Source organism: Nostoc sp. UHCC 0252, from assembly GCF_034931145.1.
GTDB lineage: Bacteria > Cyanobacteriota > Cyanobacteriia > Cyanobacteriales > Nostocaceae > Nostoc.
Genome location: NZ_JAYGHE010000017.1, coordinates 1 through 57,671, shown reverse-complemented (window position 1 = coordinate 57,671; position 57,671 = coordinate 1). Strand labels below are relative to the sequence as shown.

The 57,671-nt window shown below is 41.1% G+C and carries 43 protein-coding genes and 2 pseudogenes (1 of these 45 running past the window's edge); 8 read left to right on the top strand and 37 right to left on the bottom strand.

Annotation, left to right across the window (positions count from 1 at the left end):
• The 13 genes from trpA to scyA form a co-directional block, all read right to left on the bottom strand.
• Positions 1–503, bottom strand: the 5' portion of a protein-coding gene (gene trpA / locus VB732_RS13020; RefSeq protein ID WP_323231255.1) for a tryptophan synthase subunit alpha. 331 nt of this gene lie to the left of the window's left edge; the window shows 503 of its 834 coding nt (coding positions 1–503); it begins with the start codon at positions 501–503; its stop codon lies off the left edge, out of view.
• Positions 504–953: 450 nt separating this feature from the next.
• Positions 954–1,781 (bottom strand): indole-3-glycerol phosphate synthase TrpC, encoded by an 828-nt coding sequence (gene trpC, locus VB732_RS13015; RefSeq protein WP_323231254.1) that lies wholly within the window; start codon positions 1,779–1,781, stop codon positions 954–956.
• A 110-nt stretch (positions 1,782–1,891) separates the two neighbouring features.
• Positions 1,892–4,102 carry an anthranilate synthase gene (locus VB732_RS13010; RefSeq protein ID WP_323231253.1) on the bottom strand — a complete coding sequence of 737 codons (2,211 nt, stop codon included), beginning with the start codon at positions 4,100–4,102 and terminating at the stop codon, positions 1,892–1,894.
• 465 nt (positions 4,103–4,567) lie between these two features.
• Positions 4,568–5,749 (bottom strand): 3-dehydroquinate synthase, encoded by a 1,182-nt coding sequence (locus VB732_RS13005; RefSeq protein WP_323231252.1) that lies wholly within the window; start codon positions 5,747–5,749, stop codon positions 4,568–4,570.
• Positions 5,746–6,390 (bottom strand): DsbA family oxidoreductase, encoded by a 645-nt coding sequence (locus VB732_RS13000; RefSeq protein ID WP_323231251.1) that lies wholly within the window; start codon positions 6,388–6,390, stop codon positions 5,746–5,748. Before VB732_RS13000 ends, VB732_RS13005 begins: the two co-directional genes overlap by 4 nt.
• Positions 6,391–6,525: 135 nt before the next feature.
• Positions 6,526–7,605 (bottom strand): bifunctional chorismate mutase/prephenate dehydrogenase, encoded by a 1,080-nt coding sequence (gene tyrA, locus VB732_RS12995; RefSeq protein ID WP_323231250.1) that lies wholly within the window; start codon positions 7,603–7,605, stop codon positions 6,526–6,528.
• Between the two features lie 18 nt (positions 7,606–7,623).
• Positions 7,624–8,913 (bottom strand): glycosyltransferase family 4 protein, encoded by a 1,290-nt coding sequence (locus VB732_RS12990; protein WP_323231249.1) that lies wholly within the window; start codon positions 8,911–8,913, stop codon positions 7,624–7,626.
• A 185-nt stretch (positions 8,914–9,098) separates the two neighbouring features.
• Complete coding sequence (gene scyF, locus VB732_RS12985; protein ID WP_323231248.1) at positions 9,099–10,280, bottom strand: scytonemin biosynthesis PEP-CTERM protein ScyF; 1,182 nt, start codon at positions 10,278–10,280, stop codon at positions 9,099–9,101.
• Positions 10,281–10,453: 173 nt separating this feature from the next.
• Positions 10,454–11,836 carry a ScyD/ScyE family protein gene (locus VB732_RS12980; protein WP_323231247.1) on the bottom strand — a complete coding sequence of 461 codons (1,383 nt, stop codon included), beginning with the start codon at positions 11,834–11,836 and terminating at the stop codon, positions 10,454–10,456.
• A gap of 97 nt (positions 11,837–11,933) precedes the next feature.
• Positions 11,934–13,217: a ScyD/ScyE family protein gene (locus tag VB732_RS12975; protein ID WP_323231301.1), complete on the bottom strand. Its 1,284-nt coding sequence runs from the start codon at positions 13,215–13,217 to the stop codon at positions 11,934–11,936.
• Positions 13,218–13,273: 56 nt separating this feature from the next.
• Complete coding sequence (gene scyC / locus VB732_RS12970) at positions 13,274–14,245, bottom strand: scytonemin biosynthesis cyclase/decarboxylase ScyC (RefSeq protein WP_323231246.1); 972 nt, start codon at positions 14,243–14,245, stop codon at positions 13,274–13,276.
• A gap of 25 nt (positions 14,246–14,270) precedes the next feature.
• The gene (gene scyB / locus VB732_RS12965; RefSeq protein WP_323231245.1) at positions 14,271–15,332 is read right to left on the bottom strand and encodes a tryptophan dehydrogenase ScyB; all 1,062 of its coding nucleotides are present in this window, start codon (positions 15,330–15,332) and stop codon (positions 14,271–14,273) included.
• 304 nt (positions 15,333–15,636) lie between these two features.
• Entirely contained in the window at positions 15,637–17,496 is a 1,860-nt protein-coding gene (scyA, locus tag VB732_RS12960; protein WP_323231244.1) for a scytonemin biosynthesis protein ScyA, read from the bottom strand.
• Between the two features lie 2,171 nt (positions 17,497–19,667).
• On the opposite strand from scyA, the gene VB732_RS12955 reads away from it, so the two are divergent.
• Together VB732_RS12955 and VB732_RS12950 are read left to right on the top strand one after the other, a co-directional pair.
• The gene (locus VB732_RS12955; RefSeq protein WP_323231243.1) at positions 19,668–21,644 is read left to right on the top strand and encodes a scytonemin biosynthesis sensor histidine kinase; all 1,977 of its coding nucleotides are present in this window, start codon (positions 19,668–19,670) and stop codon (positions 21,642–21,644) included.
• Positions 21,645–21,831: 187 nt separating this feature from the next.
• The gene (locus VB732_RS12950; protein ID WP_323231242.1) at positions 21,832–22,698 is read left to right on the top strand and encodes a response regulator; all 867 of its coding nucleotides are present in this window, start codon (positions 21,832–21,834) and stop codon (positions 22,696–22,698) included.
• Positions 22,699–22,822: 124 nt separating this feature from the next.
• Here VB732_RS12950 and VB732_RS12945 read toward each other — a convergent pair whose 3' ends face one another.
• The 6 genes and pseudogenes from VB732_RS12945 to VB732_RS35975 form a co-directional block, all read right to left on the bottom strand.
• Positions 22,823–24,025, bottom strand: a complete 1,203-nt coding sequence (locus tag VB732_RS12945) for an AAA family ATPase (protein ID WP_323231241.1) — start codon at positions 24,023–24,025, stop codon at positions 22,823–22,825.
• A 714-nt stretch (positions 24,026–24,739) separates the two neighbouring features.
• Positions 24,740–25,903 (bottom strand): bifunctional glutamate N-acetyltransferase/amino-acid acetyltransferase ArgJ, encoded by a 1,164-nt coding sequence (gene argJ, locus VB732_RS12940; RefSeq protein WP_323231240.1) that lies wholly within the window; start codon positions 25,901–25,903, stop codon positions 24,740–24,742.
• 150 nt (positions 25,904–26,053) lie between these two features.
• Complete coding sequence (locus tag VB732_RS12935) at positions 26,054–27,571, bottom strand: response regulator (RefSeq protein ID WP_323231239.1); 1,518 nt, start codon at positions 27,569–27,571, stop codon at positions 26,054–26,056.
• Positions 27,572–27,577: 6 nt separating this feature from the next.
• Entirely contained in the window at positions 27,578–28,204 is a 627-nt protein-coding gene (locus VB732_RS35985) for a sensor histidine kinase (protein ID WP_416235745.1), read from the bottom strand.
• A 42-nt stretch (positions 28,205–28,246) separates the two neighbouring features.
• Positions 28,247–28,591 (bottom strand): annotated as a pseudogene (locus VB732_RS35980) (PAS domain S-box protein); the annotation flags it as partial.
• A gap of 129 nt (positions 28,592–28,720) precedes the next feature.
• Positions 28,721–29,146 (bottom strand): annotated as a pseudogene (locus VB732_RS35975) (PAS domain-containing protein); the annotation flags it as partial.
• A 1,773-nt stretch (positions 29,147–30,919) separates the two neighbouring features.
• Here VB732_RS35975 and VB732_RS35970 point away from each other — a divergent pair.
• Positions 30,920–31,858: a WGxxGxxG family protein gene (locus VB732_RS35970; RefSeq protein ID WP_416235744.1), complete on the top strand. Its 939-nt coding sequence runs from the start codon at positions 30,920–30,922 to the stop codon at positions 31,856–31,858.
• Between the two features lie 486 nt (positions 31,859–32,344).
• Here the strand turns inward: VB732_RS35970 and VB732_RS12920 are convergent, their stop codons facing one another.
• A complete protein-coding gene (locus tag VB732_RS12920; protein ID WP_323231237.1) occupies positions 32,345–33,118 on the bottom strand; it encodes a glucosamine-6-phosphate deaminase in 774 nt (257 codons plus the stop codon).
• A 195-nt stretch (positions 33,119–33,313) separates the two neighbouring features.
• Here VB732_RS12920 and VB732_RS12915 point away from each other — a divergent pair, with 195 nt between their 5' ends.
• On the top strand, positions 33,314–34,000 hold the full coding sequence (locus VB732_RS12915; protein WP_323231236.1) for an HAD-IA family hydrolase: 687 nt from the start codon (positions 33,314–33,316) through the stop codon (positions 33,998–34,000).
• Positions 34,001–34,051: 51 nt separating this feature from the next.
• Here the strand turns inward: VB732_RS12915 and VB732_RS12910 are convergent, their stop codons facing one another.
• Both VB732_RS12910 and VB732_RS12905 read right to left on the bottom strand, forming a co-directional pair.
• Complete coding sequence (locus VB732_RS12910; protein ID WP_323231235.1) at positions 34,052–34,675, bottom strand: PadR family transcriptional regulator; 624 nt, start codon at positions 34,673–34,675, stop codon at positions 34,052–34,054.
• Positions 34,676–34,884: 209 nt separating this feature from the next.
• Complete coding sequence (locus VB732_RS12905) at positions 34,885–35,820, bottom strand: AraC family transcriptional regulator (RefSeq protein WP_323231300.1); 936 nt, start codon at positions 35,818–35,820, stop codon at positions 34,885–34,887.
• Positions 35,821–35,978: 158 nt separating this feature from the next.
• Between VB732_RS12905 and VB732_RS12900 the strand changes: the two genes are divergently transcribed.
• The gene (locus VB732_RS12900; RefSeq protein ID WP_323231234.1) at positions 35,979–36,713 is read left to right on the top strand and encodes an SDR family oxidoreductase; all 735 of its coding nucleotides are present in this window, start codon (positions 35,979–35,981) and stop codon (positions 36,711–36,713) included.
• A 104-nt stretch (positions 36,714–36,817) separates the two neighbouring features.
• On the opposite strand, the gene VB732_RS12895 is transcribed toward VB732_RS12900, so the two are convergent.
• The 6 genes from VB732_RS12895 to VB732_RS12870 form a co-directional block, all read right to left on the bottom strand.
• Positions 36,818–37,594 carry a COP23 domain-containing protein gene (locus VB732_RS12895; protein WP_323231233.1) on the bottom strand — a complete coding sequence of 259 codons (777 nt, stop codon included), beginning with the start codon at positions 37,592–37,594 and terminating at the stop codon, positions 36,818–36,820.
• 282 nt (positions 37,595–37,876) lie between these two features.
• Positions 37,877–38,623, bottom strand: coding sequence for a Uma2 family endonuclease (locus VB732_RS12890; protein WP_323231232.1), 747 nt, complete (start codon positions 38,621–38,623; stop codon positions 37,877–37,879).
• Between the two features lie 169 nt (positions 38,624–38,792).
• Positions 38,793–38,963, bottom strand: coding sequence for a photosystem II assembly protein Psb34 (gene psb34 / locus VB732_RS12885; protein ID WP_323231231.1), 171 nt, complete (start codon positions 38,961–38,963; stop codon positions 38,793–38,795).
• Between the two features lie 129 nt (positions 38,964–39,092).
• Positions 39,093–39,287, bottom strand: a complete 195-nt coding sequence (locus VB732_RS12880; protein ID WP_323231230.1) for a hypothetical protein — start codon at positions 39,285–39,287, stop codon at positions 39,093–39,095.
• 301 nt (positions 39,288–39,588) lie between these two features.
• Positions 39,589–40,635, bottom strand: coding sequence for a DUF1611 domain-containing protein (locus VB732_RS12875; protein ID WP_323231229.1), 1,047 nt, complete (start codon positions 40,633–40,635; stop codon positions 39,589–39,591).
• Positions 40,619–41,671 (bottom strand): dipeptide epimerase, encoded by a 1,053-nt coding sequence (locus VB732_RS12870; RefSeq protein WP_323231228.1) that lies wholly within the window; start codon positions 41,669–41,671, stop codon positions 40,619–40,621. Before VB732_RS12870 ends, VB732_RS12875 begins: the two co-directional genes overlap by 17 nt.
• Positions 41,672–41,809: 138 nt before the next feature.
• Between VB732_RS12870 and VB732_RS12865 the strand changes: the two genes are divergently transcribed.
• Together VB732_RS12865 and VB732_RS12860 are read left to right on the top strand one after the other, a co-directional pair.
• Positions 41,810–42,361, top strand: coding sequence for an NUDIX hydrolase (locus tag VB732_RS12865; protein ID WP_323231227.1), 552 nt, complete (start codon positions 41,810–41,812; stop codon positions 42,359–42,361).
• A 19-nt stretch (positions 42,362–42,380) separates the two neighbouring features.
• Complete coding sequence (locus tag VB732_RS12860) at positions 42,381–43,820, top strand: toll/interleukin-1 receptor domain-containing protein (protein WP_323231226.1); 1,440 nt, start codon at positions 42,381–42,383, stop codon at positions 43,818–43,820.
• 364 nt (positions 43,821–44,184) lie between these two features.
• On the opposite strand, the gene VB732_RS12855 is transcribed toward VB732_RS12860, so the two are convergent.
• The 7 genes from VB732_RS12855 to nrdJ all read right to left on the bottom strand — a co-directional run bounded on the left by VB732_RS12855 (position 44,185) and on the right by nrdJ (position 53,624).
• Positions 44,185–44,856, bottom strand: a complete 672-nt coding sequence (locus VB732_RS12855) for a peptidoglycan-binding protein (RefSeq protein WP_323231225.1) — start codon at positions 44,854–44,856, stop codon at positions 44,185–44,187.
• 576 nt (positions 44,857–45,432) lie between these two features.
• Positions 45,433–45,843, bottom strand: a complete 411-nt coding sequence (locus tag VB732_RS12850; RefSeq protein WP_323231224.1) for a response regulator — start codon at positions 45,841–45,843, stop codon at positions 45,433–45,435.
• 159 nt (positions 45,844–46,002) lie between these two features.
• The gene (locus VB732_RS12845; protein WP_323231223.1) at positions 46,003–46,734 is read right to left on the bottom strand and encodes a Crp/Fnr family transcriptional regulator; all 732 of its coding nucleotides are present in this window, start codon (positions 46,732–46,734) and stop codon (positions 46,003–46,005) included.
• Positions 46,735–46,814: 80 nt separating this feature from the next.
• The gene (locus tag VB732_RS12840) at positions 46,815–47,561 is read right to left on the bottom strand and encodes a Crp/Fnr family transcriptional regulator (protein ID WP_323231221.1); all 747 of its coding nucleotides are present in this window, start codon (positions 47,559–47,561) and stop codon (positions 46,815–46,817) included.
• A 189-nt stretch (positions 47,562–47,750) separates the two neighbouring features.
• Positions 47,751–48,488 (bottom strand): Crp/Fnr family transcriptional regulator, encoded by a 738-nt coding sequence (locus VB732_RS12835; RefSeq protein WP_323231220.1) that lies wholly within the window; start codon positions 48,486–48,488, stop codon positions 47,751–47,753.
• 664 nt (positions 48,489–49,152) lie between these two features.
• Entirely contained in the window at positions 49,153–50,166 is a 1,014-nt protein-coding gene (locus VB732_RS12830) for an NAD(P)-dependent alcohol dehydrogenase (protein ID WP_323231219.1), read from the bottom strand.
• A gap of 188 nt (positions 50,167–50,354) precedes the next feature.
• Positions 50,355–53,624, bottom strand: coding sequence for a ribonucleoside-triphosphate reductase, adenosylcobalamin-dependent (gene nrdJ, locus VB732_RS12825; protein ID WP_323231218.1), 3,270 nt, complete (start codon positions 53,622–53,624; stop codon positions 50,355–50,357).
• A gap of 246 nt (positions 53,625–53,870) precedes the next feature.
• Between nrdJ and VB732_RS12820 the strand changes: the two genes are divergently transcribed.
• A complete protein-coding gene (locus VB732_RS12820) occupies positions 53,871–54,380 on the top strand; it encodes an N-acetyltransferase (RefSeq protein ID WP_323231217.1) in 510 nt (169 codons plus the stop codon).
• Between the two features lie 152 nt (positions 54,381–54,532).
• Here the strand turns inward: VB732_RS12820 and VB732_RS12815 are convergent, their stop codons facing one another.
• The gene (locus VB732_RS12815) at positions 54,533–55,549 is read right to left on the bottom strand and encodes a sulfate/molybdate ABC transporter ATP-binding protein (protein ID WP_323231216.1); all 1,017 of its coding nucleotides are present in this window, start codon (positions 55,547–55,549) and stop codon (positions 54,533–54,535) included.
• A gap of 263 nt (positions 55,550–55,812) precedes the next feature.
• Positions 55,813–57,671 (bottom strand): HEAT repeat domain-containing protein (locus VB732_RS12810; RefSeq protein ID WP_323231215.1); only part of this gene is annotated, 1,859 nt, incomplete at its 5' end.

Sequence of the window (57,671 nt, the reverse complement as noted above, 5' to 3'; positions counted from 1 at the left end):
TGACGAGCGATCGCTAAAATCCTATCTTTAGAACTGGTAGGAGCTACAAGTAAAATTACCTCAATCCCAAAAGAGGCAGCAGTTTTGATTAATTCTTCTGCTTCTTCTAAGGGTAAATCTGGCACTACCAAGCCTTGCACGCCAGCAGCAGCAATTTGCGCCAAAAATGTCTTAATACCCCGGTGCAAAATGGGATTGTAATAAGTAAATAGAATGATTGGCGCTTTCAGGGTTGGAGTTAAATCTTCCAACATTTCTAGTACTTGCTCTAATTTCGTGCCTTTTTGTAAAGCGCGAGTTGCTGCTGCTTGAATTACAGGCCCATCTGCGAGAGGATCAGAGTAGGGAATGCCCAACTCGATGAAGTCAGCACCGTTGCGATCTAAGATACGTAAAGCTTGAGCAGTGATATCTAAGTTAGGATCGCCTGCTGTGATAAAGGGGATTAAAGCACACTGTTGGCGATCGCGTAAAGTTTGAAAGGAATCAGAGATAGAAGTCATTTTGAGAAATAGTTAATGATTAGTTAATAATTCTGGAAAAATCAACATTTAGGAATTAGCGATACCCACGCTATATTTTTTGTTGTTGAGTCTTTTATCTCCATTAACGAGTCTTTTATACTCGTGAATGAGCCTTTTATCCCCATTAACGAGTCTTTTATACTCGTTAATGAGCCTTTTATCTCCATTAACGAGTCTTTTATACTCGTTAATGAGTCTTTTATCTCCGTTAACGAGTCTTTTATACTCGTTAATGAGTCTTTTATCTCCGTTAACGAGTCTTTTATACTCGTGAATGAGTCTTTTATCTCCGTTAATGAGTATTAAAGTCGTTGTCTTTTAGATGCAATAGACTTTGACCTCTCTCCAAACCTCTCTCCTAAAAGGAGAGAGGCTTTGATCTTACTCCCCTTCCCTTGCAGGGAAGGGGCTGGGGGTTAGGTCTGTATTCTAAAAAAGGCTTAAAAGACTCAGCACAGCTTGTTCTACATCGCTTTGTTTAACTAAAGACTCTCCAACCAAAACCGCACGCACACCAGCTTCAGCAACAAGAGATAAATCAGCAGGTGTATACAGTCCAGATTCACTGACGACAGTGATATCTAAGCTTTCCAAATATTGCAGGCGCTGTGCTAAAAGTTGCTGGGTTATTCCTAAATCAACCGTAAAATCTTCTAGATTGCGATTGTTGATTCCTACTAAATGTAAGTCGTCAAGCTTAAGCACTCTATCCAGTTCAGCCAAAGTATGGACTTCTACCAGTGCATTCATGCCCAAATCGTGAATCACGTGCAGAAAGTTTTGCAGTTCTTGGTCTGATAAGATAGCAGCAATCAACAAAACTGCATCTGCGCCTGCTGTCCGTGCTAGATAGATTTGATAGGGGTCGATGATGAATTCTTTGCACAGTAGAGGTAATGCAACATGCGATCGCACACGCCGCAGATTGTCAAAACTGCCCTGAAAAAACTTATGATCGGTGAGGACTGATAGACAAGCTGCACCACCTCGTTCATAAGCTTGAGCGATCGCAACTGGATCAAAATCCGCCCGAATAATCCCACGGCTGGGTGATGCCTTTTTTACCTCAGCAATTAAGCTAGGTTGGCTAGGATTTTGTTGTAAAGCAGTTAAGAAATTTCGGACAGGTGGAGCCTTAATTAACTGCTGCTGCAAAGAAGCTAGAGGAAATTCCTGCTGCATCTGTGCAACTTCTTGCCTTTTATGCAATACAATCTCTTCAAGAATATGGCGGGAAGCGGTAACTTGGTTAGTCATAATCTGTTAGCAGGGAGCAGGGGGCAGGGGGCAGGGGGCAGGGGGCAGGGAGCAGGGGGCAGGGGGCAGGGAGCAGGGGGGAAAAATACCAATTCCCAATTCCCAATTCCCTATTCTCTATTCCCAATTCTCAATGGCTCTTTAGTTTGTGTATATGCCCGCACCACATTTTTAATGATTTCCAGACCGACTTCTCCCGCTAGAGTCATGATTGATTCTGGATGAAACTGAACGGCGGCGATGGGAAGTGTCTGATGTTCAATACCCATAATTACGCCGTCATCAGAAATCGCTGTCACCTTCAGTTCTTGGGGTAAATGCTCCGGTAGAGCAAATAATGAGTGATATCTACCCACGGTAAAGGATTCTGGTAAATTCTTGAAGGTCACGGAATCTGAATCAGTAACGAAAATCCGTGAAGATTTCCCATGTTGAGGATAGTTGAGAACTCCCAATTGTCCATCAAAAGCTTCAACGATGCCTTGCAGCCCTAGACAAACTCCGAAAATGGGAATTTTGCGATTAAGAATAGCACCGACAGTCTGGGGAACCCGAAAATCACTTGGTCTACCAGGGCCGGGAGATAAAACAACTAAGTCAGGGCGTTCTGTATCGAATAACGATTCCGAGAAACCATGACGTAATGTGGTGACGCTTGCACCAGTTTGGCGAATGTAATTGGCTAGGGTATGAACAAAAGAATCTTCATAATCTATTAGTAAGATGCGTTTGCCAGCTTCCGCACTTGAGAGAATTTTAGTTGATTTTTTAGAACTGGATTTATCAATTTTCTGACTGCTTTGCTTAACACGGCGAATCGTTTCAAATAAAGCAGCAGCTTTGGTGATTGTTTCTTGTTCTTCGGCTTGGGGTATGGAGTCATAAAGGACAGTAGCCCCAACTCGCACTTCGGCGATGCAGTCTTTTAATCGGATTGTCCGCAGAATTAAGCCAGTATTTAAATTCCCATTGAAATTTAAATAACCGACTGCGCCACCATACCAACGTCGGGCGCTACGTTCGTGCTGTTCAATAAAATCTATTGCGGCTTTTTTAGGTGCGCCGGTGACTGTAACCGCCCAAGTGTGCGAAAGAAAGGCATCTAAAGCATCAAATTGCGATCGCAGTATCCCTTCAACATGATCGACTGTATGAATCAGGTGGCTGTATAATTCAATTTGGCGACGACCAATGACTTGTACTGAACCAGGTTCGCAGATTCGGGATTTGTCATTGCGATCGACATCAGTACACATGGTCAACTCAGCTTCATCTTTGTGCGAGTTGAGTAAATGACGAATTTGCACCGCATCGTCGAGAGCATCTAATCCCCGGCTAATAGTGCCACTAATGGGACAAGTTTCTATCCGCTTCCCTTCAACTCGCACAAACATTTCTGGAGATGCGCCAATCAGATATTCTCCACCTAAATTAAAAATAAACCCATAAGGACTAGGATTTATATCCTTTAAAGTCTCAAACAGTTTACTGGGTTCATCTTCATAGCCTTCAAAGAAGTTTTGGCTAGGAACAACTTCAAATAAATCGCCTCGGCGGAAATAATCAAGTGCAGACTCAACTTTTTTCCCATACTCGCCTACTTTATGGTCAGCCGTTTGATTAGGGGTAAGATGTTTTCCGCGATAATCAACAGACTCACCTGTTCGAGGCAGATTTTTCGTACTGCCCTGCGGTGTTTCAAAATCATATTGTAAACGGAATGCGCTTTGCTGATAGTAATCAACAACTATCAATTCATCAGGAAGATAAAGCACCAAATCGCGCTGATCTGTAGGACGTTCCAGACGTTGGGTAATTGGTTCAAACTGAAAAACTAAGTCATAACCAAAAGCCCCATACAATCCTAAATGCTCATCTTCTTGGCTAGAAAAGGTATGGAGAATTTCGCGGACAACTGTAAATGCTGAAGGTTGCTTACTGCGTTCTTCTTCAGTGAATAACCTCTTGGAAGGTTTCACAAAACCGACAATATTGTTATTGTCTAGGGTAACTTTCTCAAGTTGATTTGAATTAGATAAACACTCTAATAGTAATGGTAGAAGTACTTGGCCGCGTTCATTCAACGCTATCAAATTGAAAGCATTTTCTTGTGTACTTAATTCCAATGGTGGATTGACAAATCCGATCGCCCATCTTTTATATCTGCCTGGATATTCGTAGCTGCTTCTGAGCAAGCCGCCACGCTGAGAATTTAAGTGAAACAGAATATCTTCGAGAGCGGTGTCCATCTTCACTTCGGTGATGGAGCGAGAAACAAGTATGCCACCAAGGGTTTTGTAGGAACGGGAATTAAAAATCATGGGTAATTTTTTTGTAAGATTTATGAGTCATTATTGGTCGAAAGCTATTAATAAGTAGTAGTTGTTTATAAACAAATAACAACTTAGATATTTGATATCAATCTAAACCAGCCTATTTAAATGTGCGGATTATTTGTGAAAAAGGTAATTGAAAACTTTTCGCTTCTTATTTAAGATTACTAGATATCAAGCAGATAGTACATTGAATAATTTTTCGATTAAATGTCAATTTATTCGCTTTTTATACTAATTTTTTATTACTTTTACTGATAGTGATATTTGAATTATTCGCCTCTCTCAAAAGTAGGAGATTATTTTATTTTAAAGTCTAATCTAACCCTTCAATATACCTTGTAAAATCTCTTGTTATTTCTCAGCGTTCTCTGTGCCTCTGCGGTTTAAAAGTTTATTGAACCACGGAGGCGCAGAGGGCACAGAGTAAAGAGGAATATTAGTCCTACAATTCTAAAATTCCCGCAACAGTGATATTGCTTGCCTATATAACAACAAATTCACCTCATGAACTTCAATTGCTTTGCCAATACTTTTTAGTAATGTTAAAGTCAATTCTCCACCCAAGTGTTCGCGGAACTCAGTTAAACCATGAAACAAACAATCAGGATGTTCTAGTTGTGATAACTTATGAGCTAGTTCTGGCACATACAACGTGAAACCCAACGCTGATAAAGTATTTAATATCCGTTGCCATTCTGAGCAATCAAGCAATCCTGCTAAATAAGAATAGGTGCTATCCAAAGCAATACCGATCGCAACGGCTTCGCCATGACGCAAGCGATAATTTGTCAAATGCTCCAGTTTATGAGCCGCCCAATGTCCAAAATCCAAGGGACGAGACGAACCCATTTCAAAAGGATCGCCGCTATTGGCAATATGCTCTAAATGCAACTGGGCGCAACGATAGATAACTTCTTGCATGGCATCCATGTCTCGCCGCCCCAGGGCTTTGCTGTGAGAGTGGATAAAATCGAAAAAGTTAGCATCCTTAATCAGTGCCACTTTCACGGCTTCTGCAATCCCGGAACGCCAATCGCGATCGTCTAGGGTTGTCAAGAACGCAGAGTCATTTATAACTGCATAAGGTGGCGCAAATGTGCCGAGAAAATTCTTTTTACCAAAGGCGTTGATGCCGTTTTTGACTCCAACCCCAGAATCATTTTGCGCTAACACCGTTGTCGGAACCCGAATCAGGCGAATTCCCCGGTGAGCAGTTGCAGCAGCATATCCTACCAAATCTAATATCGCCCCGCCCCCGATCGCTAACACATAAGAATGGCGACATAATCCGGCTGTTTCAATCAGTTGCTGGATTTGCTCTACTAGAGTGGGATCGTTTTTGGCAGCTTCTCCTCCTGAAATTATCATCGGTTCGGCTGCGATCGCTAGTACTTCTCCATAAAACTTGGTATACGCAACTAATTGCTTTACCAATTCCGGTTGATACTTTAATATTCCTGCATCTACCACCGCAACTATTTTCTTCGGTGTCTCCTCATCTGCCGTAACCACTTGCGCTAGTGTGGGGTTTTTCAGCTCAAATAAATTTTGGGTGAAATAAACCTCGTAGTTAAAAGTAACCGAAACACGTTGATGAATTAATTTGCTTTTTTGCTTGATGTCAACAATCATATTTTTGCAGGTATATCTAAAAGTACAGCACTATTCAAAGCTTCTAGGAAAACCTCTACCGAGTGAGAACCATTTACCTTGACTTGATTATTCATGATGTAAAACGGCACGCTGTTAATGCCATTTAACCGAGCGAATGCTGATTCAGCAATAACTAAATCAACTACATTGCAATCATTTAATTGTAACTTTAATTCGGTACTATTCATCTGATGTGCTGTACCGATTGCAACAATAACGTTAATATCCCCGATGTTCAAACCTTCTTGAAAGTAAGCTCTATAAATAGCTTCAACGACATCATTTTTTATGTTTGCTGGTGCTACTGCAATCAGTTGGTGAGCAAGCTTAGTATTCACAGCCAAAGGAATTTTGTTAAAATCTAGCTTAACTCCAGCCGCCTCACCTGCACGTTGTGTATAATCAAACAGATGTTGCAGTTCTGACGCTTTAATGCCCTTTCTATCTTGCATAAAGCTGCGAAATTCGTACCCTTCAGCAGGAATAGTATTATCCAGAAGAAAGGGATGCCATCGAATATGTACTTCTTGTTCTTGCCATTGTGCCAGTGCATCAAACAGATGTTTTTTCCCAATTCTGCACCAAGGGCAAACCGGATCATGAAAGATATCTATCAGCATAGTTTTCTTTATTCATCCATTTGTTGATGAGGCTGCACTAAACTTTATTGCCTCTCTTTCTTCCTTCTCTACGAGACGCTGCGTGAACGCGTTCTTTGCGCCCTTTGCGGTTCGTTCCTCATAAAAAATTGTTATTCAAATGCTAATATTCTGTGGCTTAAAATCTCCTTGGAGAGCCGTTGTGTGTAAAGGCTGTAAAAAAGTGCTTATTTTTTCTTCAAAAAAACTTTGAGTATTTTCAAACTCCTTAATTAATGCCTCTCTATCCTTTCTAGCCACCAGCCTCGCCAAACGGCTGTAAGTATTAGCTAAAAAACTAATAGCATTACATCTTTCTTCAGTAGCTAGCATAATATCAACACATAAATTAGGATTTTGAGAAAACAAACGCTTCACAATATCAATTTCTTGACGATAATTAGGAGTTGACATTGTTAAACTCTGCTCTATTTCCACCCTTGTTTGTGCTAAGAAAACCCCCAGACTAAATCTACAAAAATGCTGCGTGGCTTGAATAATCACCATCATTTGATCGTGTTCTTCAGGTGTGCAAACAATTAACTCACCACCTTTACTTTCGAGAAAATCTAACAACCATTGAAATGAATCATCGTTTCGGCCGGGACATACTACCACTTTTTGCCCCAAAAACGATTTGATATTTGGCCCAAACATTGGATGTAAACCCATAACGGGGCCACAATGGTGTTCTAGCATTGCTTGAGTAGGCTGTGTTTTAATACTTGTTATGTCACACAAAGCTGTAGTCGGGGCAAGATATTGTGCTGCCCGCTTGATAACATCAACCGTATATTCAATAGGAACGCTTACTAATACTAATTCTGCCTGACTTAATAGTTTATCTGCGTATTCCCAATCATCATTTTCGAGAACACTAACATTGTGGCCTACTACTGAAAGCTGCTCTTTAAATAATCTTCCCATCCTGCCATGTCCACCGATGATGGTAACTTGTCGGGGAATAACATGATTTGTGGCAGATTTAGGGATACTGGCATGGCAACTCTTTACTACATCCGCCCAAACAGACTCAGGAATACCAGCTTGAGCCAGTAGGGGAGCGACATCAGCCAATTGTTCATCTAAAGAAGGCTGTTCTGATGCTGCTAATAATGATATGCGATCGCTAAGTAAGGCGATCAAGCTCTGGTCAGTTTTTTTAAGCTGATCTGAATAAGAGGATTTCAGAGGCATTTTTCTCGTCCCCAATTTTCAAATATCAACAAGTGATTCTTTAGAACTCATTTCTGGTAAGATATCCAAGTTTGTTGCTTTTTTAGCGATCGCATCAGAAAATAACTCTTCATATCGATCTAGCGCTTGCTCAAAGGAATAGTTCTCTACCGCAAACTTTCTTCCCTTACGTCCTAATTGCGCTGCTAATTCTGGTTGATGATATAAATTCTGCACCGCCGCAGCCAAAGCATCTGCCGATTCTGGCTCAACGATAACACCGCCGCCACTTTTTCTGATGGCTTTGGCAGCAGTCCCAACAGCCGGCACTGAACCCACAATTGGGCGACCACTAGCTAACAACAGTGGTATTTTAGAAGGCATATTGAAGGAAATTACATTCCGTTTTTGTACAATCAACCCCACATCTGCGGCTGCTAACATTTGTGGTAGTTTTTCTCGCACTTCCAACGGTAAAAGTAAAACGTTATCTGCACCACAAGCAAGACAATGTTTTTGCAATCTTTCGAGGGCTTGAGATTCACCGGCTATGACAAAGACAATTTCTTTTAGATGACACAACCGGGCTGCTGCTTCTATTACTGTTTCCAAACCCTGTGTGAGAGCAATATTACCTGAATAAAGCACTACAAATTTATCATCAAGTTTATGGGTAGCTCTCCAAGAGTTATTTTCCCTCGGCAAAGGGCGGATAAAATTTAGATTTACCCAATTGGGAATGCAGGCAATTTTATTAGCAGGTACACCTTTATTTATAAGATTATCTACAAAGCCATCGGCTATTACGCTAATGGTATGTGCAGTTCGGTAAGCAAATTTTTCTAAAGCTTCCAAACCTTTAATCATCAACTTATTCTTAATTAGCCCAACACGCACACCAGCTTCTGGAAGGATATCTTGCACATTCAACACTACCGGGCAGTTATATAGCCAACCTATGAAAGTTGCAGGTAAACAAACAAGTAACGGCGGTACTGTTAAGAGAATTACATCAGGTCGCTTACCCTTAAGTGCTTGTGGCAAACTTGTAAAAACAAAGCTCAACTCTAGCAGTAATCGGTCTATGAGGTTAGGTTTAGACTTAATTCGCAGGTAACTACGCTGAATTTTGACACCGTTTTTCTGTTCGGTAACATATAACTTACCTCGATACCCGTCGTAAATCTGACGCTGAGGATAGTTAGGCATACCCGTAATTACCCGCACTTGATGTCCTCGCTTCACCAGCCCTTCTGCTAGTTCAGTCATCAAAGGTGCAATACCAATTGGTTCTGGATGATAGTTGTATGAATAAATCAGAATGTGCATGAGCTGTTAATGTCCTGGAAGCACCTTGATTTTGTAATTCGTAATTCGTAATTCGTAATTACAATTAGCGAGTAGGGTGTGTTACCGCAAAGCGTAATGCATGGAAATTATGGAGATGGTGCGTTAGCCAAGGGCATAACGCACCTTACGAAACTACGAATTAGTAATTAGCAATGTTTTTGGAGTTACTTCTCTAAGCTGAAAACTGGCTTTTGTTGCCTACGTTTCCGCAATGTGATGGTAGCAGCCCCAAGTCCGAGCAATGCTAGACCCAATGTTGAACCAGGCTCTGGTACTTGCTGTCTGTCTTCTATGTTTAACACTTGGACACGACCTTGGAAGAAATCGCCCACATAAAGCTTGCCATCTTTGAGGGTTGTGCCACCCGTCCAGTTAAATCTGCCGGGAGTGAGGTCGAGGGGATCGCCAAAAGGAGGGCCAGTTAATGCTGGAGGTGGTACAGGATTACCTGATGCATCTAGGGCTGGTTGACCGAAGGAAGTCAAGAAGTTACCGTTTTTATCAAATACCTGGACGCGGCTGTTAATAGAATCAGCTACATAAATATTCTCAAATTCGTCTACTTCGATGCCAATTGGCTGAAGAAACTGTCCAGGTTCGCTACCTGCTGAACCAAATGCCAACAGAGGATTACCAGTTGGATCAAGTACTTGAACGCGGTTGTTATACTGGTCAGCTACAAAGATATTTCCACTAACTGGGGAAATTCTCACACCTGCTACACCTTGGAATTCCCCAGGTGCAGTGCCCAGAGTGCCACCAATGACACCAATTGGCTGTCCGTCTGGTGTAAATTTAAGGATTCTTTCGCCGTTAAAATCACCTACGTAAACGTTGCCAGTTTCGTCAAATGTCAAACCAGATGGCCCAAAGAAAATCCGATCATTTACGCGAGGGGTAAAATCTCCGTTTGCAAAGGATCTAATAAAGTTACCCTGAGAATCGAATTGATTGATGCGGTTGTTGTAAACATCACCTGAATACAGATCCCCTGTTACGGGATTAAAGTCTACAGTTGTTGGCTCGTCAAACTGCCCGGGCCCTGTGCCGCCGGAGCCAATTGCTCCGATATACTGACCGCTAGGATTAAATATTTCAATTTTGTTGCCAAGGTCGAAGTTAGGACTACCATCCGCCGGGTTAATACCGCGTCCGTTAGCTATGAGGGTATTTCCTTGGCTATCCACTGCTATCCCTTGGGGAACAAACAGTTCTCCAGGGCCGAAGCCAGGACTACCGATACTTCTGTCGTAAGTTAATGTTAAAGCCTTGGCTTGGGCTGCTGTTGCCAGCACCATCAATCCAGTACCGAGAATGCCGATTGAGAAATTTTTGACTAATCCCATGAGTTTGAAGTCCTGGTTGTATGAGTGTATACTCTTTCCTAGACTAATATTCGTTCCCAGTCCTAGTTCGGGAACCCTAATATTTGGGCTGCTGCCTCCTGTTTGAAATGCAACTTTCTGTGTGAGGCAGCAGCCTATTCTCTAAGCATTACCTGACATCAGGTAATGAGGAATTAGACTATCTCTGCTTTGGGTAGCAATTCACCCAACTTGTGTTGGCGTTTACGCTTGGCGATCGCACCAGTTGCGCCTACACTAGCAAGTGCTAATAAGCTAAGTACCGAAGTAGGTTCGGGGACTTTTTCTGTAACGATACCATCTACCCGAACAACCGATCCTAGTTCTGGGCCAACACCGCGCTTGGTGATGTATATTTGCCCGTCAGGGCCAATATCGATTCCAGCAGACGATTCCAGCCCTTCACCCGCAGCAACCAAGGTTGTACGAGTTAAATCTGGAGCAACTTTGATTAGAGAACCGGGAAGGAACCGCAAGTCACCCTGCAACTGAGACTCGTCGCCGAACTGTAACACCAGCAAGTTGCCTTGATCATCAAAGGTTAAATCTGTGATTTGTGTAAACCCATCCAGAAAAACCTCTGGGTTCCCATCCTCGCCGATGCGGAAGATCCGCGATTCATTTTCTGGATATGGAAAACCTGAATATTCAGCAACGTACAAGGCTCCATCGGGGCCAATTGTGCCACCTGTAGGTACTGATTGAATTGCGATGTTTCCTCCTGGAAGTATTTCTATTAACCCTGGAGGCAGTTCTTGTCCTGGTGGTAAAGGTGGCAATGTTGAAGCACTAAGGACTTTCTTGGGAATTGCGATCGCCTCAGACTCACTTCCATCAAGTTTGATTTTGTAAGCGGCGTTTCCGCCACCATCAATGACATAAGCAGTATCGCCACTAACGGTCAAATCAAAGGGGTTGGTAACTACATCCCCACCGTCTGGGTTATTAGTAATTTCATACTTGCCGAAGTCGAAAATACTTTCCAGTTCTCCAGTGTTCAAGTCAGCTTTGAAAAGTTGTGCTAAATGCGGGGTATTCAGTACTTTATCCGGTGTGGATGGCGGGAAAGTAGCAAGTTGTTGGTCTGGGATCGGGAAGGTAGCACCAAGGTTAAGTGATTCTAGATCACGATTTCCTGGATAACCAGCAAACCCAGTCAGAAGATAAGCATTCCCCTGAGAGTCGAATTGTATATCTTGAATACCAGCGCCTTGGTTGCCACTGGGTTGCTCTGCTATAGATTCAAAGTTATTGAAGAGACGCTGTGTGGTGCCATCTGATGCAACTTTGACTAGTGATCCACTATTACCAGCACAGATAGGTTGAAACAGGGTACTCGGAGATGGTTGGCAATTTCCGTCCCCTCCGATACCTGGCTCGGCTACGTAAAGAGTACCGTCGGGGCCAAAGCTAACAGCCCGTGCATTACTGACTCCATCAACAATTGTCGTTAGTGTTGCAGCTTGTACAGATGGTGTTCCACAAATAGCAGCAAAACAAAATGTTATAGATGTCAGAGCAAATGATTTGAGTTTCATACCTTTGGAGATTGAGAATTAAATAAGTGGAAACTTTTATGGTTTTAAAGACAACGAATCCCAGTTTTTGAAGAACGCAGGATTGGTTTGAAACTCTTTACTTGAGCGCCACGGCTCCATTAATGGGAGGTTTAGTAGCTCTCTTTTTGTGCAACCAACCAACGCCCAAGGCCGCGATCGCTAATACGCCGAAAGTAGAATCAGGTTCAGGAATAGATTTGGTATCCTCAATTCTGATCACTTGTCCAAATCCGGGGCGATCGCCTCGGTTGGTGACGTATACTGCACCATCGGCACCAATAGTCAGGGCGCTAGGTGACTCTAATCCATTGCCACTCAGCAGAGTTGTGCGTGTCCCATCAGCAGCCATTTTGATCACAGAACCATCAAAATCACCCTTCCAGGCTGACTGATTGGCGTACTGCAAAGCATATAAATTACCCTCAGTATCAAATTCCAAATCTGTAAGTTGGGTAAAACCATCGGCGAAAACTGTTGATGTTCCATCAGTACCGACTCGATAGATTTTTGCCCCACCTTCAGGGAAGGGAAAACCAGTAAATTGGCTGACATAATAAGCGCCGTCAGGGCCTTTAGCCACACTTGAGGGTACTGCTTGGGTTGCAAACTGCGGCGATCGCACTTCTTCACCTTGAGATGGTACTTGTGCTGGTTCATTGGATGGTGTACCGGAGGGTGGGAAGACGGGATTAGTCAAGATGTCTTGGGGAAACGCAACTATGGACTGCAAATTACTACCATCAGTGTTAACACTGAGTAAGTTATTTGCGCCTGCATCAACTGCAACTAACTTATCGCCGTCTATTGCAAAACCCAAGGGATTACTACCGACATCACCACCATCGGGATTGTTGGCGAGTTCATAGTTAGCTAAATCGCCAACACTCGTCCAGGAGTTGGTATTAAAGTCGGCAGCGATGATTTTACCGAGGTCAGTGTCACCTAAATTGCGATCGCGAAAGGTAGGATCGGCTCCATACCCAATCAGAACATAAGGTTTACCTTTAGTATCAAATTTGATATCACGAGGGCCTGCGGCTCCAGTGCCATCTGGTAATGCTAAGGAAGGAAGTCCTGTAAGTATGCGTTCGGTTTTACCGTTCTCAATTTTGGTAACTGCCCCACTAGTGCCATAGCATAAGGAATCGCCTTGACCACTTGCTGGTGGAACACAAGCCCCACTTCCCCCTATTCCCGCCTCTGTAACATAGAGACTACCATCAGGGCTAAAACTCAGTCCGCCGGCATTATATAGACCGTCGGCGATTACTGAAAATGATGCAGCTGAGGCAGCTTTCATTCCAGAAAAAGCGGCAACGCAAAAAGTGAGGATAGTAATAGTAAGTGGCTTCAGTTTCATATTTTGTTCGTGGTCATTTGTCATTCGTCATTTGTTATTTGAACAATGACCAATGACTAATGACTAGTGACTAGATCCTCTTTAATTTTTGGCAGATAGCTCATTCCGCGATCGAATGATTTGAGGTTGCCAGCTTTAGCTTCGAGTAAACGTTTGATGTTCATGCTCTCAGCGCCAAAATCTTCAATTTGAAGTTTGCCGTGGCTAACAGTTCCATCTGTTCTCCAAAATGTGATCCGATGCAGGATGAAACCAGAAGCTTCGGGGTCAGCGAAAGAGTATGCGGTTGGAATGAGTAACGCTACAGAACGCTGATAATATTCGTAGTCTGGATAAAAGTGTTCTTGTTCAAGTAAGTAGTATTTACTCAGGCTATGAACTCGTACAGAAACTTTTACCTTTTGGTCATATTCATCTTTAAATTCACCTGATTCAGAAGTAATATCACCATCTGGACGAAGCAAATGCGCCCACTCATCTACATTTTTTAAGTCTTTTAAGTATTCAATACCGATTTCGATTGGGGCATCAACATAGATGGTGTCAGTATCGATAAAGTGGCGACCTTTAGCTGCTGAAGTCAGACCAGCTTTGCGTTCCAAATTACCTTTGAGAGAACGGCATTCAGAAGTATGAACTGTATGAATTCCCTGCATAATCATCTGAGTCTGCCGTTTGGGGTCGACAAAACTCAGCCAATGAAAGTAGACACCTTTTTCATCTGTTCCCGGCTCGATGTAATCGGTAGGAAATAACAAAACAGGGTAAACTTGAAAATATTTTTGATACTCTAATCCGCAGTGCCATTCAATGCCGTAGAAAAGCGGATTTTCTAGTTTTTTAACGTGATAATAGAGATTTTTGTGATAACCGGATGCAGTTCCAAGCCAAGTATCTTCGTCAACTTGCTCTTTCATCCGGCTATAAAGTGTCCATTCATCCAAGTTCTTTAAACTACACAGGTAGTTAAAGGCGTTCTCTGGTGAAGTTGCAATGTAAGCTGATGTTGCAAAAGTATTTTTTTCCACTTATCACTCCTGAAGATAATAAAAATTAAGCTGCGATCGCTTTAGACTTGCTGCGTTTACTATTGTTGATGCGGTCTTCTGCTAACCGTTTAGCAGCATCGTTGGTGGTAACTCCCTGCTCTTTCGCAATCTCAAAAATTGCTAACAGGGTGTCATAAATGTTATGCACTTGCTTGAAGGCTTTTTCTTCGTCATAACCAATCATTTCGTTGTAAACGTTGATTAGTCCTCCAGCATTAATTACGTAGTCAGGGCTGTAGAGAATCCCTTTTTTGGTAAGCATTTGACCATGTAATTGCTCATTCTCTAATTGATTATTAGCTGCACCGGCAATAATCTTAGCTTGCAGAAAAGGAATTGTATGGCTGTTAAGAATTCCTCCTAAAGCGCAAGGAGAAAAGATATCTACATCAAGACTGTAAATTTCGCTTGGTTCTACAATCGTTGCACCAAAAAGCCGTTTTACTTCTTCCGTTTTGGCTGGGTCTACATCGCTCACAAAAAGCTTGACATCATGCTCGTGTAAGTGACGACAAAGATTTTTACCAACATTTCCCAAGCCTTGAACTGCAACTTTCATCCCATCAAGTCTTTTACTCTGCCAACGAGACTCTACAGCAGCTTTGATCCCCAGAAAAACTCCTAACGATGTTATGGGAGCAGGGCCACCAGATTTTTCTGATACTCCAACAACGTGTTTAGTTTCTTGAGCGATTGTTCGGACATTATCAGGGGTAATATTGACATCTTGTCCGGTAATAAAACGTCCATTGAGGCTGTTAACAAAACGTCCGTAAGCTCTCAACAGTTCATCTGTTTTATTTTCAGGATTAGCAATAATAACTGCTTTTCCCCCACCAGCCGGAATGTTTGCACAGGCAGCTTTGTATGTCATCCCCCGACTAAGACGAAGTGCATCTTTTAAAGCAGCTTCTTCGTTGACATAAGGCATGAGTCTTGTAGCTCCCATCGCTGGGCCCAAGGTTGTGTCATGGATGGCAATAATTGCCTTAATTTCAGGGTTTTTACCATGACAAAACAGGACTTGTTCGTGCCCCATTTCTCTAACAGTTTCAAATAGCAGCATCTTGACCTCAAAGTAATAAGAATTACGAAATGTAAAGATATAGACAAAAAGGCAATCTCGAATATTAAGATAGGATGAAGCAAGAATAAAGTAAGGTTCAAAAACCAAAAGTTTAAAGTTCCAGTTATGTAATATTGTTGTTAGCTGGAAAAAAGTTTTTCTTGCTTTTAAACTCGTACTTTATCCTTATCCTTTGGTGAGTAGACTAAGACTGCGAATGTACCAATCAGACATATCTTAAAAAGTCTGTTTGATTGGGGTTTTAGTGTCTATAGCAATTGAATGAAATTGCCAGCTTTTAAAATCAAACCATTGGGAAGGAAACTTGCTTGGTTCCATTTTTCGCCGGGCTTGATTTAACTCCTTGTGCGGCTAAACTCTTGTTACGTCCACCAGATGGTGCTGGGCGATCGGCATCAATCACGACATCAATCAGAAAAGGAACAGATGATGCGATCGCTTGTTCTAATGCCGCTTCAATATCCGACTCTCTAACAACCACGAGGGCTTCTGCTCCCATCCCCCGCGCAATCATGGCGAAGTTTGTCGGTGGAAGTGTGGCATCTGCGCCTTTTAATCCCAAGATTTTCATCCCTTGATGGCACATGTTGTAACGTGCATCGTTGAGGACAATCCAAATCGCTGGAATTTTGTATTTCACGGCTGTGCTGATTTCGTTATTCATCAGCATTGCCCCATCGCCAACAATGCCTACAGCCTTGCTATTGCTTGCCAGCGCTGCACCCAGTATTCCAGTAACAGCGTGACCCATTGCGCCGACTCCGGTGCTGACTCGATAACGATTGGTTTCGGTAAATTGGAGTAGATGCGTTGACCAAGTAAATGAGTTACCACACTCCGCCATTACTATTGCATCGCTACCTTCAACAATTATCTTTTGAATTGCTGCCATCAATACTTCTGGCCGCACTGGATAATCTACTTCTGATGCAGGTTCAATTGCTTTACGTTCTGGACGAGGTAATGACAAAGTTGTGGAATGAGGAGCATCTGGTAATTGCTCCAATAACTCTTCCACAAAAGCTTTGATATCAGAGCGAACCCCTAAAGTTTCAACATGGGGATAGGCTACACCTGGCACTTCTGGGTCAATATCTACATGGATAAAACCTCCTTTTGGAACTAGCGCCGAACTCCAAAAGGAAGTCGGTTCACCAAGGCGGGTTCCTAATACAAGTGTGTGTAGTGGAGGTTGTTCTTCCATATAAGTTAAGACGGAAGCATGACCACCTAAACCTGTAACACCCACAAATTGAGGATGATCTTCAGGGAAGATACCTTTGCCACGGGGGGAACACATAACGGCTGCTCCCGTTTTTTCAGCGAGTTCGAGGATTTCTTCTGCTGCATCACGCGCACCGAAACCAACCCAGATGGCAAAGGGGCCAGATGATAATAACTCTAGAGATTTAGCGATCGCTTCTTTGGGAGGAGTCATCGGAAATTGAGTAACATCTAGTTGGGGTAAGGCTACATCCTCAACTAAACTTGTCTGCACTGCGGTGGGAATGCTCAAATGAGCGACAAATCCGCCTGGTTGTGCCATAGCCATCGCCAGTTTGCGGAAAATCTGCGGTAGTTGAGCCGCAGATTCAATGGTGATTGCATAGTTGAATAAGGCTCCTGGGGTAAAAATTCCCCCACTGGGCAATGTATAAGTGCTGGTTTCTTGAATTGCCCAGCGTCCACGCTGCGGTGCTGAGGTGCAAGCCGATAGCAAAATTACCTTTGCACCTTCACCACGAGCCGCAAATAAGCCGGTCAGCGCGTTGGTGATCCCCGGCCCGGCTGTGGTGAAAACTACAGTGGGGCGATTATTGGCAAAGTAGGCTTCGGTGGCTGCAAAGGCCGCTCCTGCTTCATGGCGGAAGTTCAACACTTCTATGCTGCTATTGGATAGCGAACCCCAGAGGCTGGCCATTGCACCACCAGCAACACCAAAAGCGTAGTTTACTCCCAAATTTTCCAACATCTGAGCGATCGCATCGGCAACTGAAAGCTTCGGAGGCGTTTGGTCATTTAAAAAAGGCTGAATTCCCCCGTTCTCCGATTCATCAACCTGATGAGAAGGCTCTACATATAGTTCTTTGTATGGCTCTGTGGTGATGAGAGGAGAGTTTGAACCAGTATAGTTTTGACTCATTGGTTTCACGCAATTACATAAAGTTACACAAAGGCTTTTTAGTTTACAATCACAGCGCTAGCAATATTTAATACGAACAACTCTGTTGTTTGTGACAGGTATAACCGAGTTTGCTCGATAGTAGAAACGGTTGATTGCTACTGATTGATGGTTGTGAACGCACTACCAAAAAATATTTTGCAAAGCATACAGCAAGTAAGGCTGTGCTTCTAGAAACCAGAATAGAGGGGATGATAACTTTTGTGCAATCGACAATCCTTTGATGGAGGTGTCAAATTTTTCGCTCTAGCTGTGATAATTACAGTGCTGAAGTAGGTTGGTAAGGAAAAACTAAATCATTTAAAAGTATGCAAAAGAGCAACTAATCCTTAACTCAACTGCTTCTCATAAATTTTACAAAACTTCATTTAGTTAAGTTTAATAACGCCGACCTACTTATTTAACTGCCTGAAGAGGTTCAGAAACAGTGATGTTTACTATGAAAAAAGCATATCTGCAATGAAAAATCTTTTGATGAAAGTGTCAATTCTTTCGTTTTGATGGTGATTTTGACATTTTCAACTTAGTCAGTTTGAAAAATTGAAATTCTGCGATCGCACTTTAGACAGATGACCCAATTTACAATAGAAAATCTTTTGATAAAAATGTCAATTCTTTTGCTTTTCCTAAGCGGTTCCTTAATGAGTGACTGGCTGACATCTGTACCAACTCTTGAACTCGCTTTGTAGCATGAGTCAAACTACAAAAAATTAGTGGCCTTTATACTGCCACTAAAAACTTATTGAGTCAATTATTTGTAACGATAAAGACATAATTTCTTAAGTTTTTATATATCCTTTGGTAGATGACTAAGCGCTGAGAACGTAATTTTTGAGAAAAACCATTATGGATTAAGGATCGATACTATTTTACACAAACCCTTATAGAGATAGGTTTCTCGTAGAAGCACAGCAATCCTGTATCCTTGCCAACATATTTGTAGCATTATGTCTCGCCAAAAATCTTTGGCTGAGAATGACTAATGTAAGACTCCATCTCAAAATTTGCGATCGCAGCCCAATAATAAGCATTTCCAGGCAGAGGCTATAAACGAGGTTTTAAAAGGGTTTGGGCTGAAATTGGCAGCTATGCTCGATGTTCCTTAGCGACTCATCTGCTTGATAAACAGTATAGAAACTAAGAAAATTTTGGTACAAGCCCCGCTCATGGTGGGCGAATTTCTTCGTTAATACCCTTGATAAAATCCATTTTTTATGACACATGGTTTATCAACACTTACGTAGCTTTTCAGGAAAAATGTCACTTAATGAAAAAATAAAAACAATAATATACTCGAAAGAATACGTATTTTTTTAGCAAAATTGCACTTTTGACGACGGAAAAAGTGCCTTTTCAGAAAAACTAGTATAAAAACATACTTTTTGTCCCTGCATTTTTGTGATGCAGATGTATTTCCTACGGCGGATGACTAAGCATATTCTTCTATAGTTAAATCCCTGAAAGAGTAAGTTAAGATAAATTAAGAAAATGAATACACGAAGACAAATTTGCACATCTAAACCAAGCCAAGCCCAGTAAATTCATTTATGTTGATAATCAGACGGCTCTACACGAGTAGTTCGCCAAGGACTTTGGCGAGGGGAAAGATAAAGGATAAAAATTTTTCTCCTTTAACCTTTTGCCAGTTGAAACAAACCCAACAATTTTGGGCTGGTGAGCAATTCTTTTGCTCCGGTGCAGGGATACTATTTTAATGAAAACAAGGGACGAAGACAGAATTCGGTTGTTGAAGGTAGCTAAATTTCCACCAAGGTCTACTATTTAAATTTAAATATCTTTTTTACTTATAGATTGAGAGTTTTGAACTCTTGTCTAGTAAGGTATATCGACTAATCTTAATTTGATTTGTCTACTTTTTGCAATCAGAGAAAACTGTTTGAGTCAATAATAAATTTCTCATTAAATATTTAGATTTTTTAGGAAATTTTAGTTAAATTATTCGCTTTTTGTTGGTATGATAAGTTTTGTTAACGTCGGCGGTGAAATTTTTTAATCTACTTATTAATTTTATTTTTTAACTGCCTAACAACGCACAAAAAATTTTGGCCAGTTATGATTATCAACTTATTAATGGCTATGGTGCTGATTAATTACCAGGAGCAAGTAGGGATATGAATTCTGGCGATTATAGATTAGCTAGATCAAACGCTCGCCTACCACAGGCAGAAGTAGAGATGAAGTTTGCTCACTTCTTAATAAATCAAGCTACAGATGCTGCTTTTTGTTTAGGAGAAAATGCCCAGTTTCTCTACGTCAACGATGCCACTTGCCGCATGACTGAGTATTCCCGTAAGGAATTACTTACTATGAGGTTGCATGATATAGATGTAGATTTTTCTCTACACGATTGGTCAAATATTAGCTCCCAGGGTTCTGTTACCTTTAAATCTCGCTACCGGGCAAAAGGAGGCCGGATCTTTCTGGTAGAAATATCTATTAACTATGTAAAACAACAAGATATAGAATTTGGCTGTGCTTTTGCGCGGGAAAGAAGTGATGAAATAGTAGAATTGAGCGTGCAAAAGTGGACTGATGAATTAAAGGAAGCAAAAGACAATTTACAACAAGAATTTTCTCAACTAAAATCAAAAGAAGTAGAACTAAAAGCATCTCTTTCTTTACTTCGCTCTACTCTTGAATCTACTGCCATTGGGATTGTAGCAGTTAATTTTGAGGGAGATATTCTGAGCTTGAATCAGAAATTTGTGGATATGTGGCAGATCCCAGAGTCCCTAATATTATCTAAGAAATGTCCTCGATGCAAAGCCTTTTTTGAGAAGCAACTTAAAGATCCACAAGCCTTTAATCGGTTGATTTGGGAAGTGTCTAGCCAATCGGATTTCGAGAGTTACGATATTCTGGAATTGAATGATGGGAGAGTTTTTGCACACTACTCTAAGCCTCAGTGGTTGGAGGGTAAAATTATTGGAAGAGTGTGGAGTATTTGGGACATTACTGAATCGAAACAGACTGAAGAAGCATTGCGGCTAAATGCAGTTAGATTTCGGACTTTAGCAGAAAGGACAGACACTAGCACTTTTTTGATTCAAGGCACGCGGCTTTGCTATATAAACCCAGCAGTAGAACAACTAACTGGCTACACAAAAGAGGAACTGTTGACAGGTTTTGATATTCGCCGACTAATTAAGAGCAAAAAACGTAGACAGGTACGTAAGCAGGGAGAACCAGCTAAGTTTGAATATCAGGAAATGAATATTCTGACAAAAAGCGGTACAGAACGCTGGCTAGCTTGTGCGGTTGTAATGCTGGATGGAGTGCTAGATTTCGGTGGAAAACCAGTAGAAATGATTGCAGGCATTGATATTACAGATTACAAATATTCAGAATTAGGTCTTAACCAAGCTTTAGAGCAAGCAAAACAACTTAGCGAACTGAGAGCGCGTTTTCTTTCGATGGTTTGCCATCAATTCCGAACTCCACTGAATATTGTTTCATTTTCTAATAGTTTACTAAAGGAAGAAGTAGACAAACAGACACAGAAGAAAATCCAACCACTATTAGATCACATTCAAAAAGCTACCGAACAACTTAGTCAAATGTTGGATGACATTTTGTTCTTCTCTAAGGCAGAATCAGCAAAAATAAATTACGAACCAAAGCCACTTGAATTAGTTGATTTCTGTAATGATTTAGTTGCACAGATGCAGATGAGTATTCAGCAAATTCCCATTAACTTTGTGAGTAAAGAAAATTCTGTAACAGCCTGCATAGATAAAAAACTGTTAGAGCCGATCTTGAATAATTTGCTTGATAATGCAATAAAGTATTCTCACTCCGGCATGACAGTCGACTTAGAACTTTATTGCGAAAATGAACAAGTAATTTTCCAAATCAAAGATAGGGGTATCGGTATTTCAGCACAAGATCAACAGCGAATATTTGAGCCATTTTACCGTGGTAGCAATATCGATCATATACCTGGTACTGGATTAGGACTGTCAATTCTTAAAACCCTTGTAGACTTACATCACGGTCAAGTTTCTGTAGAAAGTCAAGTTGACATTGGCAGTACATTTACTGTGATGTTGCCATTAATCAAATCAGAATTTGCTAGTTCCGAGTTATGAATAGTTATGAATTAACGACTTAACAATCACAACTCTTGGAGCGAAGTAATTAAGCTCATGCCTATCTACATACTCACAAAAAGTTTGCTACAACACGACATAATCCGGCTAAATCAGATTAAAGATAGGTAGACTTCCGCCACAACGTAATAGTAACAGCTTCTGCAAAAAGTTATGGGGATGAAAAATGGTGTACGAATCGTCAAATAAAATTCTCGTCATTGAAGATGATAATATTACCCGCGATCTTTATTTAAAAGGTCTTAAGGCTAAAGGTTTTGATACAATCGGTGCTGAAAACGGTCAGGCTGGTATCCAACAAGCACAAGAGTATATTCCCGACTTAGTGATTTGCGATATTACGATGCCCGATATGGATGGTTATAGTGTTTTAAATACGCTACGCCAAGATCCTGTGACAGCAATTATTCCCTTTATTTTTCTGACTGGGAGTAGTAGCAAAGCAGATGTTCGCAAAGCTATGGAATCGGGAGCAGATGACTATCTTACCAAGCCCTCTACACTAGACGAATTGCTCAGAGCGATCGCTACTCGCTTGCAAAAGCAAGCGACTATGCAAAACTGGTGTACGATGAAATCTGAGAAAGCGCCAAAATCAGTATTTGCAGATAATACTACAGTTGCGATCGCACCTGAAGAAATCTCTGATGAAGCCACAGTCTCTTCTAAGTCGATTTTTCCCTGCGTTCCCCAATTAAAAGAAGTTTTCGACTTTATCGAAGCCCATTATCATCAAGGAATTACTTTATGTGATGTGGCTGTTGCTGTTGGTTACTCACCTGCTTACTTAACTAATCGAGTCGCAAGGCAGACGGGAGAAACTGTAAACTGCTGGATTGTCAAACGCCGGATGGCAGGCGCTCGTTTTTTACTCCAAAATGATAATCAGACAGTTGAGAAAATAGCGAAAGCATTAGGCTATCAGGATGTGTCTCATTTCTCCCGCCAATTTCGCCAGCATCACGGTTTACCTCCCCAGGCTTGGCGCAAACAGCATCAACTTGTATCTCAAAAACAGGTGAAATTGTGGTGAAAGTGCAAATTGGGAATTGGGAATGGAGAATTGGGAATTGGGAATTGGGAATGGGGAATTGGGAATTGGGGAGAATAACATTACCTCTTTCCCCCTGCTCCCTGCCCCCTCACCCTTGCCTGCTTCAAATAAATAGTTGTGTAAACTCGTACATTAAATCCACTCTGCCTTTACGTAACATGGCTGGATCTAATCTTTCGGTAGTGTTACAAGTCATTAAGACAACTAAGTGTTGCTGCATCTGAATACCAGACTCATCAATGACACTCTGATACAAAGTGCCATCCAGCAAACTGAGAATGTGTTCGGTTTTATTATTGTATTGCGCCACCTCAGAAGCGCGATTTTGCGCGAGATTATCAGCTTCGTTAATAACGATACAAATCCGCTCTATGTAAGTTGGTGGGACAAAATTAGCGATCGCATCATGATCTAAAATAAAAATTACATACCCCAAAGGTACAAGAATTTCTTTTGCTACTGCCTGTGTCCAGACTGTTTTACCAGTACCTGGTTTTCCATGTACAACAACCGCTAACTGGTTTTGATTCAAAATCGCTTGTTGCACAGAATCAGTAAAGTTTTGGATATCTGCCGGAAATGTGCGAATGGGAAATTGGCTGTGAACTTTACCCACACGACTTTGATATCCACTCAACATCACTGCTAAGTCGTAAGTTGCCTTGTTAATTAATGGCGCAAGATTTATCGCCATTAAACTATATTGTCGTCGCCCGCGATCGTAGGGATCAATTTGCAACCAAACGTCATGCTTCGCCCAGTAAGCATAAACAGTATTGATAACGTCTAGGCGTTCCCAGCTAATAAATTTATCTGTTGGAAAATAAAAATCTCTTTCTGAATGATACTGAGTAATAATATCAGGATTACCCAACACACCTAAAACTCGCAGTACAGTAATTTCTTGCAGTCGGTTAAGAACATAATCAATAGGAATACTACTACGGCTGACAAATTGGACAATAGGCGTTTCCGTACTCAAAACATCTTTATAGCGATGATCTGGTGATTGAGGATCTGGTGTAATGTAATTCCAAAATTTTTCCACTTCGTAGCGGGTATTATCAGATACAATATTTAATAAATTAGCCCACCAAGCATAATTATTTCGTCCCAAAATATCAGCAACATTACTCGCTAAATTCAAACTTTTTTGACTTAATTCGCGCGAGTCACTATGCAAAAGTTGCCACAAAAACCCCCAATCTAATTCTCGGTTAAAAGGTCTCCAACCGCTAGCAAGCAAACTTTGGCGGGTATTATTTGTAGGAGTGCCATCATTGCTTCTAAAATAGTCAAAATCCATATTTGTTTAGTTATACAGCGTTAATAAAGTTATTTGGTGTTAAGTAAATATAATATTTTAAAATTTTTGCTCGCAATTTCAGCTACTTAGATAAAATTGGTAATTTTATTTTCACCGTGCTGTACTGGCTAGGAAGTTTTTTTAATCTAACTCATTACTTATGTAACATACTATATTACAAAAAACTACTTTAGTCAACTTTTCTGACAAAACAATTAGCTATTGATGTCTCTTTCCCACTTATCCATCTCTAGATAAAGACTATGAGACTTCTAGTTAAAAAACATTTCATTGTAGGTAGCACAGCTATGTTGCCTACAAAAATGTATGCCATACCCTGATAGCAGGGTGAAGTTCCGAGTATTACCAGTGAAGAAAGCAGCTAAGTAGGTAAACATAATTAATTACACAATGTCATTGCGAATGCAGCGAAGCGAAATGAAGCAATCGCAAGGGCTGGGATTGCTATCTCTACGAGACGCTCCGCGAACGCTTCGCTCGCAATGACTGTAATTAATTTTGTGTAGTTACTTATGCAGTATTGCTGAAGGCTTTAACCTTACTGATTGTAGGTTTGTGTAGCATCAACTTAGGTATAGCAATCCTAAATCATTCGTGAAAAGTTAGATACCCGACTTCTTAAAGAAGTCGGGTATCTGGACACTGAGAATTTTCACAAATTAGATAGGATTGCTATAGAGATGCAGAATTTAATCAAGTTGAATATTTGCCATTAATTTCTATATAACCCTCCGAAAGATCGCAACCCCATACAGTTGCAGAAGCTTTGCCAATATTGAGGCTAACATGAATATCTACTTTATCTTTAGACATAATTTGCCGCAACTGTTCTAAATTTTCATCCTTTAAAGTATTAGGATAAACTTTCACATTATCGAAACTAATAACAACTGTTTCTTGATTTATCTGCTGTTCATTTTCACATTTTCCTATTGCCATAGCAACTCGTCCCCAATTCGGATCTGCCCCATAGACGGCGGTTTTTACTAATGGTGAATTGATAATTGCTTTGGCTACTTTTTTAGCTTGTGCATAGTTAATCGCTGAATCTACAGTTACTTCAATAATTTTGGTAGCACCTTCAGCATCTCTAGCAATTTTCAGCACCAATTCTTGGGCAACTTCTTGCAATGCACTGGCAAAATCTGCTTCTGAAACTTCACCGGCTATTCCATTAGCTAAAATCACGGCGGAGTCACTAGTAGAAGTGTCAGTGTCTACACTTAAGCAGTTAAAAGTTTTATCTATTGTAGAACGAAAAATTGAACGAAGGCTATTTGCAGAAATGGCAGCATCAGTAAAAAAGAAAGTTAGGAGAGTAGCCATATTAGGCTCAATCATACCAACACCTTTGGCAATTCCTACCAGCTTGGCATTACCTATTTGTCGTGTAGCTAGTTTCGGTACCGTATCGGTGGTCATAATACCACGGGCTGCGGCATCAAAATCAGCAGCAGTCAATTTTTTCCCCAATCCTAATAAACCTGCTCGAATTTTTTCAATCGGGTAACGTCTGCCAATTACGCCTGTAGAAGCTATCACAATATTATGTGCAGCAATTCCAGTTTCATTTGCAACTAATTGTAGAACCTCTTGGGCATCAGCAATGCCAATAGCACCATTAGCGACATTTGCATTCTTAGATATAACGGCAATTCCTTGTACTTGTGAATCTTTTAAGTTTTCGCGGCTAATAGTAACACTTGGCCCGGCGAAAAGACTTTGAGTGAAGACTCCATCAGCAACACAGGGAACTTCTGATTTAATAAATACAAAATCATCGCTTGTATCGCGTATTCCTAAGTTAGTAATAAATGCACTAAAACCTTGAGGTATGGAAGATATAGTTAATGGCATTTTTCTAGTTTTAATAATTTGCTCTAATTATCTCATACCATTAACAAAGTTTTTTATAACATCAATTATTAGAAGTATATAAATGTACGCTTCTAATAATTGATGTATAAGATAAACTTGATAAATTAAATTTTCATGAATGCTTAAAACCTATAATAAATCAGTTAATGTAAGGGTGAATGTTGTCCATCCATTACCGCTTTCTACTTGAATGTTTCCTTGTAGTTTTTCGGCTAATTTTTGTACTATAGGTAAACCTAGTCCAGAACCACCTTCATTCCAGATGTCTGCATTAGGGATGCGATAAAATTTTTCAAAGATTCGTGGTAACTCTGTTGCTGGAATTTCTGCGGAATTACTGATAGTAATTATAGTTTTTGCAGGTGTTTCCAAGGAGTTGTGACTGACACCTAGAAGAATTTCACCACCCGCAGGTGTGTATTTACAGGCATTATTGAGCAATTCTACTAAGATTCGTTCTAAGCTGGTGCCATCTGATAGCAACGGCGGGAGATTTGAAGGGAGATTCAACTGTAGAGTTTGCTGATGTTGTTGAACCCGGATTTGAAACGGCTCAATCATCCAAGCTAACCACTGTTGTAAAAGCAATGCATCAGAGCTAATAACTGGATAGGATGAGGTTTCTAGCCGTTGTAAGTCTAGCAGGTCATTAATTAATCCTAACTCGCGATCGCACTCTGCTTCCATCAATTGTAGATAACGTTGAGCCTCCTCAGTATTCGTAGATAATTGTATCATTTGAATCATTAGCTTCATATTACTCAGAGGCGATCGCAATTCGTGAGAAACTAAATTCAAAAAATCATTTTTGAGTTGATTAATTTCTTCCCATTTCACTAAAAGTTGCTCTTGCTCAATTTGCCTTTGACGCGCCTCAATCGCTCGTTTACGCTCAGTAATATCTCGAAAAACTAACACAGCACCCGTAATATTATCTTGATCGTCTTTAATTGGTGCAGCGCTATCATCAATTGGTATTTCTTGCCCCTCTCTAGTAATCAGAATAGTTTCTGCTGGAAGACTGACGATAATACCATCTTCAAGGACTTTGAGAATCGGACTTTCAATAGAGTTATGAGTATCTGCATTAGCAATATTGAATACTTCTGATGAATTTCTCCCATAAGCTTCTTCCTGTTTCCATCCAGTCAGATTTTCAGCAACGGGATTCATAAAAGTTACCAATTCTTGCAAATCACTAGCAATCACACCATCACCGATACTCTTTAAAAGTGCATCTAACCATTTTTTATTTACTTTTAATTCCCTTTCTAAACTATGTTTACTTAGAGTTATTTCAATATTTGTTTGTAACTCTCTTTCTTTAAAAGGTTTGAGTAAGTAGGCAAACGGCTCAGTTATCTTGGCTCTTTCTAATGTTTTATCATCTGCATAAGCAGTCAAATAAATTACTGGAATATCCAAATATTTATGGATTTCTTGGGCAGCTTCTATTCCATCCATCGCCCCTTTAAGCTTAATATCCATTAGCACTAAATCTGGAGACATTTCTACTGCTTTATTAATTGCTTCTTGTCCTGAAGAAGCAATTACAGGAACTGTATAACCAAATTTTATAAGTCGATGTTGTAAATCTTTAGCAACAATAGCTTCATCTTCTACAACTAAGATTTTCGCAGATGTCATATTTTCTTATATTAATGTAAATCTCAACCGACATTCTACCCCCATATCACCTTGGATATTAATATTTCCTGAAATTTGATTAATTAGAGCATCTACTAATTGCCAACCCAAAGAAGCTATATTTTTGAAATTAAAATTAGCTGGTAAACCAATTCCATCATCACTAACTACAAGTGTAACTTCATTCTCTTGACTTTGGCTAATTTCGATATAAATCGTACCATTTCTACCTGCTGGAAATGCATATTTCAACGAATTGGATACAAGCTCATGAATAATTAAGCTACAAGGTATTGCTGTATCCAAGCCGAGAAACACCTGATTATCGATATTTATGCTCAGAGCGATCGCATCTTCATTGACTTCATAAGCAGTAAATAAACTTGTTACCAAATCTTGAATATATTCGCCAAAATTGAGCTTTGCCAAATCTTGAGACTGATACAATTTTTCGTGAACAAGAGCCATTGATGCAATCCGTTGTTGGCTTTGTTTGAATATTACTAAATCGTCTTGGTCTTTGATATAAGCAGATTGCAAACTTAGCAGACTGGAAATCACCTGTAAATTATTTTTGACTCGATGATAAATTTCTTTTAATAACACCTCCTTTTCTAAAAGTGATGCCTGCATTTGCTCCTCCCACTGCTTGCGATCGCGTAGAGCAGCTTGTCGTTCGCTAATATCTTCCACCAGAGAAATAAAATATCTTGGCTCCCCGCTAGGTTCGCGCATCAAAGACACAGTGAGATTAACCCAAACGATGGAGGTATCTTTACGAAAATAGCGCTTTTCCATCGAGTAAGTTTGAATATTATCTGCTAATATATTGTCAAAATATTTCAGATCAGCGTTAATATCATCTGGGTGAGTAATATCTTGGAAAGTTAGAAACTGTAATTCTTCAGGTGTATAACCGAGAATATCGCAAAGCCTCTGATTAACTAATAACCACCTGCCATCTATTGCTACATGGGCGATACCAACAGCAGCTTGATGAAATGTAGCACGAAATCGTTGTTCACTTTCCCGCAATGCTTCTTCTATTCGCTGGCGCTCAGTAATTTCTGCCTGTAGTGATTGATTAATTCTTGTTAACTCTGCTGTTCTTTGCTCAACTATATTTTCTAATTGATTAAGTAAATTACTAAGTGCCTCCTCTGCTTGCTTGCGCTCAGTAATATCAGTATATGAGCCTGCCATTCGCACTACATTACCATCTTCATCCCACAGTGCTTGACCTCGATCCAAAATCCATTTGTAAGTGCCGTCTTTGCATAAAACCCGATGCTCAGTAATATAAAATGGTGTTTTTTGAGCAAAATGATCTTCTATTGCTTGCCTTACCCCGTCCAGATCGTCTGGATGTACTCGTGTCACCCTTTCATTTAAATAGTTAGAAATTTCGTGGTCTTCATAACCGAGCATTTCCTTCCACCGGGCCGAGAAGAAAACTTCATTGCTTTTAACATTCCAGTCCCAAATTCCATCATTATTGCCGCGCAAAGCTAATTGCCAGCGCTGTTTACTTTCCCTCAACACCTCCTCTGTTTGTATCCGTTCAGTAATTTCCTTTGCTAGTTGGGAGTTTGCAGCTTCTAGTTGGGCTGGACTCGATAAAGCCAGTGCCTGGGGTATTAATGGCACAAGTTCAATAGCCGTCAATACAGAGACAAAAGCGGTGATAGCTTTGAGTAGCCCTGATAGCCAATAGGTAGGATACCAAAGCGTCCATACATCCATTAAATGGGTAGTGCCACAAGCAACAATGAATGTACCAAACATCAAAAATATCCAACCGAAAGGCACATCTTGCCGTTTACGGACAAAATAAACTAGCATTACTGGAATTGAATAATAAGCAAGTCCAGTTAATACATCTGATACCAGATGCAACCACACCAATCCTGGTTTCCAGAGATAGCAATGTCCGTGGGGAATAAATTGGTTAGTAGAGAAAAAATTGTTTAAAAGTTCTGTCATAAGTTAGGAGTGCTATCAAAAGTGACGACACTCCTAAGATTTTAGCTAAATAGTGGTGATTTACTGAAATAGCTATATTCTTCTTCTATCACTTTCCTCAGAGAATAATCTAGAATGCTTACAAAATAAGACTTTGAGCAAAAAGCTCGATTTCAGCTATGCCATTGGAAAATAAACGTTCCAATTATCGCTCTATATATAGTTGGAAAATGGTTTTTTATTTTTGTTTTTCTCAGGTCATTTAAAAAAGATATGATTAGGAGCGTGACAAGAACATGATTACAGCCAAAACTATTTCTAGTCCAGGTATTGCTTAAGTCCATCTGATATATATTCAGGGCTTACGCAAACAATTGCCAAAACCCTGGTTTTTCGGTAGGGACAATTCATAAATTACTCTAGAGTGCCTGCGGTTAAGCTGATTTGGGAATACCATCTAGTTTATTTAACTTTGGTACAAATATTCAGTTGAGAAATACAGGGGAAACAATCTGTATCAGTTTTTATAGTGAAATAAGAGAACCAATTAACTTGCAATAAAAATATTCCTTAAGTATGGAGTAAGACACACCTGGAGTATGAAGTTATAATTTCTCAGATTGAATAGGATTGTAGAGTATTGTTCGATACAGGTTTTAGAGTAAGTTCTAAAAATTATTATTGATATATCAAAACTTTTAGATAAATCGCTATATTCATTACAATCGGTATGAAGATTTATGGTTAAAGATTTGGTTTTCTGTTTAAAAGAAGCAACATTATACCTTTTATTCAAGAAATCTCGAACACCTAAAGATCCTTCTGAATGTTTTGTGAATCCTCCTTGTGGATGTGCCAATCCAGGGCGAAGTATCCAGTGTGAAGATTGTGTTTATCTTGAGTCCTGTTTATCTAGTTGTAAACTACAAAGTGTTTCATTATCTTCACGTTCATAGGCTAAACTTTAATGCGAAAATAATTCCTGCGATAGACTAAGTTTTACTCCTATGGGAGAAGTGCAATAAAAAGCTAGCTGTTATCTTACAGAGGAATAACAAACTAATTCATAGAGAGTAATGAAAAACGACGCAAGTAAAGTTATCAATAATTATTCCTTGCTTTTGGCTAATATGCGGCATTAGTCGTAGGCTAAGAACCATCATAGTAATTACTGATTATGAATTAGTTTGAATAAAACAAATATTCATGTGTTATGAAAGCTTCAAATGCTTTCATTTTTTCTAACCTAAACTAGGTGAAAGACTCTTCAATCTGTGCTGTCTGGCTTATCAAAATTTACCTAAGTTAGCACTGGATTGAGTAGAAAATATCAGTTTTGAACATCGATCAATCATACAAATCTAAAACATAAAAGGAACCATTACCATGAAGCCTTTTCATTTATCTAAAGCTGTTTTGTCTGCTGTCTTTGCCATGAGTTTCGCTTCTGTATCCTTACCTCCTTCTGTTTTTGCCCAAAGCGGAGGCTCCGGCAGTGGAGGTGCTAGTGGTGGTAGTAGCTCAGGCGCTGGAACCACAGGCACTGGAACTACAGGTACTGGTGGTACTGGAACTACAGGTTCTGGCTTAGGCACTGGAACTACAGGCACTGGCTCGGGTTCTGGCTTAGGCACTGGAACTGGAACCACAGGCACTGGAACTACAGGCACTGGAACTACAGGCACTGGAACTACAGGCACTGGAACCACAGGCACTGGCTCAGGTACTGGCTTAGGCACTGGCTTAGGCACTGGAACTACGGGCACTGGAACTACAGGCACTGGCTCAGGTACTGGCTTAGGCACTGGAACCACAGGCGCTGGCTCAGATTCTGGCTTAGGCACCGGAACTACAGGCACTGGAACTACAGGCACTGGAACTACAGGCACTGGAACTACAGGCACTGGAACTACAGGCACTGGAACTACGGGCACTGACTCAGGTTCTGGCTTAGGCACTGGAACCACAGGCACTGGTGGTACTGGAACTACAGGTACTGGCTTAGGCACTGGAACTACAGGCACTGGTGGTACTGGAACTACAGGCACTGGCTTAGGTACTGGAACTACAGGCACTGGCTTAGGTACTGGAACTACAGGCACTGGCTCAGATTCTGGCTTAGGCACTGGAACCACAGGCACTGACTCTACAGGTACTAATAGGAACACAGGTGTTACAACTTTCCAGAGAACTGAAGATCGCGGTTTTGATTGGGGTTGGCTAGGTTTACTTGGTCTAGCGGGTTTAGCAGGTCTGGCTCGTAATCGTGATAAAGTCCGGGCTTATAGCGATCCTAATGAAGTAACGGGTACTCGTTCTAGATAATATTCACCACACTGTAAAAAGCGTACAGCCGTGGTTTATGTCAACTTCAAATTAGAGCAGTAGGGGCGCAATATATGATATTGTGCCCCCGTAATCCAATAGGGTTCGGTTAAGGCTAGCACTCTTTAAGTAGATAAACAAAATTAATTACACAATGTCATTGCGAATGCAGCGAAGCGAAATGAAGCAATCGCAAGGGCTGGGATTGCTATCTCTACGAGACGCTCCGCGAACGCTTCGCTAGCAATGACTGTAATTAATTTTGCGTGGTTACTTATCAAAGTTGTTTTTTTACGAACCACAGAGACGCAGAGGACACAGAGAGAGAAGGAAGAGAAGGACAAATGCTCAACTGAACTGTATTCTATATTGCCCTATAATTACATCCCAGTTCGCTGCCCAATAAAGATTACATAGTGCCCGCACAAAACGTTTCTTCACGTAATAGCTGGAATTAGGCAGTGTACATTAGTCTTCAGTGCATCTTCACGACAGCAAACTAGCAGAATTGACATCCAAAAATAATGTAGCTTGGGATTGCTGACGGAGAACAGAAGCTGGGCAATCTGTACTTATAGCCCCTTGCAACATTTGTTTTACCACATTCGCTTTACGTTTTTCTGGAGCCAGACAAATAATTTTTTTTGCTGAACAAATTGCTGAGATGGTGACAGTAAAAGCATATTTTGGAACAGTTTCTAGATTCGGAAAGTGACCTGTGCTTACTTGTTGCTGACGGTTCACTGTATCCAGTTTCACTAGTTTTACACTGTAAGGATCTTGAAAATTTGCTACTGCTGGATCGTTAAAAGCTAAATGTCCATTTTCGCCAATACCAAGACAGCATAAGTCTATTGGTTGTGCTTGCAATAGTTTAGTGTAGCGATCGCACTCGTTTACTGGTTGCAGTGTATCACCTTCTATATAGTGAAATACTTTAGGAGCAACCCGCTTCTCTACACGTTCTCGCATATAGCGCCGGAAACTCGCAGAATGGTCAGCAGGAATTCCCAAATATTCATCTAGATGGAACAGAATAATCCGTGACCAATCTACACCACCCAATGCAATCAAAGCATCGAGAAATTTGAGTTGGGAGTTACCTGTTGCTAACAATACAGCAGCCGTATCTTGTTGTTTGAGAACTTGCTGTAAATGCTTTTGGGCGATTTCGGCAACATCTTCGGCCATTTCGACTTCCGAGTTGTAAATCTGCACCAGTAAATCATCAACGCGAAAAGAGTTTGTAGCGGCTAGCATTTGCTTACACAGAAGGTTATCAATTATACGGTAGTTTTTTGAGAAGCTCTACCTGTCTACCTTGACATGGCTTATCCAGTATAGATTTTAGGATTTAGCAGATTAATTTATCGCTTTTTGCGCTGTATAAGGGCAAAAAAACAATGTAAACTATTTAAATTAAGTTAACAATTATTTACATTTTACCAAAAAATCATGCTAGCTGCAATTCTCTTTGACCTCGACGGCACTATTGTCAATACTGACCCTATACACTACCGAGCTTGGCAGGAAATGCTGCTAGATTATGGCATAGAAATTGACGAAACATTTTATAAATCCCGAATTAGTGGACGCTTAAATCCAGAAATTGTTAAGGATATTTTGCCACAATTATCAACCGCAGAAGGGCAGAAGTTTGCAGACGAAAAAGAGGCGTTTTTCCGCAAACTCGCCTCGAATCTTAAACCAATGAATGGATTTTCTGAACTACTAGCATGGACAAAGACACATCAATTAAAGCGGGCATTAGTAACTAATGCACCTAGATTAAATGCAGAATTTATGCTAGAAGTATTAGGAATAAAAGAAGCTTTCCATACGGTTGTTGTAGCGGAGGATTGTGTAGCAGGGAAACCTGACCCTGCACCCTACCAAGTCGCCCTGAATAACTTGGCGATTTCAGCAGAGGAAGCGATCGCATTAGAAGACTCTCCCTCTGGTATTCGGGCGGCGGTGAGCGCAGATATCCGCACTATTGGCATCGCCTCCACCCACGATCCGCTAATTCTACAGGAAGTCGGCGCATTTATGGCAATTCCAGATTTTACTGATTTGCAGTTATGGACATTGCTCAACTCACTCATCGAAACAGATTTGAGTGCGATCGCTTCTAACCTGTAAACGCAAAATCTGAGAATATTAAGAGTAAAGATGCAAATTCTGCCTCTCTACTTATTTTTCCGCCAAAATCGCGTAAATTTCCCGTTTGACTTGCTCTAAAAGCTCACGCACCCGATTTATCCGCTCCACATTGCCACTACGAGCAACCTGCACCACAGCAGCAGCTAATTCTGTTGCAGCATTCCGCAACTCAATAAACTCTTGAGGCTTACCTTTCACGAAACTTTTGACGGTATCCCAAGGAGTATCTGAAGTTTCTTGTTGGGTACGTTCTGCTAATAATTGTCTACCTTCATCGGTAATCGTGTAAATCCGCTTGCCACCTTCCTGGGCGCTCTTGAGATAACCCCCTTCCTCCAGCAATTGGAGTGTTGGATACACTGAGCCAGGACTGAGACGACGGAAACCACCATAACGAGTTTCCATCTCTTTAATCAGGTCATAACCATGACTAGGATGCTCGGATAACAATTCCAGCAGGATGAACTTGATGTCACCCCGACGAGTCCGATGTTCATCTCCCCAACCACGACCAAACATTTCATTACCATGTTTGCCATGATCTCTGCCATGATGCCTACCATGCCCAAACCAAGACCTGACAAGCAAGAAATCATCCTCGTTAACTCCTGCCCATGCAGGTGTACCAAAGCGTGAACGAAAGTGTCTAAACATAAATCAATCTCAAATTAACTTTCTCTAATATACGATATATCGGAATATATCACGATATATCGGAATAGAATTTTGATGAAGATTTTTGAAGTCAGCAATTGTGCCAACGCAAAGCTGATAAAGAATTCAGAACTAAGGCGCTCGTAACGCTCTTAGCGTTGCTATCAATACATCAAAACACTTGTAGAGACGGCGATTTATCGCGTCTCTTAGGCTGTACGTAAACGTTCAATATCCCTTATCGGTGGCGCACCGAACATCCGGGAATATTCGCGGCTGAACTGTGATTGGCTCTCATAACCCACCTGATAGGCAGCATTAGCCGCATCGGAGTTTTCGGCAAGCATCAGACGGCGTGCTTCCAACAGTCTTAATTGCTTTTGATATTGAAGCGGACTCATCGATGTCACTTTCTTGAAATGTTGATGGAAAGATGAAGATGACATACTTGCTTGCCCAGCTAGCTCCTCAATCCGCATCGGCTTTGTAAAATCAGCCTTTATGAGTTTTATCACCTCAGCGATACGCTGCATATTGCTGCCAGATGTCGCAATCTGGCGGACAGCTCCGCCCTGTTCACCCATTAAAAGGCGATAATAGATTTCGCGGATAATCATCGGTGCAAGGATCGGGATATCTTGGGGCGTATCCAAAAGCCGTGTCAATCTCATCGCGCAATCGAGCAACGGTGCATCGATGGTGCTGACAAATAAGCCTCTGACAGAGTTCTTCTTTTCCCGAATCACACTGGTTTGAGCAGTAATAATATCGCAGAGTTGACGTGGATCTAGATTCAGCTTGAATCCTAAATAGGGTTGCTCTGGGGTTGCCTCAACGATAAACGCACTCAATGGCAAATCAACCGAGACTACCAGATATTGAGCCGCGCTATAACGATAGGTTTCTTCACCCAGCAACGCTTCCTTTTTGCCCTGAACAAGGATGGCGAGGATAGGTTCGCAGACACCTTGTAGTGAGGTGGAAGCAGAAGATTCTCGCTGAAATTCTAACTGCTCAATAGCTGTTTTATGAAAACCGTCCCCTTTGCCATCGGTGTGACGAGTGACTAGTGCTGCCAATTCTTGACATTGATGAGCGATCGCACTTTGGTTTATGACTTGGTTGATGATTTTGATCGTCACAATATTCTTCGATTAATTTAATCATCCTCTTGTAGGCATTGTAGAACATCAATTTGGAGAATTAGGCAATAAAGCGCGAGGTCTGTGTATTCCAAACCTTTGTACTTACTCATACGATGAACATATCCAAAATTTAAACCTCAACAGAGGGAAAAATAACCATGTTAAACGTAGAAAATAAAGTCATTGCGATCACTGGAGCCAGTAGCGGCATCGGTGAAGCCACCGCTAAATTACTCGCTAAAAACGGTGCAAAAGTCGTTCTAGGGGCACGGCGCACCCAAAAGTTAGAAAAGATTATTGAGGAGATCCGTAACCAGGGTTACATAGCGGAATTCAAAGCGGTGGATGTTGCGAATCGTGAGGATATGAAAGCGTTCATTCACTTCGCCAAAGATAAGTTTGGTCGTGTCGATGTCATCTTTAACAATGCAGGTGTGATGCCCCTATCGCCGATGAATGCCTTGAAAGTCGAGGAATGGGACAACATGATTAATGTGAATATCCACGGCGTATTGAATGGTATTGCTGCTGGTTTACCAATCATGGAAGCGCAAGGAGGTGGACAGTTTATCAATACCGCCTCCATCGCCGCACACATGGTAGGGCCTACCAGCGCGGTCTATTCCGCAACAAAATTTGCTGTTTGGGCCATATCCGATGGATTACGTCAAGAATCGAAAAATATTCGCGTGACAATAATATCCCCTGGCGTAGTTGAAACTGAACTCGGCTCAGATATCACAGACGAACCAGCAAAAGGCTTTTTGAAAGAACTTCGGAAAACTGCACTGACCCCAGATGCGATCGCTAGAGCCGTATTATATGCTGTAGCCCAACCAGATGATGTGGATGTCAATGAAATCATTGTCCGCCCTACGGCAAGTGCATTTTAATCTTGGCGGGACATGATAACAAAATAAATCGAGGTTGCCTAATAAATTAAAATAGCCTCTGGTTGATATAACTAAACCAGAGGCTAATTTCAATTTCTTATTACCTATCGGAAATTGCGAGGATTTAAGCGAACAGAGTTAGGTTGAGACTGACGACCAATTGCCACTCCATTGCGGAGTTTATTTGCAGTACCGCCATCTTTGCGATCGAGGAAGGGTTTAAGATTAATGCCACCCCTATATGAACTAACTCGATTATTGCCACTGCCTAGAAGTGTGCGTCCTAAATTATATAATTCACTTCCGCCACTACTGCGATCGCCATAAGTGTTAACGGCTATAGTTTGCTGTCCACTATCAGCAGTAGTCAAATTTTGAAAAATGCTATTGCGGATGACAACGGGATCTTTCCCACGCGGTACTGTCAGCACAATTCTACAGTTTGGGTTAGCTTCAGTTGTAACGCAGACAATATTTTCGTTATTTTCTACAGATGTCTGGAGTTCTTGTAAACCATCTGGACGATAAAGTTCTAAACGACTGGCAATTGCTGCACAACGCTTTTGTGCGTCCCAACCACCGCCCAAAGCCGCAGGTGCAGCCCAAGGGAAAAATTGTCCTGGCTGACTTTGTGGCTGATACATAACGGTAGACTGACCGTTGTAAGTCTGACAGCTAAACCGAGTTGTACCGTCAGCTGAGGGTGAAGTTGGTATACCTGTTGATGTGTCGATTGGTACTGATGACCCACCTGATGGCACTGTTGGGACGACAACGCCATCGCCAGTAGAATCATATTGTGCCATTGCTGCCGAATTACCCAGACACAAAGATAAGCCAAGACTGCCCAAATATATCAAGCGTAACAGTTTTGATGACATGAACCATCCTCCAGTAGAAATAAGTAGGGAATTGATAGTTTAAGTGACGAATAATTCTATTTTTTGATTCATCAAAAACGTTATTTTTTCTTTAATTTATTTTTTCTCTGGAAGTAGGTTTTTAGATATACTTGAATTTCTGCATAATGTCCCATCTTTTCATAATTCGTTTTATACTGAGATTTGCTGATGCAAAAGAGTGTTTTTTACTACTTTTATGAAGAATTAGCAAAATACAGATAGAGCGATCGCACTTAGCACCTTTTTGCTTAAGCATATATGCTAAGGCAAATTATTTGGATCGATACCTTGAGATTGTAAATAGGCAATTAGCCGTTCTTTTTGCTGACGTTCTTGCTCGGCACGTTGACGTTCCTGCTCAATTTGTTCTACTGCCCAAGGCAACAAATTACCTGCTTTATCCCACCAGCGCAACCAATAACCCGTTCTAGCTTCTTTTGTTCCTTGCCAAGTTCCTAAGAATAAGCCCATTGAATCAATCCAATGACGGCCATTTTCGTCAGGTTGCAGCAACTCGTAGCGCCTGTTTTCGAGTTGGTAAAATTCTAACAAACCGCCATTATGGTCAAAAATTACGTAAATTGGCACTTGAAGAATCTGCTCGTAAAAAAACCATTTTCCTGGTGGATAGATTCGCTTAAAAGAGTACTCTGTACCGTCAGTGTCAGATAGAAATTCCATCACTACAGCCGGAATCTCACCCTCTAAATTAGGTGTGTAGCTTTTGCGTTCTTTTAAAACTTCATTTACCACTGGAATATAAACCCAGTCAGGTGCTTTCGCTACAAACTGATCGTTTATCGTCGCACAAAGTCCAAAATTTGAGGCGATTAACATCTGGGGTTGGATGAAACCACTTATCTCAAGGCTTTCGCGTAAAGCACCAGCTAATAGTGGCTGACCTGTATTTTCCACTGGTTCATCCTCTAACTGAAAATCTGCCGGCAACGCTTCCCAAGATATTACCAGTTCTGTTGAAGATTTAGCTTCACCGAGTTGGGTTGTCATAAACACCCCGTTTTATTGATTTGTCTTTATTTTATAAGCGATCGCAGTTATTTTACAATCTCGCCCTCGATCGCACAGATAAAACACAAAAAACCCCGGCGAAACTAACCGAGGCTTAAGAGAGAAGTGAGAATGACAATGAGATACAGCGATACGGCAATGGAAAATCTTAGCTAACGCTAAAACTAACCAAAACTAAACTTGTGACAATTAAAGTTGCAAAAAGACCTTGTAAAACGTATTTACGTTGTTCCCAAATTGCTGGGTACTCAGCGTAGTATACCTTGGGTTCAGATGCGTAGTTATTGATGATACCGTCTTCGTTTACAGTGGTGTACATATTTTTTTCTCTTCTTTCTTTTGTTTATTTATGTAACTAAATTTAACAAGTTTGTTACAAAATGTCAATAGGGCTTGACAAAAAAAGCTGATAAGTTTAATGAAAATTACTTATAAAGGAATGGGGATTTTAAGTAAAGCGGTTCCAGGTAATGAAAGCGGCATGTCTCTTAACCCATTGCTGCACGTCCCGTCCCCTTAATCTAACTGCCATAAAAAACCAATCCTGTTCGGTTAAGGCAAGAGACGCGATGAATCGCTGATGATTGTAGAGACGGCGATTTATCGCGTCTGGGTGATGATTTGTCGCATCTTTACGATCCAATACGGTTCAGTTAAGGCTAAAACTCTGTTACCAAAGTAATTTTTTTAACGAACCGCCAAGGCGCAGAGAACGCAGAGAGAAGAAAGAGATGCTTAACTGAACTGTATTGCTTTACGATCTAGAATTTCCATCAGAAAACATTAACCATACCGTATTGATAAAAAACCCCCTAAGTTGGGGGTGTAAATTGCCCTTGCGTCGCAAAGTGGATCAAGATGCTTTTCAAGCTGTTAGTCTTGCTTGAACTCGCTCGGATTGATCTTTAAGCAACCAAAGTTTTGCCACTTCGTAAGATCAGAACCTAATTCTTCATCACCGCATCCAAAAGCACATTGGCATCAAAGCGGACTACATCAGTGCAAGGTAGCCCCGTTTCTGCTGTTACTTGAGCGATGCTTTCCTCAGCCGCAGATTCATCTAAATGTGCCGTATTAAGTGCTATACCCACTACAGGAACGCTTGCAAAAGCACCACCAGCACTAGCAACACTTTCATAAAGCTGAATTATCTCTGGTAAAGGTGGAATTAGGACATGGGGATGATTGCGGACATGAAGTTGTCCCGCCCGATGGACTAATACCAGTTGAGTTGGTTGCGAACCACGAATCAAGGGTAAGGTTGCCGTTGAACCAGGGTGTAGCAGCGAACCTTGTCCTTCAATGTGCAGAATGTCGTAGTTTTTGCCATAGCGCATAATTATCTGTTCCACAGCACCAGCAGCAAAGTCTACCCGCACGGCATCTAAAGCCACGCCATCCCCCTCTAACATCACCCCAGTTTGACCTGTGGCGAGAAATTTAGAACGCCAACCCCGTAATTTTGATGCCCAATGTAACTCTAAGCTAGTTGACATTTTACCGATCGCCATGTCGGTTCCCACCGTCAACACCCGTCGACAAGGGAGGGTGCGTGCCATTCCACTAGCAACACTTATATTAGACGGCTCTTTGCGGACATCCCAAATTAGTTGCCCTGGTTTGAGGAGTGCATTTAACTCCGGTATGTTTGCCATTGGTGTATGTAAACCGTTCACCAAAGACATCCCAGCTTCTAGAGCATCTTTGATTTCTAGCCAGTAATCATCTGGGATAGCACCACCACTGGGAGCAATACCTATTACTAAGACTTCTGGCTTGTACTCTAGGGCTGCGGCTACCGATGCCACAATCGGTACATCACGCTTGATACCTGTTAATTCTGTCAGAGATTTGCCAGCACATTCGCGATCGATTACGGCTACGATTGGTGATTCGCTGTAACGTAAAATTGCAAGTCCGGTTTTGCCGTGGGTTCCAGTAGTTCCTTCATGTAATAAGATAGCTACTCGTTGATTAAGTGGTAGACGCACTGTGTTTTACCCCCAAACCTGGTAAATCGTTTAGCAAAACTCTACCTTCTTTTAGCAATGCACCCGTAAAAGGGTCATCAATTAAGTTAAGGTGACTGTCTAAATCTAGATAATCAGCTAGTGGCGCTAGCTGTAATGCTGCTGTATTGGCTAGCGAACTATCAGAATAGCAACCGAACATTACTTGCAACCGATATGCTCGTGCTGTATGTACCATTCGCATCGCCTCTGTTAGTCCGCCTGATTTCATCAGTTTGATATTAATACCATCTACGTAGTTTGCCAAATCGGGGATATCTGAACTTGTAAAACAACTCTCATCGACAAAGATGGGTAGAGGAGAGTGTTCTTTGAGTTGAGCTAAACTTTTTTCCTCGCCTCGTGGTAATGGCTGTTCTACATACTTTATACCGAGATTACTCAGCCAATTGCACATTGCGATCGCATCTTCTAAACTCCAACCCCCATTGGCATCAACAAATAACTCAGTTTCCGGTGCTTCTTCTTGCACTGCCAACAGCATTTTTTGATCTGCATCTATGCCATCTGGACTACCTAACTTCACCTTAAAAAGGCGGACATCAGTAAATTGTAACCAGTCTCGCGCTCTCGTCCTAGCACCTTCAGGCGAATTAATCCCAATTGTCACTGAAGTTGGTACTATTTGATTGCGATCGAGTCCCCAAATTTTCCACAAAGGTAATCCTACACGCTTACCTAACCAGTCGTGCATTGCCATATCCAAGGCCGCTCTAGCAGCAGAAGGAACCTGGTTTTGTGTTAAAACTTGCTCAATTTCCTGTCGCTGTAAGGGGCTAAATGCTTGTAACAGTGGTGCAATTTGGTCGAGAGAATCTTTGATTGTATCAGTTGATTGTCGATGATTACCCACACCGAATGGTGATGCTTCCCCCCAGCCTTCGATACCATCATCTGAAATTCTCACCCATACATTCGTTGTTTGTGCCGTTGTCCCTCTACTAATGGTTAACGGAAATCTCTTATTTACTGTAAATAAATTTACATTTATTTGCATACTTTTTCTACATATTATGTTAAAGCAAAAGCCAGTGTAAGTTCAAAGTTTAGATTATTGGATGTATCTGTTATACTTTTTTACATTCCATTGCTTAGTTACTATTTTCATACATAATTTTATTTTTTACTTTATTTTATGAGCAACTTAAAAAAATGGAAGACTTTAAAATCAAAAATGGTTTTAGATAACCCCTGGTGTCAGGTGAGGCAAGATGAAATAGAATTGCCCAATGGTAAAATTATAGATGATTATTTTGTCAGTATTAAGCCTGACGTGGCAATGGTTTTACCTATCACTGCTAATAGAGAAATTATTTTTGTCCGGCAATATAGACATGCAGTAGGTGAATTTTTCTTGGAACTGCCAGCAGGGAGTTTTGACCCAACAAAAGAGAATGCAGAAGTAGCAGCAATTAGAGAACTCGCAGAAGAAACTGGTTATACTGCCCAAGAATTTAGAAAAATTGGAACTTTATACGATAAACCGAGTAAAGATACGAATCAAATACATTTATTTTTAGCAGAAAATGTGAGAAAAACTGGAGAGCAACAACTCGATATTACTGAGGAAATCGAGATTATGTTAATTCCTGTAGAATCAGTTTTAGATAAAATTATTCAGGGTAAAATTTCTGTTGCGGGAACTATAGCGGCTCTTTTCTTAGGTTTGAAGTTGCTAAATTCTTAATAATATAAGAGTAATTATTATGTTTATCTTTACAGTAATTGCTGATACTTTTCTGAAAGTTCGTCCGAGTGAGTTAGCCGAACTCGCTGAAGATGAAAAACTTCTCATTCAAGTCAAAAGTGTCTTGGAAGTCATTTCGTATGTTGAGGAAGAAAAATATTACAGAATAATCTTGAAAAACTCTATCAATGGGAGAGATGCATGGTTTGTCCGTAAGAACTATATTAAGATATCTGTTTTGCAGGATTTATCTGAATACACTCCAAAACCCGTCACATCAGATGGATCACCAGAGGTGACACTATACCAACCTAGACCTAAAAACTTGACATCAGATGTATCACCAGACGTTACACTATACCAACCTAGACCTCAAGGCCATACAAACTTTTGGAAGAAGCTGTTGCCAGCTAAAATCAACTTAGCAAATATTCGTACAGCCTTTGAATTTTTGGCTGATGGTTTGGGTAGTAAACCTATTGAGTTAGAGGTGGAAGCAAACAGTAATGTTCCTGTAAATTTGAGTTGGGATAGCAGCGATATCGAGGTTGAAGAAGTTATTAAGAGGTTAAAAACGCAGCTACAAGAAACCCCAACTATTCAAGAACGATCTTCAGAACCTGCTGATATAACTAAAGATTTGGTTGATTGTAGTGTGTTCAGTCCTGCTTCTGTAACTCCAGATGATATGTTTCTTGTCCAAGTCTTTGTTCATCTTTCTGAACAAGCTGAATCTGCCAAACAGTATGCTCAACAATTTGATCCTGAAGCTCAACAGTTAGGAGTAAAAAGTTTAGGAGTACCTATTAAACGAGGAAGTGAACTCACTTTTAACTTGTCAATTCCGAAACTAGAAGTGGATGATCCGATTCAACAGTTGACTTGGAATGGTAAAGCAGATTCTGTTCAATTTGGTGTAACTGTTCCTGGTGATATCACTCAGAAAACAGTCATTGGAACTGTGACTGTCAGCCAAAATACGATTCCCCTTGGCCATCTAAAATTCAAACTATCAATTATTCCTTCTGCATCTTCTACATCCAAAGAGCCTCAAATAGTAGGAGAAGTTGCTCGATATTATAGAAAAGCGTTCGTCTCTTATTCTTCTAAAGATCGGATAGAAGTTCTTAAAAGGGTGCAAGGACTGGCTGTAAGTGGTATTACAGTTTTTCAAGATATTCTTAATTTAGAACCTGGCGATCGCTGGGAGCAAGAACTTTATCGTAATATTGATGAATGCGATCTCTTCCTCCTATTTTGGTCTACTGCTGCTAAAGAGTCACCGTGGGTGCTTAAAGAAGTGTTGTATGCCCTTGAGCGACAAGGATCTGATAGATTACATTCCCCCGAAATTATTCCGGTAATCATTGAAGGGCCACCCCTTGTTCCTCCACCTCCTGAATTGCAGGATCTTCATTTTAATGACAAACTTCTTTACTTAATGGCGACATCTAAATAGCAGACCCAGGTAACAATTTAGCTGGTTCTGGCTGCTGACTCTAATTGTCCAATAATTACATTTACCCTGGATATCTATAGCATCTTACCCGCCTTGAAGACAGGCGAGATGCTCCAAAATTTTAATCTAAGACTTCCTTAGCTCAGATGTTTCTGCATATCACAATAAAATACAATACGGTTCAGTTGGTGCCAAAAACCTTGAAATGTGTAGGTTGGGTTGAGGAACGAAACCCAACATTTTCGGGGCTTTGTTGGGTTGCGCTTTGCTTAACCCAACCTACAATTTTCCTTAACTGAACCGTATTGCAATAAAATAGGTAGAAGCTAAGAAACAGAATTTTCAGGTAAAATTATTCTAACTTCTAAATACCCAAAGCTAATCTAGTTTGGGGCCCCACTACACCATCTACAAGTAGACCTTTACTTGCTTGAAATCTTCTAACTTGGTTAACAGTTTCTCGACCGTAAATTCCATCAACTCTAAGATTACCTAAAGCTGTCTGAACGTCTCTTACTAACTGACCTCTAGAACCAGGGGTAAGAATCACTGAACCCCCAACGCCACCAGGTCTAGTTACAGGAGCATAGTTAGGTCTATCACCAACCCATCGAGCAAAAACATATCTACCCGTAGAAAGCCTAGCAAAACCGTTTTCATACCTTTCAATCGCTGGAAGTGTTGCGCCATTTGGTACACAATCCACATAAGAGTAGTTCGTGCTTGGGCCTGTACGGATACGTAAACAACTGCCGTTAGTCCTTACATAAGCAGCTGAACTTATTTGAATTTGGGCAGCAGCAAGAATTAATACACCCACACCAGCTAAAGCTAACCAAGCTGAAGATTTAAGAAGTTTTCGCCAATTGAATTTAGTTTTGTTAATTCCAGATGCCTGTTTTTTTGTACTAACTAAATCAGAAGATTTAAGAGTTTTTTCTCCACTTAATAGAAGAGATTTGGATGAATTATCTTTGGCATTTCCAGATGCCTCTTCTTGAGCAATAAACATGTGAGAATAAGCAAGATATTCCATAATGCACCTTTTTATCTGAAAAAATAAGTATTTACAGAGAATTACTGGGTTATTCTCTGTGTTTATTCTTAGTATATTTTATATCATCACCCTTTTAAAAGGTTTTTAGCGATCGCAAAATTAAGAAAAAATAAAATTAACGTGAGTCTGATAAACCTTGCCCTGCCTTCAATTGGACTAAGTAGGCGTACTTTTATATACAAATAAGTTATTGAATTCACGTTAAACTTAATGAAAGTGAACTCTTAGCAGGGGAAACTAAATCGCTGACAACGGGCGAGGCTTAAGGGAACATCACAATTTTGCCAGTTTACTAAGATGATAAATTGTCATTGCAAGTGAGGCGGAGCAGGATGAAGCGATCGCAAATGTTTGGGATTGCTGCGCTACGCTCGCAATGGCATAAGTATTAAGTCGAACCTGATATAAGTCCCGATGATATAACTTATTGCGTCTTAGTGCGTCAAAAAATTCCTAATAAAATGCGATGTCATGGTAGACATCGCATTTTATTAGTAAATAATATTTAGTTAAAGTTTTTTCTAGACGGACTTTTTTCTTGTGCATCCAAATATGTTAAGCGTATTGTTCGATTCCAACTAAACTAGCAACTGTAGAAGCTAACTCGTCTAAATCTATCGGCTTGCATCGGTAAATATCATAACCTGCTAACAATGCCCGATTACGGTCTTCGTCGAAAGCAGATGCCGTCAGAGCAATAGCTGGAATCTTTCTCCCTCGCTTTGCTTCCAGATTTTTAACCTTCATGAGCAGTGAGCAACCGTTCTCGTCTGGTAAATAAATATCACTAATCAATATGTCTGGTTTAAAAAATGACATTATTTCTAAAGCTTCACCTGCCGAAGCTGCTGTGATCACTTCTGCTTCGTCTAATTCAAACAAAAAGGTAAGTAAAGTTCTCGTATCAGCGTCGTCGTCGACAACGAGCAATCGCAGACCTTTAAAAGACATCAATTGATTATACATTATTCTTCCCGCCGTCTAGCTCAAACACTTAGACTAGTAATTGCATCAAAAGCGATGTATTTGTAAATGCCATTTGATGCCTACTTTACTAAATCTTAATGGAACTGAAAGCAAGTGTCTGTCCGGTTTCAGACATAAGAATTTATTATAAATATTGATTTATAAGCGATCGCACCTTAGCTGATTCCCCAGCAACCGAGCAAATTCGTTTTGGATGACCCGATAACACTCGCAGGAAGTTGCTTCCAAATCCTTTCGGTTCAGGATGTTAATTTGACCACGCTGATAGCGAATCATTCCCGCTCGACTGAGGGCGCTAGCCGCTACTGTCACGCCGGAGCGACGTACACCCAGCATCTGGGCGATAAATTCTTGAGTGAGCGGAAAATCTTCTGATTCCAAACGGTCAGAAACTGTGAGGAGCCAACGAGCCAGCCGTTCCTCTAAGGTATGAAGACGGTTGCAGGCACAGCTTTGTGTAAGTTCGGTATATACGGCTCGTACATAGCGCAGTACGAGGTTTTGAATAGCTCCACCCTGATTGAACTCGGCTCTAAAGATATCTGCATCGATCCGCATTCCAGCGCCAGCAACTTGCACAAACGCTTTTGTGGTTGTTGTTTCGCCTCCTAAAATTACTGGAATACCCACCATGCCCTGATTACTCACTATCCCAACTTCCACCGTCGATCCATCTTTCATATTAGTGACTATAGAAATCACTGCATTCTGGGGAAAATAGATGTGTGTGATGGGTTCTCCTGGTTCGTAAATGACTTGCCGAGTGGGAAGCGAAACTAACTTCAGGTGCGGAACAAGGCGCTCATAATCACTGGTTGGCAAAGCCGCGAGTAACTTATTTACTTGCGGCTTAAGGATGTTTTCGCTCACTGAACATTAAAAGACAAATTAGATCATAATACTCTAAATCAAGTTACTTTTGCGAGTCTGTCCGGTTTCGGACACATAGCTCAAAAAAATTTTCTGGCTCGATTACTGGGCTTCATGCCCAGTAATCGAGCAAATTCCTTTTGTATGACTTGATAACACTCGCAGGAAGTTGCTTCTAAATCTTCTCGGTTCAGGATGCTAATATGACCACGCTGGTAGCTGATCATTCCGGCTCGGCTCAGGGTGCTAGCCGCTACCGTCACACCGGAACGACGTACACCGAGCATCTGGGAGATAAATTCCTGCGTGAGTGGAAAATCTTCTGATTCTAGACGGTCAGAGACTGTCAGTAGCCAGCGAGCCAGCCGTTCCTCCAGTGTATGGAGACGGTTGCAAGCAGCACTTTGCGCCAGTTCAGAGTATACAGCTTGTACGTAGCGCAGCAGCACACTTTGAATAGCTCCGCCCCGATTGAACTCGGCTTTTAAGACATCTGCATTTATCTGCATAGCAGCGCCCGAAATTTGCACAAAGGATGTTGTGGTTGTGCTGTTATCTCCTAAAATTACCGGGATACCCACCATGCCTTCATTGCTTACTATCCCAACTTCTGCCGTTGAGCCATCTTCCATAGTGGTGACTATAGAAACCACTGCTTTATCAGGAAAATAGACGTGTGTAATGGGTTCGGCTGCTTCGTAAAGGATTCGCTGAACTGGGAGCGGAACTGGCTTTAGATGAGGGACAAGACGTTCATAATCACTCGCTGGCAAAGCTGCGAGCAGTTTGTTTGGTGGTTGCTGAAAGAGGCTTTTATCTAATGACATCAGAAGTCACTCTCCTTAAGGTAGGTGACTTTAGAAAAGCCAACTCAGGGCACAAGGAAAGAATTTCAGAATTTGATCCTAATGTCGAAAGGTGTATTCTCTAAAGGAACACGAAGAAAATCTAAGAAATCTTAAATGAACGCACTTCGTAGAGTCTGTACGGTTTCGCACATAGAAGCTTCAAAAAAATTATTTTCGCCGTTTATTGGGCTTATTGTCCAATAAACGGATAAATTCATTTTCTATAACCTGATAACATTCGCAAGCAGTTTTTTCTAAAGCTTCTCGATTTAGGATATTAATCTGACCACGGTGATAGGTGATCATTTCGGCTTGGCTCAGGATGTTAGCTGCTTCGTTGACACCAGCACGACGTACACCGAGCATCTGTGAAATAAATTCTTGGGTGAGCGGAAATTCGTCTGATTCCAGACGGTCAGAAACTGTTAGCAGCCACCGAGCCAACCGCGCCTCTAACTTATGAAGACGATTGCAAGCAGATCCTTGTGCTATTTGAGTATATACAGCTTGCACGTAGCGCAGCAGCACGCTTTGAATAGCTCCGCCCCGATTGAACTCACTTCTGAGTATATTCGCATCTAACTGCATAGCACTGTCTGGAATCTGCACAAATGCTGTTGTGGTTGTGGTGTTGTCTCCTAAAATTACCGGGATACCCACCATGCCTTCATTACTCACTAAACCAACCTCCACAGTCGAGCCATCTTCCATAGTAGTGACTATAGAAATTACCGCTTTATTAGGAAAATAGACCTTTGTGATCGGTTCGCCTGCTTCGTAAATAACTTTCCGAAGTGGAAGCGAAACTAGCTTTAGATGCGGAACAAGACGCTCATAATCAGCACGTGGTAGAACTGCCAGTAAATTATTTGCTGGTTGCTCAAAAACATTTTTATTTAATGACACTGGGATTCTCCTAAAAATAGCCGTCTCTAGAAAAGGCAACTTGCGGCACAAGGAGAAAAAATCAATAATTTGATCCCAATGTCAAAAGGTGTGTTTTCTAAAAAAATTAATAAAAGATTAGAGCTTTATATTCATATTATAAATATAACATAATCAAATTAGTTATTTCCAATATATTACAATCATAAATCATTCGTGAAAAGTTAGATCCCCGACTTCTTTAAGAAGTCGGGGATCTGGACACTCTGGACACTGCGAAAACTAAGTGTAGAGAAAATAAATTGACAGGTAGCCTAACGCATCTATCTAAAGACCAAAACACAAATGACATAAATTAACATAGCAGAGTGTTTAAGTACACATCACCATAAACAACAATATTGGCGTTGTGAAATTTTCCTTATGGCAAAATTAATAGTAAGCATAAAAACAGTATTGTTAGATCACTAAAGTATTTATAGGTATGGAAATTGTTGGTAGCGATCGCAGTAAAAAAAGCCTATTTACACAAATCATTAAAACCTTCAGTTTTTTTCATTACTACCAGGCGTTATAAACCCTTTCAAGTAGATTAGGTATATTCTAGTCTTGTAAACGTAATTAATAATTATGTTCAAGTGGGGTTTAAATTCCCACTTGAAACATAGAATTAAACTATTTACAATTACGAATTACGAATTACGACTTTACCAAAGTGAGCCGCACTTTGGAGATAACTGTAAGCTTCTCGCGCCTCAGCAAAATCAAAAACTTGATCAATAATTGGTTTGATTTGATGCTGTTGCATCGCCTGATTCATTGCCTCAAACATTTCCCGGCTGCCGACATAAATGCCCTGAACTGTTAAACTCTTAAAAAGTATTGGCATGGGGTCAATTTCACTTCCTCTTCCTGACAATACGCCAATCAAACTAATCCGTCCCCCAATACGGACTGCTTGTAGTGATTTTGGCAGAGTCCCTGCACCACCTACTTCAACTACATGATCTACACCTGTGCGATTAGTTAATTGGTAAACTTGCTTTTCCCAATCTGGTGTTGTTTTGTAGTTAATTGTCTCATCAGCACCAAGCTGTTTAGCTCGTGCCAATTTCTGATCGCTGCTAGAAGTAATAATCACTCTAGCGCCATGTATCTTAGCAAACTGGAGAGCAAAAATTGAAACTCCTCCAGTACCGAGTAATAAAACACTATTACCTGCGCCAATATTGCCTTTTGTTACCAGTCCGTGCCAAGCTGTGACTGCTGCACAGGGTAAAGTTGCCCCTTCAATATAGGATAGATAGTCTGGTAATATCACTAAACCATCTTGGTGTAATACGACATATTCAGCCAGCATTCCATCGATACCGCCTCCGAGATCGGATTTCATTTTCTCTTTGGTTAAAGAGCCATAAATCCAGTCTTGGAAGAAAGTACCAGCGACGCGATCGCCTATTTTCACCCGTGTCACGCCTTCCCCCACCGCCACAACCTCCCCTGCACCGTCAGAGAGGGGAATTAAGGGATATTTCTGTCCAGCACCGTAAGCACCCTCAGCGACGAGCAAATCGCGGTAATTTAGGGATGTTGCTTTGACTTGAACGAGAACTTGTCCCGCAGTTGGTTTTGGTTCAGGGCGATCGACTAGTGCGATCGCATCAATCCCAGCGTTGCTTTGAATTTCGTAAGCTTTCATACAAAAAGCAGTGGTTTAATGTCATATTAAACCACTGCTGTTTATTGTAATAAATTAGGACTCACGCACAATATTTCTTAAACTCTCATTTCTCTGTGTCCTCTGCGTCTCTGTGGTTCGTTATTCCGTAACTCGTGCTTAAGTCCTATAAATAAACAGTGCCTACCCTAAGTTAGTGTTATTTCACCTTATGAGCTTGGTTGCTGATCGGGAAACATACATTTATCAGAATCACAACCACTTGGGCCAGCCTCTGACATTTCGCCTAAATCGTAGCGGCTTAAAACTGCACAGAAATCATCAGTTTTCCGCCGTGCTTTCACCTCTTGATTCAAGCGTTCGTAGGTTGGTTTATCTATTGGTTCAAATGGCAAACGTGGGAATGATTGCAAGTCATCAAAACGAGCTAAAAGGGCTGCTGAAATATATCCCTGATCGCTCTGAATAGTTTCATAGATTTTCTGTCCCAAAGGTTCGATTTCATCAGAACGCAGTTCCAAAGTAGCTGATGTGTTGTGAGTCACATACCAGCGTTGAACCTGGAGGACAAAATCAAATTGGGCTAAGACTGAAAACTTAGAAACATCAATTTCATCAGCACCTGGTAAATCTGCCCAAGATACAGAAACAGGGATTTCTACTAACCATTCACTCACTCGTGGATCAAAGGGATCGTTGAGCAAATTGCCCTGTTCATCTTTGTCTGATTGTGAGGGAATGACATTATAACCATAGTCAATACAGGCTAAAGCTACTGGATCATTTTTGCCGAAGGTGATGCGGCGAATAAATCTTTGGGCTTTGGGGGGATGCCATCCTGAACTAGCATTAGTTAACAAAGCCTTAGTACCACTGGGTTGGACTGTGGTACAGCGATTGGGACGTTTGAGATTGTGGCGATCGCAATAATCCCAAACTACCCGATGTACAATATCTTTCCAAGAACTGAGATATTTTTCTTCCTCACGCTTGAAAGCTAACCCTTGTGGAGTTGCAGGTCTTCCGGCTTCCCACCAGCGCAGCCAATCAACACCAAAAGCATGGACAAAGAAATCAAATAAACCTGTAAAAGAAACCCCTACAATCGGATCTAATTCACGGCTGTATTGATAACGTGGTTCCAGAAATTTGTGATTTAAAAGTGCTGCTACAGATAGCGCCCCAGCAGTGAAAGCTTCCTCTTGTTCTTTGTAGTTATGTGGATCGATTTGATTAAGGTGAACCTCAGACAAATTGCAGTTGCCAGTTAGGGTATTACCAAATACTCCTTTGTGATGTTCTGGTTCATTGAAGCAATAAGTATCGTGCAAACTTGGTAATTCTTCTACACCTCTGACTATTTGCCATTTACCTTTGTATTTTGCGTCACACCCTTTGCTCACATCCAAACGCTGGCAAGGAATTTGTCCACAGTCGGTAATTTGCAAGTAGTATAAATCTTGACTGCGAACACCATAGTTAGTTACTGAGCCTTTATGAGCGCAGAGATTTAAAGAAGAACGGATACCGCATTTAGTTAGCAATAACTGCACTCGATACGCACGTTCATAATCAGAGATGTAAATCCTAATGCCATTGCTATGTGTATTTGTGCCATCTGTATCGGCTAAACCAGCGATAAAGTGCAAAATTGCTTGGCGATTCCAACTAGCAATTACATTCAGTGACTCTGGATTTGTTTTTAAACACTTTAAAAATTCTCCAGAAAAACCTAAGTCTGTTACATCTATAAAACTTGGTAAGTAGTCATAGTTTCTTTCAGGAGACTTACTTCCGGTTACAGATAAAGCTGCTTTTTGTTCATAAAGTCTAACTTTGGCATTACCATTTTTGTCTGTAGTTCCATCTCCTACAGCTATTCCCAAAGTATATGCATAACTTGGATCGATATTTAATCCATCTTCATACTGAATAGTAAAAGGCTCAGTATGAATGGCATATCTACTAACATCCATCAAATCTTTGGTTTGCACTTCTTTGTATTCTTTATCAAATCTATCTTTGACAAAGAAGCGATGATATTCAGTTGCATCCAAGTAAGTACCATCCGCAAACTTGACTCGATACAGCTTGCGATCGCTACCGGTTTTAAATGGTGTTACTTGGCTCCATTTTTGACCATTCCAAATCTCAATTTCACCTCCAATAACATCTTTGATTTTATGCATTCCATCTCTGGTAATGAGCAAGGTATCACCACTCACACAGTGGAAGTTAGCGCCAATTATCTCACCACACGGATTTAAACCATAGCGAGCTAAACGATGTTCTAACTCATTAGCATCAAGATTTGAATAGCGTTCTTCTAACCACTGTTTTGCTGTTCCTTGTTCATAAGCTTGTAAAAACTCAACTTTTAAAGCTTGTGTTGGCAGCAAATCAATATTCGATCGCGCTACGGCTTCACCAGCCCATTGAATCGCTCCCTCGCCGCTATAATACTGTTTGCGAACAGCATTCAGACATTCTTCTAAGGTTGGCTTGCGGTGAAAAACTCTGGTATGGTTTGCCATCCTGAGCGCATCACGCTCTGGATCGATTCGCCAGTTGCCATTTTCATCTTGCTGCCATAAGTTATCTTTGGCATCGGCAAACAAACTATCTTCGCTAGAACCTTGCCTCATGCCAGCTGATCTTCTAATATTACCGGCAACAATTGTGACAGCAGCTTGATCGATTAATAGACAGCATTCAACTGAATTTAATTGTCGCCCTACAGCTTTATTCAGGATGGAAGCACAACGCTGATAGAGTCCGGGCAATTTTACAGGATTAGCAACTCCTCCAAAGCCGTTGAGAGTTTCTCCGGCTTTTCGGACATCGCTGATATCAACTAATACCTCAACTCTTGCTGAAAATTGTTCATCAGTGGAGAGTTCTAATAGCCTTTGATATGATTCAACCCAACCTTCACGGCTATCTCCAACGTGAATAGTGACGTTATTGCCTTCTATATGAGTTTGAGTATATTCACGTCGCTGTTGCACAGGAGTGCTGCCAATTTCACCTTTTACAGTGACATTCAATTGATTACGGATAGGAGGTAACTGGTTAATAAATTGTGGTTCTAGGACGGCTCCCGTACCACAGCCCATCATTGCCAGATCCATCATTAATCCGAAGGCGCTCCAGTCTTCGAGATTGGTAGAGGTGCAATTATAAGCGCCGGAAAAGTTCTTCGGTTTGGTTATCCAGTCAGTGCCACCAACCCATAGCCAGCGTCCACTGGGCATAGCTTTCAGGTTGCGTTGCATCTTATCGAGTATTGCAGCTTCTTCTTGAGTTAGCTTTCCTAACTCCACTAAACCGAGTAGAGTGCGATCGCATACCTCATCCCATGTTTCCCTTAATCCCGCCTTTGTACGGCGGCTATAGGTTCTAAAAAATACGGGATTTGCAGCCGGTGCTGTTTCGGGAAACTTTGCACTCTGGCGTTTTCTTTCTAGCTCTCGAACCATATATTAAGTGTCTTGCGTTCTTGTTGCGTGCGGACAGATTATGACTATACGCCAAGTAGTTTTAGTATTAAAGATTGTCAAATTGTCCACTTTACGCTACCCATAGGCCGTACTATTTGCAACATAAATTTATGATGTATAATGTCACTCACCCTTGGGTAGGATCTCAACATCGAGTTTTAATTAGCACAGATAACTTATAAGTAATTTTGATCTCTGAATTCTTCTCAAGTAATTGGTTTTAAAATGATCAATATTCGTTGTGAAACTCTGCCAGACTACACAGTAATAGCTGAGGTGAATACATTAGCTTTTGGGCAGGAAAATGAGGCTAAACTTGTAGATAAAATTCGCCATTCTGACCGCTACATTCCCGAACTTTCTCTAGTTGCAGAGGTTGAAAATGTTGTAGTTGGTCATATCTTGTTCAGTTATATTGATTTAGTGGGTAAAGAAACACTACAGGTAATTGCTCTAGCACCTTTAGCGGTTCATCCAAAGTTTCAAAGACAGGGTATTGGCAGCAAACTTGTACAAGCAGGGTTGGAAATAGCAGATACAAAGAAAGAAGCCGTAGTTATTGTACTTGGTCATCCCCACTTCTATAATCGCTTTGGTTTTCAGACTTCTGTTAATTATGAAATCACTTCTCCTTTTCCAGTTCCAGAGGATGTCTTCATGGTTAAAGCACTACAAAGCTATGAAAAAAAGTATAAAGGCAAGGTTGTTTATCCGGCTATTTTTGAGGAAGTATAGTGTTATTTACGCAAATATTTGCAATCAATAACTGAGGCGTAAGTTGGTAAGCAGATGCTTGTGCGATCGCACTCAAATTAAAATTCCTAGCAAATCGCGGAATTACGCAGCAATTAACTAGGAATTTCGACTGTTGGGAAACTGGTAAAAGTCTAAATTGAATAAGACACTGGGAAGGACTTGGCATCCTTGGGCTTCACATAGACACGCTGTTTCGGTTCTAGCTCTAAATCATTAAAGCGATCGCGTGTTAAATGCGCCATCACCACTTGCCCATCATCGAAAGTTAATTCCACCTGAATTTCCCAACCCAAATGTATCAATCGGCTCACTGTAGCAGGTGTAGTAGAACCATTCGCAGCCTTTTCAAAAATCACATCTTGCGGGCGCAAAAACACTTGTGGGTGTGGTGCATCAAACCCGCTACTTTGAAAAATCCTTGAGTTACTGGGTAATACATTCACTGGGCCGATGAAGCTCATCACAAATGCCGTGGCGGGATTATCGTAAATTTCTGATGGTGTGCCCACTTGTTCCACGCGCCCTTTATTCATGACCACAACTTCATCGGAAACTTCCATTGCTTCCTCTTGGTCGTGGGTGACGAAAACCGTGGTAACATGAACCTCATCATGGAGGCGGCGTAACCATGCCCGTAAATCTTTGCGGACTTTCGCATCGAGTGCGCCAAAGGGTTCATCTAGGAGTAACACTTCAGGTTCTACTGCTAGCGCCCTTGCTAAGGCTACCCGTTGTCTTTGACCACCAGAAAGTTGTGATGGATAGCGATCGCCTAATCCACTCAATTGCACTAATTCAAGTAATTGTTCTACCTTTCCCTTAATCTTCTTTGGCTGTGCCTTACGAATTTCTAAGCCAAAAGCAATATTCTGCCTGACAGTCAAATGCTTAAATAGGGCATAGTGCTGAAACACAAAGCCAATATTGCGTTGCTGCACGCTTTGGTATGTAGCATCCTTACCGGTAAGCAAGATTTTGCCACTATCTGGCATTTCTAAACCTGAAATTAACCGTAGTAGCGTAGATTTACCCGACCCCGACGGGCCAAGCAACGCAACTAGCGAACCACTCTTAATTTCCAGGCTAACCTCATCAACTGCCTTGAAACTCCCGAATTGCTTGGAGACATTCTCAACTACTATGCCCACTGCTGCTATACCTCTGCAACTAAATCTACAGATCCTTGGTAGGATTACTGTGTCTTACATATACCATACATAATTATTGATAGATAAACAAAATTTAGCCTCTACTTTTCAGCACACATAAATGCCCCATGCCAACTTATACCAATTCTCCAAAATGAGGCAACAGATGTAAATGAGGAAAGTCTTGCTGCATCTAAGTTTCTTAATTACGAATTACGTTCGCGTAGCGTGCCGGAGGCTCTATTACGAATTACGAATTGGTATTACCTAGTCCGTAACAACTGCACAAAGGTATTACTCACCGTATTGTCTTTAGTATCAGCCGCGTATTGAATCAAATCTTCTCGCAGTTCTTTGGCTGCATCTAAAGGAAGTAAGGTTGCTAGCAAGAAATAAACGCCACGAAAACGCGGATCGCCCATTCTATCAACTAATAGTGATTCGGCGGTATCAGTTTCGCCGAGAAAGTTTTGCACCAAAAAGAAATCCATGATTTTATCGTGGCGGAAGTACCATTCTTTCTTGGCTTCGCCTTTTTCATCTTGCCACTGACGGCTGACTACCATCTTGTATTTCTCGTCTTCTAAAGACATGGCAACTTGGTGAAATTCATCGGCGGGTAAGGCTTGTTTGTCATCGAGTCGCATTTGGTAGACGGCGGCTGAGAATCTTTTGAGGGGAAATTCTTGTTTCCATTCTTGCTGGTATTCTGCCGCCATCAGGTTGTATTGCTGTTCTTGCAGGCGAAATAAGTTTGGGTGTTTACCTTGTGATAGCATCAGCGCTACCACTGTTAGATCCATTGGATTGGAAAGAATTCGGCGGACAGCATCTAACTCTTCTTTGGCTTGCTGGTTATTGAGGACTTCTGTTAAATAATTGGTGCAAGCTTGGGCATAATCAGCACCTTGAATTTTGGCATCTTGGGGGAGTCGTGGCTGACGGGAGATCAAAAACTCTTGAATTTGTTGTTGTTCAAGGGGCTGCAATTTATATATTTTGGCTGTTGAGGGGGGTGTCCACTCTAGGGGCTGGGTTGTCATGATAATGTTGCCCCGGAAATAGCTTTCGACAAACTGGCAGATTTTGGCGCGGGTTTCGGCGGTGACTTCGTTGAGTCCGTCGATGCAGATATCTATCGCGCCACTGTAAATCAGGTTTTTCAGGAAGCTGGCATCTTGGGCTTGGCCGTGTAGCTTGTCTTGAATGGCTTCAATTACGCCTTTATGACATTTCTGGGCGGGGAGATAAACGACAATGCGCTGGGAGTTTTGCAAGAGATGACGGAGAAACATCGACTTGCCTAAGCCGGAATCTCCTTCTAAGATAATTTGTCCTTGAATACTGGGTAAGGCTGCGGTAATTGGGAGGATGTCTCCTGAAGTGGGAACTTTGACTTTTGATTCTGGGAAGTATGATTGGTCATAAAAATTATCTAAGCCGGCATCGGCTAATAGGGAAGGTTTGAAGGGTTCAAATAATTTGCGGCGGAAGGGGGGAAACCAGGTGAGGAGAAAGCCGACATAGCCGACACCGAGAATCCGGCGTACCCAAGGGTTCCAGAAGAAGATGGCTTGGATTTGGGGAAATTTGGGGTAGGCAAAGATGAGGGCTAGCCAAAAGGCAGCGTGGGAGATGATAGTGATTCTGGCTTTGAGAAACCACTGCCAATATTCCACATTATTGATGACTCGTTGCACCGTATCTGATTCTTTGTATTTGCCTTCATTGAGATTTTTATGGTGACTTTGAAGTAAGTTAATGTTGGTTGCTTTCCAAGAAACCATATCAGCAACGACAGCAATCTTTTGTGCTAGTTCTCTTTGCAGTTCTGGCAGAGAATCACAATGTTTCCAGGCTTTCTCGAAAACTTGCATTGTGTTCACTCCTTGGTCATAGTTCGGTTTTTCTGGCCGCATTTTAGGCTTACCAACCCACTGCATAAGAGTTTCTACTTCTGGTTTACCACCTGCCAAAAAATGAGCTAAAAACCTGAGTTGACCAATCTCAGAGGGATAATAGTGAACTGAATCTAGAACTTGGACAACAACTGGCAAATCTTGTTGCCCTAGTTTGATGAGTGCCTGTGCTGCTGTATTACGGACATTAATGTCAGAATCTA

Coding starts and splice junctions, on each gene's coding strand:
- trpC (WP_323231254.1), bottom strand. CDS start 1,781: ATGACTAACCAAGTTACCGCTTCCCGCCATATTCTTGAAGAGATTGTA.
- VB732_RS13010 (WP_323231253.1), bottom strand. CDS start 4,102: ATGATTTTTAATTCCCGTTCCTACAAAACCCTTGGTGGCATACTTGTT.
- VB732_RS13005 (WP_323231252.1), bottom strand. CDS start 5,749: ATGATTGTTGACATCAAGCAAAAAAGCAAATTAATTCATCAACGTGTT.
- VB732_RS13000 (WP_323231251.1), bottom strand. CDS start 6,390: ATGCTGATAGATATCTTTCATGATCCGGTTTGCCCTTGGTGCAGAATT.
- tyrA (WP_323231250.1), bottom strand. CDS start 7,605: ATGCCTCTGAAATCCTCTTATTCAGATCAGCTTAAAAAAACTGACCAG.
- VB732_RS12990 (WP_323231249.1), bottom strand. CDS start 8,913: ATGCACATTCTGATTTATTCATACAACTATCATCCAGAACCAATTGGT.
- scyF (WP_323231248.1), bottom strand. CDS start 10,280: ATGGGATTAGTCAAAAATTTCTCAATCGGCATTCTCGGTACTGGATTG.
- VB732_RS12980 (WP_323231247.1), bottom strand. CDS start 11,836: ATGAAACTCAAATCATTTGCTCTGACATCTATAACATTTTGTTTTGCT.
- VB732_RS12975 (WP_323231301.1), bottom strand. CDS start 13,217: ATGAAACTGAAGCCACTTACTATTACTATCCTCACTTTTTGCGTTGCC.
- scyB (WP_323231245.1), bottom strand. CDS start 15,332: ATGCTGCTATTTGAAACTGTTAGAGAAATGGGGCACGAACAAGTCCTG.
- scyA (WP_323231244.1), bottom strand. CDS start 17,496: ATGAGTCAAAACTATACTGGTTCAAACTCTCCTCTCATCACCACAGAG.
- VB732_RS12955 (WP_323231243.1), top strand. CDS start 19,668: ATGAATTCTGGCGATTATAGATTAGCTAGATCAAACGCTCGCCTACCA.
- VB732_RS12950 (WP_323231242.1), top strand. CDS start 21,832: ATGGTGTACGAATCGTCAAATAAAATTCTCGTCATTGAAGATGATAAT.
- VB732_RS12945 (WP_323231241.1), bottom strand. CDS start 24,025: ATGGATTTTGACTATTTTAGAAGCAATGATGGCACTCCTACAAATAAT.
- argJ (WP_323231240.1), bottom strand. CDS start 25,903: ATGCCATTAACTATATCTTCCATACCTCAAGGTTTTAGTGCATTTATT.
- VB732_RS12935 (WP_323231239.1), bottom strand. CDS start 27,571: ATGACATCTGCGAAAATCTTAGTTGTAGAAGATGAAGCTATTGTTGCT.
- VB732_RS35985 (WP_416235745.1), bottom strand. CDS start 28,204: ATGCAGGCATCACTTTTAGAAAAGGAGGTGTTATTAAAAGAAATTTAT.
- VB732_RS35970 (WP_416235744.1), top strand. CDS start 30,920: ATGAAGCCTTTTCATTTATCTAAAGCTGTTTTGTCTGCTGTCTTTGCC.
- VB732_RS12920 (WP_323231237.1), bottom strand. CDS start 33,118: ATGCTAGCCGCTACAAACTCTTTTCGCGTTGATGATTTACTGGTGCAG.
- VB732_RS12915 (WP_323231236.1), top strand. CDS start 33,314: ATGCTAGCTGCAATTCTCTTTGACCTCGACGGCACTATTGTCAATACT.
- VB732_RS12910 (WP_323231235.1), bottom strand. CDS start 34,675: ATGTTTAGACACTTTCGTTCACGCTTTGGTACACCTGCATGGGCAGGA.
- VB732_RS12900 (WP_323231234.1), top strand. CDS start 35,979: ATGTTAAACGTAGAAAATAAAGTCATTGCGATCACTGGAGCCAGTAGC.
- VB732_RS12895 (WP_323231233.1), bottom strand. CDS start 37,594: ATGTCATCAAAACTGTTACGCTTGATATATTTGGGCAGTCTTGGCTTA.
- VB732_RS12890 (WP_323231232.1), bottom strand. CDS start 38,623: ATGACAACCCAACTCGGTGAAGCTAAATCTTCAACAGAACTGGTAATA.
- psb34 (WP_323231231.1), bottom strand. CDS start 38,963: ATGTACACCACTGTAAACGAAGACGGTATCATCAATAACTACGCATCT.
- VB732_RS12870 (WP_323231228.1), bottom strand. CDS start 41,671: ATGCAAATAAATGTAAATTTATTTACAGTAAATAAGAGATTTCCGTTA.
- VB732_RS12865 (WP_323231227.1), top strand. CDS start 41,810: ATGAGCAACTTAAAAAAATGGAAGACTTTAAAATCAAAAATGGTTTTA.
- VB732_RS12860 (WP_323231226.1), top strand. CDS start 42,381: ATGTTTATCTTTACAGTAATTGCTGATACTTTTCTGAAAGTTCGTCCG.
- VB732_RS12855 (WP_323231225.1), bottom strand. CDS start 44,856: ATGGAATATCTTGCTTATTCTCACATGTTTATTGCTCAAGAAGAGGCA.
- VB732_RS12850 (WP_323231224.1), bottom strand. CDS start 45,843: ATGTATAATCAATTGATGTCTTTTAAAGGTCTGCGATTGCTCGTTGTC.
- VB732_RS12840 (WP_323231221.1), bottom strand. CDS start 47,561: ATGTCATTAGATAAAAGCCTCTTTCAGCAACCACCAAACAAACTGCTC.
- VB732_RS12830 (WP_323231219.1), bottom strand. CDS start 50,166: ATGAAAGCTTACGAAATTCAAAGCAACGCTGGGATTGATGCGATCGCA.
- nrdJ (WP_323231218.1), bottom strand. CDS start 53,624: ATGGTTCGAGAGCTAGAAAGAAAACGCCAGAGTGCAAAGTTTCCCGAA.
- VB732_RS12820 (WP_323231217.1), top strand. CDS start 53,871: ATGATCAATATTCGTTGTGAAACTCTGCCAGACTACACAGTAATAGCT.